The 54,573-nt window shown below is 72.2% G+C and carries 55 protein-coding genes (2 of these 55 only partly in view); 33 read left to right on the top strand and 22 right to left on the bottom strand.

All coding sequences use genetic code 11. The features are described from left to right. Window positions 1-259, top strand: partial view of a DUF3043 domain-containing protein gene (locus tag ABD331_RS32740; RefSeq protein WP_262379922.1) — the final stretch only. The gene continues 326 nt to the left of window position 1, outside the view; 259 of the gene's 585 nt are visible here — the last part of the coding sequence; the start codon falls outside the window, past its left edge; the stop codon is at window positions 257-259. A gap of 10 nt (window positions 260-269) precedes the next feature. Here ABD331_RS32740 and ABD331_RS32735 read toward each other — a convergent pair whose 3' ends face one another. Beyond that, window positions 270-1,241: an SMI1/KNR4 family protein gene (locus tag ABD331_RS32735; protein WP_344483213.1), complete on the bottom strand. Its 972-nt coding sequence runs from the start codon at window positions 1,239-1,241 to the stop codon at window positions 270-272. 57 nt (window positions 1,242-1,298) lie between these two features. On the opposite strand from ABD331_RS32735, the gene ABD331_RS32730 reads away from it, so the two are divergent. Next, the gene (locus tag ABD331_RS32730) at window positions 1,299-2,297 is read left to right on the top strand and encodes an aldo/keto reductase family protein (protein WP_344483211.1); all 999 of its coding nucleotides are present in this window, start codon (window positions 1,299-1,301) and stop codon (window positions 2,295-2,297) included. A 66-nt stretch (window positions 2,298-2,363) separates the two neighbouring features. On the opposite strand, the gene ABD331_RS32725 is transcribed toward ABD331_RS32730, so the two are convergent. After that, complete coding sequence (locus tag ABD331_RS32725; RefSeq protein ID WP_344483208.1) at window positions 2,364-2,570, bottom strand: hypothetical protein; 207 nt, start codon at window positions 2,568-2,570, stop codon at window positions 2,364-2,366. Between the two features lie 82 nt (window positions 2,571-2,652). On the opposite strand from ABD331_RS32725, the gene ABD331_RS32720 reads away from it, so the two are divergent. Together ABD331_RS32720 and ABD331_RS32715 are read left to right on the top strand one after the other, a co-directional pair. Further along, window positions 2,653-3,282, top strand: coding sequence for an SCO2322 family protein (locus ABD331_RS32720; protein WP_344483206.1), 630 nt, complete (start codon window positions 2,653-2,655; stop codon window positions 3,280-3,282). 33 nt (window positions 3,283-3,315) lie between these two features. After that, the gene (locus ABD331_RS32715; RefSeq protein ID WP_344483204.1) at window positions 3,316-4,293 is read left to right on the top strand and encodes a bifunctional adenosylcobinamide kinase/adenosylcobinamide-phosphate guanylyltransferase; all 978 of its coding nucleotides are present in this window, start codon (window positions 3,316-3,318) and stop codon (window positions 4,291-4,293) included. Window positions 4,294-4,303: 10 nt separating this feature from the next. Here the strand turns inward: ABD331_RS32715 and ABD331_RS32710 are convergent, their stop codons facing one another. Beyond that, the gene (locus tag ABD331_RS32710) at window positions 4,304-5,104 is read right to left on the bottom strand and encodes an ABC transporter ATP-binding protein (RefSeq protein ID WP_344483201.1); all 801 of its coding nucleotides are present in this window, start codon (window positions 5,102-5,104) and stop codon (window positions 4,304-4,306) included. A 34-nt stretch (window positions 5,105-5,138) separates the two neighbouring features. Here ABD331_RS32710 and ABD331_RS32705 point away from each other — a divergent pair, with 34 nt between their 5' ends. Beyond that, window positions 5,139-6,101 (top strand): adenosylcobinamide-GDP ribazoletransferase, encoded by a 963-nt coding sequence (locus ABD331_RS32705; RefSeq protein WP_344483198.1) that lies wholly within the window; start codon window positions 5,139-5,141, stop codon window positions 6,099-6,101. Window positions 6,102-6,109: 8 nt separating this feature from the next. Here the strand turns inward: ABD331_RS32705 and ABD331_RS32700 are convergent, their stop codons facing one another. The 3 genes from ABD331_RS32700 to ABD331_RS32690 are packed head-to-tail and all read right to left on the bottom strand — an operon-like array spanning window position 6,110 to window position 8,417. Then, window positions 6,110-7,111 (bottom strand): CPBP family intramembrane glutamic endopeptidase, encoded by a 1,002-nt coding sequence (locus tag ABD331_RS32700; RefSeq protein ID WP_344483195.1) that lies wholly within the window; start codon window positions 7,109-7,111, stop codon window positions 6,110-6,112. Next, the gene (locus ABD331_RS32695) at window positions 7,108-8,073 is read right to left on the bottom strand and encodes a hypothetical protein (protein WP_344483192.1); all 966 of its coding nucleotides are present in this window, start codon (window positions 8,071-8,073) and stop codon (window positions 7,108-7,110) included. Before ABD331_RS32695 ends, ABD331_RS32700 begins: the two co-directional genes overlap by 4 nt. Further along, window positions 8,070-8,417, bottom strand: a complete 348-nt coding sequence (locus ABD331_RS32690) for a GntR family transcriptional regulator (protein ID WP_344483189.1) — start codon at window positions 8,415-8,417, stop codon at window positions 8,070-8,072. Before ABD331_RS32690 ends, ABD331_RS32695 begins: the two co-directional genes overlap by 4 nt. Before the next feature lie 105 nt (window positions 8,418-8,522). Here ABD331_RS32690 and ABD331_RS32685 point away from each other — a divergent pair, with 105 nt between their 5' ends. From ABD331_RS32685 to ABD331_RS32620, 14 genes are all read left to right on the top strand, one after another. Continuing rightward, complete coding sequence (locus ABD331_RS32685) at window positions 8,523-9,992, top strand: leucyl aminopeptidase (RefSeq protein WP_344483186.1); 1,470 nt, start codon at window positions 8,523-8,525, stop codon at window positions 9,990-9,992. A gap of 51 nt (window positions 9,993-10,043) precedes the next feature. Next, window positions 10,044-11,408: a dihydrolipoyl dehydrogenase gene (gene lpdA / locus ABD331_RS32680; RefSeq protein WP_344483183.1), complete on the top strand. Its 1,365-nt coding sequence runs from the start codon at window positions 10,044-10,046 to the stop codon at window positions 11,406-11,408. Between the two features lie 38 nt (window positions 11,409-11,446). After that, entirely contained in the window at window positions 11,447-12,940 is a 1,494-nt protein-coding gene (gene sucB / locus ABD331_RS32675; protein ID WP_344483180.1) for a 2-oxoglutarate dehydrogenase, E2 component, dihydrolipoamide succinyltransferase, read from the top strand. Window positions 12,941-13,269: 329 nt separating this feature from the next. Beyond that, window positions 13,270-14,163, top strand: coding sequence for a TIGR01777 family oxidoreductase (locus tag ABD331_RS32670; RefSeq protein WP_344483177.1), 894 nt, complete (start codon window positions 13,270-13,272; stop codon window positions 14,161-14,163). 38 nt (window positions 14,164-14,201) lie between these two features. Then, window positions 14,202-14,939 (top strand): Type 1 glutamine amidotransferase-like domain-containing protein, encoded by a 738-nt coding sequence (locus ABD331_RS32665; protein WP_344483174.1) that lies wholly within the window; start codon window positions 14,202-14,204, stop codon window positions 14,937-14,939. Window positions 14,940-14,976: 37 nt separating this feature from the next. Next, window positions 14,977-15,669 (top strand): lipoyl(octanoyl) transferase LipB, encoded by a 693-nt coding sequence (gene lipB, locus ABD331_RS32660; protein ID WP_344483171.1) that lies wholly within the window; start codon window positions 14,977-14,979, stop codon window positions 15,667-15,669. Between the two features lie 60 nt (window positions 15,670-15,729). Then, on the top strand, window positions 15,730-16,719 hold the full coding sequence (locus ABD331_RS32655) for a M48 family metalloprotease (protein ID WP_344483168.1): 990 nt from the start codon (window positions 15,730-15,732) through the stop codon (window positions 16,717-16,719). A gap of 42 nt (window positions 16,720-16,761) precedes the next feature. Further along, entirely contained in the window at window positions 16,762-17,691 is a 930-nt protein-coding gene (gene lipA / locus ABD331_RS32650) for a lipoyl synthase (protein WP_344483165.1), read from the top strand. A gap of 207 nt (window positions 17,692-17,898) precedes the next feature. Then, complete coding sequence (locus tag ABD331_RS32645; protein WP_344483161.1) at window positions 17,899-18,855, top strand: AraC-like ligand-binding domain-containing protein; 957 nt, start codon at window positions 17,899-17,901, stop codon at window positions 18,853-18,855. Between the two features lie 90 nt (window positions 18,856-18,945). Beyond that, complete coding sequence (locus ABD331_RS32640) at window positions 18,946-19,332, top strand: VOC family protein (protein ID WP_344483159.1); 387 nt, start codon at window positions 18,946-18,948, stop codon at window positions 19,330-19,332. 11 nt (window positions 19,333-19,343) lie between these two features. Then, on the top strand, window positions 19,344-20,141 hold the full coding sequence (locus ABD331_RS32635) for an alpha/beta fold hydrolase (RefSeq protein ID WP_344483157.1): 798 nt from the start codon (window positions 19,344-19,346) through the stop codon (window positions 20,139-20,141). 63 nt (window positions 20,142-20,204) lie between these two features. Next, window positions 20,205-22,757, top strand: coding sequence for a beta-glucosidase H (locus ABD331_RS32630; RefSeq protein WP_425566086.1), 2,553 nt, complete (start codon window positions 20,205-20,207; stop codon window positions 22,755-22,757). A gap of 67 nt (window positions 22,758-22,824) precedes the next feature. After that, window positions 22,825-23,505: a DUF4191 domain-containing protein gene (locus ABD331_RS32625; RefSeq protein ID WP_344483154.1), complete on the top strand. Its 681-nt coding sequence runs from the start codon at window positions 22,825-22,827 to the stop codon at window positions 23,503-23,505. Further along, complete coding sequence (locus ABD331_RS32620) at window positions 23,505-24,269, top strand: class I SAM-dependent methyltransferase (RefSeq protein WP_344483151.1); 765 nt, start codon at window positions 23,505-23,507, stop codon at window positions 24,267-24,269. The genes ABD331_RS32625 and ABD331_RS32620 overlap by 1 nt, the downstream gene beginning before the upstream one ends. On the opposite strand, the gene ABD331_RS32615 is transcribed toward ABD331_RS32620, so the two are convergent. From ABD331_RS32615 to ABD331_RS32605, 3 genes are read right to left on the bottom strand one after another with little or no spacing between them, the layout of a single operon-like run. Continuing rightward, window positions 24,250-25,188 (bottom strand): glycoside hydrolase family 113 protein, encoded by a 939-nt coding sequence (locus ABD331_RS32615; RefSeq protein ID WP_344483149.1) that lies wholly within the window; start codon window positions 25,186-25,188, stop codon window positions 24,250-24,252. The two genes, ABD331_RS32620 and ABD331_RS32615, sit on opposite strands and share 20 nt — an antisense overlap. Then, window positions 25,185-25,799, bottom strand: a complete 615-nt coding sequence (locus ABD331_RS32610) for a TetR/AcrR family transcriptional regulator (RefSeq protein ID WP_344483146.1) — start codon at window positions 25,797-25,799, stop codon at window positions 25,185-25,187. The genes ABD331_RS32615 and ABD331_RS32610 overlap by 4 nt, the downstream gene beginning before the upstream one ends. A gap of 49 nt (window positions 25,800-25,848) precedes the next feature. Continuing rightward, entirely contained in the window at window positions 25,849-26,310 is a 462-nt protein-coding gene (locus tag ABD331_RS32605; RefSeq protein ID WP_344483143.1) for an RDD family protein, read from the bottom strand. A gap of 76 nt (window positions 26,311-26,386) precedes the next feature. Between ABD331_RS32605 and ABD331_RS32600 the strand changes: the two genes are divergently transcribed. The 4 genes from ABD331_RS32600 to ABD331_RS32585 all read left to right on the top strand — a co-directional run bounded on the left by ABD331_RS32600 (window position 26,387) and on the right by ABD331_RS32585 (window position 30,824). Next, window positions 26,387-27,490, top strand: a complete 1,104-nt coding sequence (locus ABD331_RS32600) for a hypothetical protein (protein WP_344483140.1) — start codon at window positions 26,387-26,389, stop codon at window positions 27,488-27,490. A gap of 115 nt (window positions 27,491-27,605) precedes the next feature. After that, entirely contained in the window at window positions 27,606-29,030 is a 1,425-nt protein-coding gene (glnA, locus tag ABD331_RS32595; protein WP_148438008.1) for a type I glutamate--ammonia ligase, read from the top strand. A gap of 127 nt (window positions 29,031-29,157) precedes the next feature. Further along, the gene (locus tag ABD331_RS32590; RefSeq protein WP_344483137.1) at window positions 29,158-29,709 is read left to right on the top strand and encodes an ATP-binding protein; all 552 of its coding nucleotides are present in this window, start codon (window positions 29,158-29,160) and stop codon (window positions 29,707-29,709) included. Between the two features lie 167 nt (window positions 29,710-29,876). Beyond that, window positions 29,877-30,824 (top strand): phage baseplate protein, encoded by a 948-nt coding sequence (locus ABD331_RS32585; protein ID WP_344483133.1) that lies wholly within the window; start codon window positions 29,877-29,879, stop codon window positions 30,822-30,824. 18 nt (window positions 30,825-30,842) lie between these two features. Here the strand turns inward: ABD331_RS32585 and ABD331_RS32580 are convergent, their stop codons facing one another. Both ABD331_RS32580 and ABD331_RS32575 read right to left on the bottom strand, forming a co-directional pair. After that, window positions 30,843-31,544, bottom strand: a complete 702-nt coding sequence (locus tag ABD331_RS32580) for a B3/B4 domain-containing protein (protein WP_344483130.1) — start codon at window positions 31,542-31,544, stop codon at window positions 30,843-30,845. An 88-nt stretch (window positions 31,545-31,632) separates the two neighbouring features. Further along, window positions 31,633-32,877, bottom strand: coding sequence for an MFS transporter (locus ABD331_RS32575; protein ID WP_344483127.1), 1,245 nt, complete (start codon window positions 32,875-32,877; stop codon window positions 31,633-31,635). A gap of 84 nt (window positions 32,878-32,961) precedes the next feature. Here ABD331_RS32575 and ABD331_RS32570 point away from each other — a divergent pair, with 84 nt between their 5' ends. After that, window positions 32,962-33,792 (top strand): LysR family transcriptional regulator, encoded by an 831-nt coding sequence (locus ABD331_RS32570; RefSeq protein ID WP_344483124.1) that lies wholly within the window; start codon window positions 32,962-32,964, stop codon window positions 33,790-33,792. 55 nt (window positions 33,793-33,847) lie between these two features. Here the strand turns inward: ABD331_RS32570 and ABD331_RS32565 are convergent, their stop codons facing one another. From ABD331_RS32565 to ABD331_RS32545, 5 genes are read right to left on the bottom strand one after another with little or no spacing between them, the layout of a single operon-like run. Then, window positions 33,848-34,612, bottom strand: coding sequence for an amino acid ABC transporter ATP-binding protein (locus ABD331_RS32565; RefSeq protein WP_344483121.1), 765 nt, complete (start codon window positions 34,610-34,612; stop codon window positions 33,848-33,850). After that, a complete protein-coding gene (locus ABD331_RS32560) occupies window positions 34,609-35,517 on the bottom strand; it encodes an amino acid ABC transporter permease (protein WP_344483118.1) in 909 nt (302 codons plus the stop codon). Before ABD331_RS32560 ends, ABD331_RS32565 begins: the two co-directional genes overlap by 4 nt. Then, window positions 35,514-36,413, bottom strand: a complete 900-nt coding sequence (locus ABD331_RS32555; RefSeq protein WP_344483115.1) for an ABC transporter substrate-binding protein — start codon at window positions 36,411-36,413, stop codon at window positions 35,514-35,516. Before ABD331_RS32555 ends, ABD331_RS32560 begins: the two co-directional genes overlap by 4 nt. A gap of 10 nt (window positions 36,414-36,423) precedes the next feature. Continuing rightward, window positions 36,424-37,224, bottom strand: a complete 801-nt coding sequence (locus tag ABD331_RS32550; protein ID WP_344483113.1) for a deaminated glutathione amidase — start codon at window positions 37,222-37,224, stop codon at window positions 36,424-36,426. Then, window positions 37,221-38,156: a substrate-binding domain-containing protein gene (locus ABD331_RS32545; protein WP_344483111.1), complete on the bottom strand. Its 936-nt coding sequence runs from the start codon at window positions 38,154-38,156 to the stop codon at window positions 37,221-37,223. The genes ABD331_RS32550 and ABD331_RS32545 overlap by 4 nt, the downstream gene beginning before the upstream one ends. 113 nt (window positions 38,157-38,269) lie before the next feature. On the opposite strand from ABD331_RS32545, the gene ABD331_RS32540 reads away from it, so the two are divergent. Further along, window positions 38,270-39,625 (top strand): aminotransferase-like domain-containing protein, encoded by a 1,356-nt coding sequence (locus ABD331_RS32540; protein ID WP_344483108.1) that lies wholly within the window; start codon window positions 38,270-38,272, stop codon window positions 39,623-39,625. Here ABD331_RS32540 and ABD331_RS32535 read toward each other — a convergent pair. Beyond that, the gene (locus ABD331_RS32535; protein ID WP_344483105.1) at window positions 39,609-40,637 is read right to left on the bottom strand and encodes a hypothetical protein; all 1,029 of its coding nucleotides are present in this window, start codon (window positions 40,635-40,637) and stop codon (window positions 39,609-39,611) included. The genes ABD331_RS32540 and ABD331_RS32535 overlap by 17 nt on opposite strands. 36 nt (window positions 40,638-40,673) lie before the next feature. Next, window positions 40,674-43,673, bottom strand: coding sequence for a bifunctional [glutamine synthetase] adenylyltransferase/[glutamine synthetase]-adenylyl-L-tyrosine phosphorylase (locus ABD331_RS32530; protein WP_344483102.1), 3,000 nt, complete (start codon window positions 43,671-43,673; stop codon window positions 40,674-40,676). Between the two features lie 87 nt (window positions 43,674-43,760). Between ABD331_RS32530 and ABD331_RS32525 the strand changes: the two genes are divergently transcribed. Continuing rightward, entirely contained in the window at window positions 43,761-44,282 is a 522-nt protein-coding gene (locus ABD331_RS32525; protein WP_344483100.1) for an HXXEE domain-containing protein, read from the top strand. 163 nt (window positions 44,283-44,445) lie between these two features. Here ABD331_RS32525 and ABD331_RS32520 read toward each other — a convergent pair whose 3' ends face one another. Then, entirely contained in the window at window positions 44,446-45,129 is a 684-nt protein-coding gene (locus tag ABD331_RS32520; RefSeq protein WP_344483097.1) for a type 1 glutamine amidotransferase, read from the bottom strand. Between the two features lie 21 nt (window positions 45,130-45,150). On the opposite strand from ABD331_RS32520, the gene ABD331_RS32515 reads away from it, so the two are divergent. Then, a complete protein-coding gene (locus tag ABD331_RS32515; RefSeq protein WP_344483095.1) occupies window positions 45,151-46,005 on the top strand; it encodes an alpha/beta fold hydrolase in 855 nt (284 codons plus the stop codon). A gap of 104 nt (window positions 46,006-46,109) precedes the next feature. Here ABD331_RS32515 and ABD331_RS32510 read toward each other — a convergent pair whose 3' ends face one another. Continuing rightward, a complete protein-coding gene (locus ABD331_RS32510) occupies window positions 46,110-46,823 on the bottom strand; it encodes a PaaI family thioesterase (protein ID WP_344483092.1) in 714 nt (237 codons plus the stop codon). A gap of 453 nt (window positions 46,824-47,276) precedes the next feature. Between ABD331_RS32510 and ABD331_RS32505 the strand changes: the two genes are divergently transcribed. Further along, window positions 47,277-47,891, top strand: coding sequence for an AAA family ATPase (locus tag ABD331_RS32505; RefSeq protein WP_344483089.1), 615 nt, complete (start codon window positions 47,277-47,279; stop codon window positions 47,889-47,891). 17 nt (window positions 47,892-47,908) lie between these two features. Continuing rightward, on the top strand, window positions 47,909-48,250 hold the full coding sequence (locus tag ABD331_RS32500) for a YciI family protein (protein ID WP_344483086.1): 342 nt from the start codon (window positions 47,909-47,911) through the stop codon (window positions 48,248-48,250). 49 nt (window positions 48,251-48,299) lie between these two features. Here the strand turns inward: ABD331_RS32500 and ABD331_RS32495 are convergent, their stop codons facing one another. Beyond that, window positions 48,300-49,661, bottom strand: coding sequence for a glutamine synthetase family protein (locus tag ABD331_RS32495; protein WP_344483083.1), 1,362 nt, complete (start codon window positions 49,659-49,661; stop codon window positions 48,300-48,302). Between the two features lie 156 nt (window positions 49,662-49,817). Here ABD331_RS32495 and ABD331_RS32490 point away from each other — a divergent pair, with 156 nt between their 5' ends. Continuing rightward, on the top strand, window positions 49,818-50,363 hold the full coding sequence (locus ABD331_RS32490; RefSeq protein WP_344483080.1) for an EF-hand domain-containing protein: 546 nt from the start codon (window positions 49,818-49,820) through the stop codon (window positions 50,361-50,363). Window positions 50,364-50,386: 23 nt separating this feature from the next. Continuing rightward, window positions 50,387-51,394 carry a terpene synthase family protein gene (locus ABD331_RS32485; RefSeq protein ID WP_344483077.1) on the top strand — a complete coding sequence of 336 codons (1,008 nt, stop codon included), beginning with the start codon at window positions 50,387-50,389 and terminating at the stop codon, window positions 51,392-51,394. On the opposite strand, the gene ABD331_RS32480 is transcribed toward ABD331_RS32485, so the two are convergent. After that, on the bottom strand, window positions 51,385-52,359 hold the full coding sequence (locus ABD331_RS32480) for a DUF5937 family protein (RefSeq protein WP_344483076.1): 975 nt from the start codon (window positions 52,357-52,359) through the stop codon (window positions 51,385-51,387). The genes ABD331_RS32485 and ABD331_RS32480 overlap by 10 nt on opposite strands. A 52-nt stretch (window positions 52,360-52,411) precedes the next feature. On the opposite strand from ABD331_RS32480, the gene ABD331_RS32475 reads away from it, so the two are divergent. Continuing rightward, a complete protein-coding gene (locus ABD331_RS32475; protein ID WP_344483074.1) occupies window positions 52,412-53,611 on the top strand; it encodes an MDR family MFS transporter in 1,200 nt (399 codons plus the stop codon). A gap of 170 nt (window positions 53,612-53,781) precedes the next feature. Beyond that, a protein-coding gene (locus ABD331_RS32470; RefSeq protein ID WP_344483071.1) for a sensor histidine kinase crosses the window boundary here: on the top strand, window positions 53,782-54,573 show its 5' end (the start). Its footprint extends 1,044 nt past the window's final position; 792 of the gene's 1,836 nt are visible here — the first part of the coding sequence; the start codon lies at window positions 53,782-53,784; its stop codon lies off the right edge, out of view.

The following is a 54,573-nucleotide window of genomic DNA, read 5'->3' as shown; positions in this document are numbered from 1 at the left end:
TCCCTGGCCGATGGCGATCCGGGCTCAGGTGCTCGGCTACGTCGTCACGATCGGCTGGCCGATCATGATGATCGGCGTGCTCTTCACCTCGGTCTACGTGTCGTGGAAGGTGAAGAAGCTGGTGGCGGAGAAGCTGCCCGACGAGAGCGTCAAGGGTGTGGGCTTCTACGCGGCCATGCGGGCGCTGCAGATCCGCAAGCTGCGCTTCCCGCCGCCGCAGGTGCTGCCCGGAGGCAAGCCGGTGCCGCCCAAGCGGTAGCCGCGGGCTGCTACGGGTTGCCGTACTCCACGTTCTCCCAGCGCAGCACGCCTCGCTCGACCGCGGGCCGCCAGCCTTCGACCGGAGTTCCTTGCTCCAGGGCGTCGGCGACGGCCCGCATGAGCGCGTAGAAGGACGGCATCGCCGGCCCCGAGCCGGCGATCGGGTCGTCCCAGCCGGTCTCCCCGGTCGTGGAGTCGACCAGCGCGTACGGCGCGGATTCGTCCTCCCCGTCGGAGAAGAGCAGGAACGGGATCATCCGGCCGCTCCAGAACTCCGCCCAGGGGTCGTCGCCGCGGTCGGTGCGGTCCAGGCCGCACATGTGGCGCCAGGCGTCCCTGATCTCGCGGACGCTGAGGTTCGGCGCAGCGGCGGAGGGCCAAGGAACCCATCCGAAACCCCGCGCCCCCTTCGAGCCGTTGTGGCGCAGCAGGGAGGCGCGCAGGTCGTCGGGAAAGTCCAGGCCCATCTGCGCCTCGGCGATCGCGATCGTGCGCGCCTTGCCGGGCGCTCCCAGCGTCCGGTACGTACGCGGCGCGTTCGCCTTCAGCCACCGCTCGATCCGCACCCACTGCCGGTTCACGGCCCGCCTGACCTTCGGATCGACGGGCCGGACGGTCACGGGGCGGGGCGCGGGCGTGCAGGAGGGGTCGGGGATCTCGGCAGGCGTGGGGAGCGGTTGCTGGACGGCGGTCTGCGCCCGCAGGGACACCTGCCTCTCCTCGTCCTGAGTCATCGGCGGCGGGCCGGTGGGCTCCGGCGTGGCCCTCCCTGTGCTGCCCGGCACCAGCGCGGCCGTCAGGGTGACCACCACGATCGCCGCGATGGCGACCCACACGAGCCCCATCCCCGTACGGCGGACGGCGGGAGCCGGGCTCTGCGGGACGGGCCGCTTGTCGGGCATGCGGGCGCGACGGCGCAGCCGGACCGCGATCGCGGTCAGGATGGCCGCCGTGAGCGCGAACCGTACGAGCTTCAGCACGTCGCGCACCCTATCCCGAATCGGATCATCCCATGTGCCGGGATTAAGGTCTGATGCATGGAATTCCGTCACCTCGGTCGCAGCGGTCTCATGGTCAGTGAGATCAGCTACGGCAACTGGCTCACCCACGGCTCCCAGGTCGAGGAGGACGCCGCCAAGCAGTGCGTGCAGGCGGCGCTCGACGAGGGCATCACCACGTTCGACACGGCCGACGTCTACGCGGGCACGAAGGCCGAGGAGGTGCTCGGCCGGGCGCTCAAGGGCGTACGCAGGGAGTCGCTGGAGATCTTCACCAAGGTCTACTGGCCGACCGGCCCCGGCAAGAACGACCGCGGGCTGTCCCGCAAGCACATCACCGAGTCGATCCACGGCTCGCTGCGCCGCCTGCAGACCGACTACGTCGACCTCTACCAGGCGCACCGGTTCGACGCCGAGACCCCGCTTGAGGAGACCCTCAAGACGTTCGACGACCTGGTGCGCCAGGGCAAGGTCCTCTACGTCGGCGTGAGCGAGTGGACCGCCGACCAGATCGCCCGGGCCCTGAAGATCGCCGACGAGATGGGCTTCGACCGGATCGTGTCGAACCAGCCCCAGTACTCCGCGCTGTGGCGGGTCATCGAGTCCGAGATCGTGCCGCTGTGCGAGCAGGAGGGCGTCGGCCAGATCGTCTGGTCGCCGATCGGCCAGGGCGTGCTGACCGGCAAGTACCTGCCCGGCCAGCAGCCGCCGGAGGGCTCGCGGGCGACCGACAAGAGCGGCAGCGCCATGATCGCGCGGTTCATGAACGACGACGTGCTCACCCGCGTCCAGGAGCTCAAGCCGATCGCCGCCGACCTGGGGCTCAGCATGGCCCAGCTGGCCATCGCGTGGGTCCTGCAGAACCCGAACGTCTCCAGCGCCATCGTCGGCGCCAGCCGGCCCGAGCAGGTGCGTGACAACGTCAAGGCCGCCGGCGTCAAGCTGGAGGCCGACGTGCTCAAGCGCATCGACGACGTGCTCGGCTCGGCCGTCGAGCGCGACCCGGCCAAGACGCAGAGCCCGCCTTCGCGTCCGTGACGCGCCGGAAGTAACGAAAACCCCTTGAGCCACAGAATGCTCAAGGGGTTTTCCGTTATCCGGGAATCACTCCTGACGCAATGCCAAACCCGTGTACTCGACGCGGTCCTCATCGAGCAAAGCGACCTGCTCAACTCCCGATTCCAGCAGGTCACGCCAGTTCTCCCCCAGCCAGGACTCCGCGTCCGCCTGGCTCGGAAAAACCTCACGCGGCAAAGGGCGATCGGTTACCTCACCACCATTTGCATTTTCATAACGCCATCGCCATGTCATGCCATACGCTCCTTTTCCGCGGGTTCGCCGGCGCACCCTCCGCAGGCACTGGAACCCTACTCCCGAGCTTGGAGGTCAATCGATGCTGCGCGCGTATCGTGTTGTGGCAGGGGTCGCCCTCGGAGTGGCCGCCTTCCTCTGTCTCCCCTCCCCGGCCCTGGCCTCACCCCCTCCGGCCCGACCTGAGCAGGGCGGGACGCGCGCGTGGAGCGTCTGGACGAGCGATGGGACCGCGTGGCTGGCGGCCACGGCCGGCGACTCCCCGCCGGACGGCTCGGTGATCGGCTGGCGCTTCTCGGCCTCCTGGGACCCTCCCGGCGGGGAGCTGCCCGCGTTCGAGACGGTGTGCGGCAGGGACACGGCCGGGTCGGGGCACAAACGGGTGGTGCTCGCGGTGGACTTCGGCGACTCCGAGGCCGACGCCCATCCCGGTGACCGGCCGCCCGCGCGGGTGCCGCCCGCGTGCGTGGCGGGTGCCGAGAACGCCACCACTGCTCAGCTTCTCGCGGCGTCCGCGCGGGTGCGGGTGGACGCGGCGGGCGGGGTGGTGTCCGTGGACGGCTACCCGAGCGTGGCTCAGGGCGCCGCCGCCGCGGCGGTCGCGACCGGCGGAGACGGGGTGCCGGTCGCGCTCATCGTGGGCGGCGCGTGCGCGCTGGCCCTGCTGGCCGCCGGGACGGCCGTCACCGCCCGCCGCCGCGCCGGCCGGTAAGCCGCCCGATCCCCTCGCAGTACGCTCGGCGCGGTGAAGGTCCTTCTCACCGGTACGGCGGGAGGCGCCGGCTGGCCGGAGCCCGGATGCCGCTGCGCCTCCTGCGCCGCCCTGCCGCCCGCCCATCGCCGCCCCTTCGGCCTCGTCGTGGACGGCGCCGCCCCGCCCCCCTGGACGTGCGGCCAGGAACTGACCGCCCCCGACGGCTCCCGGCTGCTGTACCTCCCCCAGGGACAGGCTGTCCCGTCCGGCGAGTCCACCAGGTACGACCTCGTGCTCATCGACCTCCTCGACCACCCGGAACGCCTCGGGGAGCTACGCCGGGCCGGGCTGGTGGACGCGGCCACCACGGTGGTGGCGGTCGGGCTCGATCACCGGGTCCGGTCGGAGGAGGAGCTGGCCAGGCGGCTGCGGCTGTGGGGCGCGATCGCCGTCCCCGACGGCACCGAGCTGGACGTCGTACCGGGACGGGCCGCGCAGGAGCCGTCCAGGACGGTCAGGCGCGCGCTGCTGCTGGGCGGGGCGAGGTCGGGCAAGTCGGCCGAGGCGGAGCTGCGGCTGGCGGCCGAGCCGCACGTGACGTACGTGGCCACCGGACCCGCCGCAGAAGCGGACGGCGAGTGGGCGGCGCGGGTGCGTACGCACCGGGAGCGGCGGCCGGCGCACTGGGGCACCGCCGAGACCACCGACCTGGTCGCCGCGATCCGCGCCGCGACCGGGCCGCTGCTGATCGACGGGCTGGGGACCTGGCTGGCGGCGGTGTTCGACGAGCACGGCGCCTGGGAAAGCGACCGCGCGCCGGTCGCCGGCCGCTGCGACGACCTGGTGGCGGCGTGGCGGCAGGCGCCGGAGCCGATCGTGGCCGTGTCGGACGAGGTGGGGATGGGCGTGGTGCCCATGACGGCGAGCGGGCGGGCGTTCAGGGACGCGCTGGGGCGGCTCAACGAACGCCTGGCCGCCGAGTCGGAGTACGTGGCGCTGGTGGTCGCGGGCCGCCTCGTCGAGCTCTGAACGACCGCCCTCAGGAACGGGCGGCCCTGGCGTACCAGCGCCCGTCCACCCGGTCCACCTGCAGGGGACGGCCGAAGCAGTCGCTGAGATGGGCCGGGGTGAGCACGTCGGCCACCGGCCCCGCGGCCAGCACGCGCGCGTCGCGCATGAGCATGGCGTGGGTGGTCGTCGCCGGCACCTCCTCCAGGTGGTGCGTCACCGTGACGGTGGTCAGCACGGGCCTGGTGGCGGCGAGGTCCTCGACGGCGGTGATGAGGTCCTCGCGGGCGGGCAGGTCGAGCCCCGCGAACGGCTCGTCGAGCAGCAGCACCGCGGGGTCGGCCATGAGCGCCCTGGCGACCCTGATCCTGGCCCGCTCCCCCTGCGAGCAGACCCGGAACTTGCGTTCGGCGAGGTCCTTGCAGCCGAGGTCGGCCAGCAGCCGGTGGGCGCGGTCGTGCTCGGCGTCGCCGTACTTGTCCCAGAGCGGGGCGCTGGTGCCGGTGTGCCCGGTGAGGACAACGGTGTGCGCGGTCGCGCCCTCCTCCTCCAGCAGCTCCTCGTCGATGAGCCGCTGGCTCTCGGCGACCAGGCCGAGGTGGCGGCGCAGCTCCCGCAGGTCGATCCGGCCGAGCCGGTGCCCCAGCACCTTGACGGTGCCCTCGGTGGGATGCCGTACGGCGGCGGCCAGCGACAGCAGCGTCGTCTTCCCCGCGCCGTTGGGGCCGAGGATCACCCAGTGATCGCCGTAGTCCACCTGCCAATCGACGCCGTCCAGTAGCGCTTTGCCGACGACCCGGACACCTACGCCTTCCAGTTCAACCACGTGCATCCCGCCACACTAGTGGGCCCTAGGATCCTGCGTTATGCGGCTGATGGACGGGCTGAGGTTCGCCCTGGGCACGTTGAGCGTGCTGCCCGTGCGGGTCGAGCGGGTGGACAGGCAGGTGGCGGGGCAGGCGATGGCGCTGGCTCCGGCGGTCGGGCTGCTGCTGGGGCTGCTCGCCGCGCTGGTGCTGCTGGTGCCCGCGCCGCCGTTGCTCGGCGCCGCGCTGGCGGTCGGGGCGCTGGCCCTGCTGACGCGGGGGCTGCATCTCGACGGGCTCGCCGATCTGGCGGACGGGCTGGGCAGCGGCAAGCCGTCCGACCAGGCGCTCGAAATCATGAAAAAGTCGGACATCGGGCCGTTCGGCGTGGTCACAGTGGTGCTGACGCTGCTCGTGCAGGTCGCGGCGCTCGCCGACGCCGGGCCGTGGGCGCTGGTGACGGCGTGCGTGGCCGGGCGGCTGGCGCTGACCTGGGCCTGCCGTTCCGGCGTGCCCGCCGCCCGGCCCGGCGGGCTGGGCGCGATGGTCGCGGGCACCGTGCGGCGACCGGTCGTGTGGCTCGCCACCGTCGGCGCGGTGCTGGCCGCCGCCGTGATCGGGCTGCTCACCGCGCCGGGCGCGGGCATCTGGGCGTGGGACGACCCGGGCAGCGGCGAGCTCATCGAGGGAGCGGCCATCGTCACGCAGGGCTGCCCGCTGGACGGCACCGGCATGTCCTCGTGCCCGGAGCCATCCGTCCCCGGCCTGCGCTACGGCCCGGATGCGACCTTCCTGCGGGACGCCTCCCCGCAGGACGCGGTGGCGACGGCGGTCGTCGGGAACCTCGGCGGTTTCTCCGGCGTCGTGGTCGCGCCCGCGGCGCTGCTCGCCGGTCTCGGCGTCGCCCTGCTGCTGCTCTCCCACGCCAAGCGCCGACTCGGGGGCATCACCGGGGACGTGCTCGGCGCCCTCGTGGAGACGGCCACGGCCACGACCCTGGTGGTGTACGCGATCCTCGGCTGAAAACGGGGTCAGGCCGACTCCGCGCGCTCGGCGCCCTCAACGCGCTCGGGGCCCGAGACGGGGTCGGGGCCCGAGACGGGGTCGGGGCCCGAGACCGGGTCGGGGCCCGAGACGGGGGCGGGGTCCGGGGCCGGGCGCGGCGGGCGTACCGGATAGAAGCGGAGCAGCGCCGCGCCGAGCAGCCCGATCAGCACCCACCCCACCACTCCCGTGATGCCGGCCAGCAACTCGTTCGGCGGCACGGCGGCGTCACCGAGCAGCAGCGCCACCCCGGCGATGGCGTTCAGCGAGCCGTGCGCCACGACCGCGGGCCACACGCTCCCGGTGCGCAGCCGCAACCACCCCATCACCACCCCGGCCACCACGCAGAACGGGATGAAGGCCAGCGCCGCCCACGAGCCGAGCCGCGGGTAGTTGTAGCCGAGCAGGGTGAGCGGCGCGTGCCACACGCCCCAGATGGCGCCGGAGAGCAGCAGCCCGGGGAGCACGCCGTCGCTGGAGACGAGCCGGGGCACGAGCCAGCCGCGCCAGCCCCACTCCTCGCCCAGCGCGGGGATCGCGTTCAGCACGGGCCCGGCCAGGGCGGCGATGACGAGCTGCACGACGGCCACCGTGGTCAGGTCGGCGGGCGCGTCAACGCCCTGCGCCTGCCAGGTCGCCCTGAGCAGGCTGAGCCCTTCGAGGTCGAGCGTGACCAGGCCCACGGCGGCGCTGATCCCGAGGGCCAGGAAGGTCAGCAGCGGCACCCCCAGCCAGGCCGTCAGCACCAGCAGCCCGGTGCGCCCCTTGCGCTCGCCGAGCGTGAGGCCGGTCTGCCTGGCCCACTGGCGGAACGGCGTGCGCGACACCGCCCACACGCCGAGCACGCCCACGGTCGGCGTGAACATCATCAGTGTGCCCGCCACCTGCAACTGCGGCGGGACCAGCCCGCCCCCGAACCACAGGGGCAGGGCCGCCGCCCAGGACAGCGCGAAGGCCAAAACCAGAAAGATGAGCAGAGGTCTTTTCATGAGGGGACTCGCTCCGAGATGAGGGCGTTGATGAGGGATGCGCCGCGCTCGGCGTCGTCGATGCTGATCGCGAGCCGTCCGCCGGAACGGTAGCGCAGGACCAGGCATTCGCCGCCGCGCAGCATGATGGTGGCGTTTCCCGGCAGCCCGCGGAAGCCCCAGCCGCCGACCTCGCCCGGATGCCGCGTCTCCGACCAGGCGGACTCGACCTTGGACAGTGCGATCTTGCGCGCGGGCCAGCCCAGCGGGCCGAAGCCGATCGTGATCAGGTCGCCGCGGACCCTGACGGAGACGGCCATGGTGGCGATCGCGACGACGAGCAGGATGACGCAGACGGGCACGAGCCCGGCGAGCACGCCTCCGGACGCCGTCCCGGCGAGGGCCAGCGCGCCCGTCACCGCGAGGACGGCCACCGCCAGGACCCCTATCGCGACCAGCCACCGGTTGACGACCCGGCTGACCCAGACGGCCTGCTGGCCGGGCCTGAGCCTGAGCAAGGGCCGGGCACCGCTCCCGCCGGACGGCTCGTCGGGGGCGCCCCTGCTCACGTACGCGGCCAGCGTCCCGAGCACGAGGGCGGCGGCGATCACGGCCGGGATGTGCCAGCCGGGCAGCAGGGCGTCCTGCCAGGTGGCGGCGTCGAGGTTGACGGCCAGCGTCGAGACGCTCGCGCCGAGCAGGATCACGCCCATGCCGTACATGCACGCGCTGGCGGTCATCCGAGCCGCGCGCCGGTCGCGCGCCCGGCCGAGCAGGAGGAACACCAGCCACAGCGAGGCCCAGATGACCTCGGTCGTGATCACGTAGCCCGTCAGCGAGTTCGACCCGTCGGGCACGCTGCCCGACGTCCCCCAGTGGGTGGCGAGGGGGTCGGGCAGCCGGTCGCGCAGCGCCAGGGGCGCCAGGAGCAGCGCGGCGGCCACGGCGAGCCACCACCCGACAGCGACGACACGGGCTTTCATGTGAGTTCCTCCACGATGGTGATGAGGTCTTCGCGGCTGTAGCCGTACTTCTTGGCCTCGTCGAGCAGTTCGCGGGCCCGCTGCACGAGCAGGGCCCGCCCGTCCGCGCGGCGGGCGACGCTGACGCCGCGGCCCCTGCGGAACTCCAGGAGCCCCTCGTCGCGCAGGTCGCGCAGGGCACGCAGCACGGTGTTGGGGTTGATGCCCAGCACGGCGGCCAGGTCACGGGCCGGCGGCAGGCGGTCGCCCGGCCGGTAGGAGCCTTCGCCGATGGCACGGCGGATGGCGCTCGCCACCTGGTCGTGCAGGGGGCGCGCGTCGTTGAGATCGAGCGTCAGCAACATGGTGCTAATGACACTAGCACCATTGATCAGATGACGCTGACCGAGGATTTGTAGGATGAACCCCTGTTTGTGAGTACGCAGAAACCGTGGATAGCATCGGTTTACGTGACCACTGTGCGGCTGAACTCAGCAGATCCAGTCTCCGTAGACACCGACGCGTTGATCGTCGGTTTCCGGCCCGGCCAGGACGGCCCCGTTCCCACGGTGGGCGCGGAGTCCCTGGAGTCCGCCTTCGGCGGCAAGCTCGCCGCCTCGCTCGGCGCGGTCGCCTTCTCCGGCAAGGCCGGTGAGCTGGCCAAGCTGCCGACGTTCGGCGCCGTGGCCGCCCCGCTGCTGGTCGCCGTCGGCCTCGGCGACGAGCCGGGCCTGGAGGGCCTGCGCCGCGCCGCCGGCGCCGCCGTGCGCTCCCTGGCCGGCACCTCCCGCGCCGCGCTCGCGCTGCCCGCGCAGAGCGCCGAGGAGGCCGAGGCCGTCGCGCTGGGCGCGCTGCTCGGCGCCTACACCTTCGCCCGCTACCGCACGAACGGCGAGCAGAAGGCCCCCGTGTCCGAGCTGACGGTGATCTCCGGGCAGCCCGAGGCGGTGGCCGAGCGCGCGGGCGTGCTGGCCGACTCGGTCGCCCTCGTCCGCGACCTGGTCAACACCCCGCCGTCCGACCTGTGGCCCGCCAAGTTCGCCGACCTCGCCGAGGAGGCGGGCGGCAAGGCGGGCATCAGCGTCGAGGTGCTGGACGACCAGCAGCTCAGGGACGGCGGCTACGGCGGCCTCATCGGCGTCGGCCAGGGCTCGGCCAACCCGCCGCGGCTGGTCCGCCTCGCCTACCGCCACCCCGAGGCCGGCAAGACGCTCGCCTTCGTGGGCAAGGGCATCACGTTCGACTCGGGCGGCCTGTCGCTCAAGCCGTCCGCGTCCATGGACTGGATGAAGTCCGACATGGGCGGCGCGGCGGCCGTGCTCGGCGCCGTCATCGGCATCGCGCGGCTCGGCCTGCCGGTCAACGCCGTCGGCTACCTCTGCCTCGCGGAGAACCTGCCGAGCGGCACCGCGCAGCGCCCCTCCGACGTCATCCACAGCTACAGCGGCAAGACCGTCGAGGTGCTCGACACCGACGCGGAGGGCCGCCTGGTCCTCATGGACGGCATCGCCCGCGCCGCGGAGGACTCCCCCGACCTGATCGTGGACGTGGCCACCCTCACCGGCGCCCAGATCGTCTCGCTCGGCTGGCGCACCGCCGGCGTCATGTCCAACGACGACGCCATCAGGGAGCTGGTGGTCGAGGCCGCCGGCGCCGCCGGCGAGGGCGCCTGGGGCATGCCGCTGCCCGAGGAGCTGCGCAAGGGCCTCGACTCCCCGATCGCCGACCTCGCCAACCTCCACCCCGAGCGCTGGGGCGGCATGCTCACGGCGGGCATCTTCCTGCGCGAGTTCGTGCCCGACGGGGTGCGCTGGGCGCACATCGACATGGCCGGTCCCGCCTTCAACAAGGGCGAGCCGTACGGTTACACCCCGAAGGGCGGCACGGGCGCCATCACCCGCACCCTCATCGGACTCGCAGAGCGGCACGCGAGCATCTGAAACAAATGAAAAGATGACGGCATCACGAACACCCCGACAAGGAGCCTTCCTGTGGCCTATGACATCGTCGTCCTAGGGGGCGGCAGCGGCGGTTACGCCTGCGCCCTGAGGGCGGCTGAGCTGGGCAAGTCGGTCGCCCTGATCGAAAAGGACAAGATCGGCGGCACCTGCCTCCACAGGGGATGCATCCCCACGAAGGCCCTGCTGCACTCCGCCGAGGTCGCCGACGAGACCCGTGAGAGCGAGTCGTACGGCGTCAAGGCGCGCTTCGAGGGCATCGACGTCCAGGGCGTCCACGCCTTCAAGGACAAGATCGTCACTCGGGCCTGGAAGGGCGTGCAGGGCCTGCTGAAGGGCGCGGGCGTGACGATCGTCGAGGGCGAGGGCCGTCTCGTCGGCGCCGGCCGGATCCAGGTCGGCTCCGAGGTGTACGAGGGCCGCAACCTCGTCCTGGCCACCGGCTCGGCCCCCAGGTCGCTGCCGGGCCTGGAGATCGACGGTGAGCGCGTCATCACCAGCGAGCACACGCTCAGGATGGACCGCGTGCCCAGCTCGGTGATCGTGCTGGGCGGCGGCGTCATCGGCGTCGAGCTGGCCAGCGTCTACCGCTCGTTCGGCGCCGAGGTGACGATCGTCGAGGCGCTGCCGCACCTGCTGCCGACCGAGGAGGAGTCCAGCTCCAAGCTGCTGGAGCGGGCCTTCCGCCGCCGCGGCATCAAGTACGAGCTGGGCGTCTTCTTCGACAGCGCCAAGACCACCGAGACGGGCGTGGTCGTCACCCTGGCCAACGGCAAGACCCTCGACGCCGAGCTGCTGCTCGTCGCGGTCGGCCGCGGCGCCGTGTCGGCGGGCATGGGCTTCGAGGAGCAGGGCATCACCGTCGAGCGCGGCGCCGTCGTGGTCGACGAGCACTGCCAGACCTCCGTGCCCGGCGTCTACGCCATCGGCGACCTCATCCCCACCCTGCAGCTCGCGCACGCCGGGTTCGCCGAGGGCATCATGGTGGCCGAGCACATCGCCGGCCTCAACCCGCCGCCCATCGACTACGCGGGCGTGCCGCGCATCACCTACTCCGACCCCGAGGTGGCCTCGGTCGGCCTGACGTCCGCGCAGGCGGCCGAGCGTGGCATCGAGATCGTCGAGCAGGTCTACGACCTGGCGGGCAACCCCAAGAGCCAGATCCTCGGCACCTCGGGCGCCGTGAAGGTCATCGCCGAGAAGGACGGCCCGGTCGTCGGCGTCCACATGGTGGGCCGTCGCATCGGGGAGCTCGTCACCGAAGGTCAGCTCATCTACAACTGGGAGGCCCTGCCCGCAGAGGTCGCCCAGCTCATCCACGCACACCCGACCCAGTCCGAGGCCATGGGTGAGGCGATGCTGGCCCTGGCCGGCAAGCCGCTGCACGTACACAACTAGTCCAGCCCTCGAGATCAGAACGCGAGAGAAGAATAACGATGCCGGTCTCCGTACAGATGCCCCAGCTCGGCGAGAGCGTTACCGAGGGCACGGTAACCCGTTGGCTGAAGAAGGAGGGCGAGCGCGTCGAGGCCGACGAGCCGCTCCTCGAGGTGTCGACCGACAAGGTCGACACCGAGATCCCGTCGCCGTCCGCGGGCGTGCTCACCAAGATCGTCGTCGCTGAGGACGAGACGGTCGAGGTCGGCGCCGAGCTCGCGATCATCGACGAGAACGGCCAGCCGGGCGCCGCCGCCCCGGCCCCGGAGGCGGCCCCCGCGCCGGCTCCCGAGCCCGAGCCCGCTCCGGCCCCGCAGCCCGAGCCCGCCCCGCAGGCCTCCTCCATCCCGCAGCCGGCCCCGGCGCAGCCCGCCCAGGCCCCCGCTCCGGCCCCGGCGCCCGCGCCGCAGGCCGCTCCCCCGGCTCAGCCCGCCCAGCACGCCGCCCAGCCGGTCGCCCAGCCGGTCGCGCGGCTCGCCCCGGCCGCGCCGTCGGGTGACAGCCCGTACGTGACGCCGCTGGTGCGCAAGCTCGCCAACGAGCACGGCGTGGACCTCGACGCCATCAACGGCACCGGCGTGGGTGGCCGGATCCGCAAGCAGGACGTCCTGGAGGCCGCCAAGGCGCAGCGCGAGCAGGCCGCAGCCGCTCAGCCCGCCGCTCAGCCCGCCGCCCAGGCCCCGGCCGCCGCGCCCGCCGCCGCGACGGCGGCGCCCGCCGCCCCGGCCGCCCCCGCCGCCGCTCCCGAGCCGGTGGAGGTCGACACGACGCTGCGTGGCCGCACGGAGAAGATGAGCCGCCTGCGTCAGACCATCGCCAAGCGCATGGTCGAGTCGCTGCAGACGGCCGCGCAGCTCACGTCGGTCGTCGAGGTCGACGTGACGAAGATCGCGCAGCTCCGGGCCAAGGCGAAGGACGACTTCTTCCGCCGCGAGGGCGTGAAGCTGACCTTCACCCCGTTCTTCGCGATGGCCACGGTCGAGGCGCTCAAGCAGCACCCCAAGCTGAACGCCACGATCAACAACGAGACCAACGAGGTCACGTACTTCGACGTGGAGAACCTCGGCATGGCGGTCGACACCGAGCGCGGCCTGCTCGCCGCGGTCGTCAAGAACGCCGGTGACCTCAACCTCGCCGGCCTCGCCCGCAAGATCACCGACCTCGCCGAGCGCACCCGCAACAACCAGGTGACGCCCGACGAGATCACCGGCGGCACGTTCACGCTGACCAACACCGGCAGCCGGGGCGCGCTGTTCGACACCCCGATCCTGAATCAGCCGCAGGTCGGCATGCTCGGCACGGGCGCCGTCGTGAAGCGGCCCGTGGTGATCGACACGCCTGAGGGCGAGGTCATCGCGGTGCGGTCGATGGTGTACCTGGCGCTGACCTACGACCACCGCCTGGTGGACGGGGCCGACGCGGCTCGCTTCCTGACGACGATCAAGCGTCGGCTGGAGGAGGGGCGCTTCGAGGCGCAGCTCGGGCTCGCGTAACTCGGCGCCTGCGGGTGTCTGATCGGCCGGGCGGCTCCTTCCACGGGGGCCGCCCGGCCTTTTCGCGCGCTGGAAGGGCACCCGCCGGAGTACGGCGGCAGACGACGTGGCGGGCGGCGCAAGGCAGCGTGCTGCGAGCACCGGCGACCCGAGGCGGCGCGGCGGGCGGTGCAAGGCAGCGTGCGGCGGCCAGCGGGCTGCGGGCTGCGTGCGGGTGGCGGGCGCGCAGGTGGTGGGCGCGCAGGTGGTGGGGTGGTGGGCGCGGCGCGCGGCAGGGGTCCGGCGTGGGGAACGGCGGCGGGGAGCCGGGCCCGGCGTACTGTGGCCTCATGGCGATCATCGTGACGGGCGCGTCCGGACTGATCGGGACGGCCCTGGTAGAGGCGCTGCGGGCGCAGGGCCGCGAGGTGGTCCGCCTGGTGCGCAGGCCACCGCAGAAAGACGACGAGGCGTTCTGGAACCCCGCCGAACAGGTCGTGGACCTGGCCGCGCTGGAGGGCGCCGAGGCGGTGGTGCATCTGGCCGGGGCGTCGATCGGCGACAGGCGGTGGACGCCCGCGTACAAGCGCGAGCTGGTCACCAGCCGCACCCAGGGCACCAGAGTGCTGGTGGACGCCCTGCGCGAGCTCTCAGAGCCGCCTGGGGTCCTTCTGTCGGCCTCCGGCATGGACTTCTACGGCGACACCGGCGACCGGGTGGTCGACGAGAGCCAGGGCAACGGCCACGGCTTCCTGCCGGACCTGTGCCGGCGGTGGGAGGCGGAGGCGCTGCGGGCGCGGGAGGCCGGGATCAGGACGGTCCTGGCACGCACGTCGCTGGTGCTGAGCGGGAGCGGCGGGGCGCTCGGCCGGATCCTGCCCATCTTCAGGATGGGGCTGGGCGCGCCGCTCGGGACGGGGCGGCAGTACTGGTCGTGGATCAGCCTGGACGACTGGGTGGGCGCGGCGCTGCACGTGCTGGCGACCCCGGAGGCCGAGGGGCCGGCCAACTTCGCGTCGCCGGGCCCGGTGACGAACGCCGAGTTCACCAGGACGCTCGGCAAGGCGCTGCGCCGGGGCACGCTGCCGATCCCTGTTCCGGCGTTCGCGCTGGCGGCGGGGCTGGGCGAGTTCGCGCGCGAGGGGTTGCTGGTCAGCCATAGGCTGGAGCCGGCCATGCTTACGGCGAGTGGCCATCGCTTCACGCATACGCGTCTCGACGAGGCCTTGAGCGCCGTACTGTAGGTTGCCGTCCAATCTCTAGCACCTGGGAGAACTCTGACATGAGCCGGTCAGGACAGTCGCACATCCTCGCCATCGGGGGCGGGTCGTTCCGTCCCAGCAGGCGCCACGGCCAGCTTGAGGCCAGCGCGCTGCTGCGGTACGGCCTCGACCTGACCGGCCAGGACCGTCCGAAGCTGGGCCTGGTGGCCACGGCGACGGGCGACGCGGCCGACTGGGTGCTGAAGATGTACGGCGCCTTCGCGGGCTGGGATGTCGAGCTGAGCCATCTGACGGTGTTCCCCATGCCGAACGTGGCCGATCCACGCGCCTGGATCCTTGAGCAGGACATGATCTATGTCAGCGGTGGCAGCGTGGCGAACCTGATGGCGTTGTGGCGGTTGCACGGGCTCGACGAGGCGTTCGAGGAGGCCTGGCGGGCCGGGGTGGTGCTGTCGGGGCAGAGCGCGGGCGCGTTGTGCTGGCACGTCGGCGGCAACACCGACTCCTTCGGCCCCGACCTGCGGGTGTGGGCCGAGGGGATGGCGCTGCTGCCGTACTCGTGCGGGGTGCACTACAACTCCGAGCCGCAGCGCCGGCCGCTGCTGCAGCGGTCGGTGGCCGACGGTGAGCTGCCCGGCGGGTACGCCGCCGACGAGGGTGTCGGCCTGCACTACGTGGGCACGGAGTTCATCCAGGCGGTGAGCGTCGAGCCGGCCGCTTTCGCGTACAAGGTGGAGACCGACGACGCGGGAAAGGTAAAGGAGTTCAGGATCGAGCCACGTTTGCTGACCCCCTGATTACCCTTCGAGGGTGAGGGAACGGCACAATAGGCTCATGCGCCCCACCCCCGGGGACGATCCCCACGCACTCGCCATCGTCCGCCTCGGAGTCGACGTCCCCTACGAGCAGGCCTGGTCGTTGCAGCGCTGGGTGCACGGCAAGCGGGTCGCAGGAGAGCTCACCGACACCGTCCTGATCCTCGAGCACGCGCCCGTCTACACGGCGGGCAAGCGCACGGCCCCGCACGAGCGTCCCGCCGACGGCACCCCCGTCGTCGACGTCGATCGCGGCGGGCGCCTGACCTGGCACGGCCCCGGGCAGCTGGTGGCCTATCCGATCGTGGCGATCACCGACGTGGTGGCGTTCGCCTGCCGCCTGGAGGACGCGATGATCCAGGTGTGCGCCGACTTCGGAGTCACCGCCAGGCGGGTGTCCGGCAGGGGCGGGGTCTGGGCGCTCGGCGACTCGGCCCTGGGCCTGCCCGACCGGCAGCTCGGCGCGGTCGGCCTGCGGGTGGCGAAGGGCGTGACCATGCACGGCTTCGCCCTCAACTGCGCCAACGACCCCCGCTGGTTCAACCGCATCACCCCGTGCGGCATCCCCGACGTGGGGGTCACCTCGCTGTCGGCGGAGACGGGCCGCCGCATCGTGGTGGAGGAGGTCATGCCGATCGCGGAGAAACGGCTGGCGGAGGCGCTCGGCAAGGAGCCGTTCGACCTGCACGAGGAGGATCTGCTCCGGCGCTGAGGCGGCCGTTGACCGAATCGGCATCTGGTAGGCGCGCGTTCCCGGCTTACCATCGCCTTTGTGACGCGTCTTTGCGCTCTTGTGCTCGCGCTCGTGGTGCACCTGCTGACGCTGGCGTTCGTCGCGCTGGGCGGGTGGATCATCCTGCGTGCGCCGGGATCGGTGTGGTCGTGGCTGCTGGGCGGGGTGAGCCTGGCGATCGGCTGGATGTTGCGGCCCCGGCTGGGCCGCCTGCCCGCCGACGCCGAGGTGCTCGACCGCGCGGCGGCGGCGGAGCTGTACGCGCTGGCGGACCGGGTGGCCGACCGCGTGGGGGTCAAACGGCCGGGCAAGGTCGTGCTGCTCGACCTGGCCAGGCGCACCGGCTACGACCGGGTCGGGCTGGCGCGCACCCCCGTCCTGCTGATCGGCCTGCCGCTGTGGCTCGCGCTGCCGCCCAGGCAGCGGGTGGCCCTGCTGGCCAGGGCGTACGCGCGGACCCCGACCGGTGACGAGCGGGTGGTGAGCGAGGCGCTGGCCACCCTGGACGCCTGGCGGGACGCCCTGATCGGCCCCGGCTCCGCGCCGCTCAAGGCCAGGTCGGACGCCGAGGACAAGATCGCCGCCGGCACCCCGATGGCGCTGGAGGCGGTGCACCCCGCCTACGACGTGACGGGTTTCCTGGGCCGCCTGGTCGGCCGCGTGCTCGGCGGCCCCGTGCTGCTCACCCGGTATCTGCTGGCCCGCCTGGCCCGCGCCGGGGAGAGCCGCGTCAGGGCCAGGCACCGGGCGCTGACGCTGCGCGTGGTGTCGGAGCAGGAGCTGGCCGACCTGGAGGCGCTGGAGCGGCGCGGCGGCTACGTGGCGCCGATGCAGGCGGCGGCGCTGCGCGGCGAGAGCGTGTCGGCGATCCGGCGCACGGTGCTGACCAAGTTCCAGCTCACCGCCGACGGCGTGTGGTCCTCCGCGCCGCACTCGGAGCTGCTCGGCACCGGCCAGTCCGACGGGATCGACGAGGAGCTGGCGGCGCACTACGCGCGGGCGATCCGCGGCTTCGGCCTCATCTCCTGACCCTGGACCGGGTCGCTGTCGCGGCGGACGTAAGCTGAGAAGGTGACCGTTGCTCCTGAAGGCCGAAAGCTCCTCCGCCTGGAGGTGCGTAACGCCGAAACCCCTATCGAGCGCAAGCCCCCGTGGATCAAGACCAAGCTGAGGACGGGCCCCGAATACACCGAGCTGAAATCGCTCGTGCGCCGGGAGGGCCTGCACACGGTCTGTGAAGAGGCGGGCTGTCCGAATATCTACGAGTGCTGGGAGGATCGCGAGGCGACCTTCCTCATCGGCGGCGACCAGTGCACCCGCCGCTGCGACTTCTGCCAGATCGACACGGGCAAGCCGAAGGAATACGACCGCGACGAGCCGCGCAGGGTCGCCGAGTCCGTCCAGCAGATGGGCCTGAAGTACGCGACCGTGACCGGCGTGGCCCGCGACGACCTGCCCGACGGCGGCGCCTGGCTGTACGCCGAGACGGCGCGCCAGATCCACGGGCTGCTGCCCGGCTGCGGCGTCGAGCTGCTGGTGCCCGACTTCAACGGCAACCGCGAGCAGCTTGAGGAGGTCTTCTCCAGCAAGCCCGAGGTGTTCGCGCACAACGTCGAGACGGTGCCGCGGATCTTCAAGCGCATCCGTCCCGCCTTCCGCTACGAGCGCTCGCTGGGCGTGATCACGATGGCTCGCGAGGCCGGGCTGGTCACCAAGTCCAACCTGATCCTGGGCATGGGCGAGACGCGCGAGGAGATCGTCGAGGCCATGCGCGACCTGCACGCGGCCGGCACCGACCTGCTGACGATCACGCAGTACCTGCGGCCGACGCCGCGCCACCACCCGGTGGAGCGGTGGGTCAAGCCGGAGGAGTTCGTCGAGCTGCAGGCCGAGGCCGAGGCGATCGGGTTCGCCGGGGTGCTGTCCGGGCCGCTGGTGCGGTCGTCGTACCGGGCGGGCCGGCTCTACAAGCAGGCCATCGAGGCCCGTCAGAGCGCCTGACCCACGCATCGGAGCCCCGGGGCTGGTTCCCGGGGCTTCCGCATGTCAAGGCAAGCCGCATGTCAGAAAACGCCGCATGGCAGGAACGCTGCGTCTCGGGAGAGACGGCATGTCGGGAAGTGGCGGCATGTCGGGAAATTTGGCGTTTCCTTCGGCCGATCCCGATCGGGCTAGCATGGCAGCCGAGCCGATGAGGGGGCGAGGCCCATGGCCGTGCTGATCCGCACCAGCGACCTGCCCGCGGCGCGCCGCCACGCCGCCTGGCGCGGCATCGTCTGCGACACTCTCGGCCCGCTCGACCTGCGCATCGACCCCGACGCGCCGTTACGCGGCGAGATCGAGTTCGGCAAGCTGGGCGCCGTGGGCGTCGGCAGGATCAAGACCTCCACCCCGCACAGCGTCCACCGCACCTCCGGATTGATCCGCCGCGACAACCCCGAGCTGTACCGCGTGGTGCTCACGCTGTCGGGCAGCCCGCGCCTGTCGCAGGACGGCCGCAACACGCAGCTCAGCAGGGGCGAGTTCGCGATCTACGACTTCTCCCGGCCGTACGAGCTGGCCTACGACTCGGCGGTGCGGCTGGCGGTGTTCAGCTTCCCGCGCGACCAGCTCGCCGTGTCCGCCGACGCGGTGGCGGAGCTGGCCGCGCTGCCCATCGGGGCCGGGTCGGGCGCCGCCGCGCTGGCCGTGCCGCTGCTGCGGCGGGTGGCGCTGGACCACGAGACCTACCAGCCGGGCAGTGCCGCGCGGCTGTCGACCGTGGTGACGGACCTGGTCGGCGCCGCCGTGGCCGAGCGCCTGGACCAGGCGCGGTCGCTGCCCGCCGACGCCCGGCAGCGGACGTTGCTGCTGGAGGTGCACACGTTCATCGAGCAGCGACTGGGCGACCTCGATCTCGACCCGGCGGCCGTCGCGGCGGCGCACCACATCTCCGTGCGTTACCTGCACCGGCTGTTCGAGTCGGAGAACACGACGGTGGCCGCCTGGATCAGGCAGCGGCGGCTCGAACGTTGCCGCGCGGACCTGATCTCGGGGGGCGCCGGGTCGGTCAGCGCGGTCGGCGCCCGGTGGGGGCTGCCGGACGCGGCGCATTTCTCCAGGTTGTTCCGGCAGGCGTACGGGATGCCGCCCGCCGAGTATCGCCGGGCCCATAACGTGCGCTAGTCGTCAATCCGCCTGGCATCCAGATCCAAGACCGGTGGCCCCCTCGCGCAGCAGACTGAGGGCACACCGAAAGCGAGAAGGGATCTGGAGATGCAGCTCTTCGTCAACATGGCCGTCAAGGACCTGGACAGGTCGAGCAAGTTCTTCACCGAACTCGGCTTCAACCTGTTCGGCATGGCCCAGGGCATGGCGTCGGTCATCATCAGCGAGCAGACGCAGGTGATACTGCTGGAGGAGCCGGTGTTCGGCTCGTTCACCACCAAGGAGATCGCCGACGCGGCCAAGAGCACCGAGGCGATCCTGTGCCTCGGCGTGGAGAACCCGGCCCAGGTGGACGAGCTGGTGGACAAGGCCCTGGCCGCCGGCGCCACCCCGGCGGGCGTCCCGCAGCAGGGCGGCCCGCGCTACCAGCGCGGCTTCGCCGACCTCGACGGACACCACTGGGAGGTGCTGTGCCTGGTGCCGCCGACCGCGTGAGGCCGGATGGGATGAGGACCGACGCGGTGAAGTCGGCCGACGGGACGCTCATCGCCTGCGACGTGTCCGGTGAGGGCCCGGCCGTCGTCCTGGTCCAGGGCGCGTTCTCGGATCGGCGGCATCCGCTGATGACCGCCATCGCGGGCGGCCTGGCGCGGTGGTTCACGGTTCACAACTACGACCGGCGCGGGCGCGGCGGCAGCGGTGACACGCAGCCGTACGCGGTGGAGCGCGAGATCGAGGACCTGGCCGCCGTCGTCGAGGCGGCGGGCGGGTCGGCCATGGTGTTCGGCGGCTCGTCGGGCGCGGCGCTGGCGCTGGAGGCGGCGGCCGTGAACCCGTCGATCTCGAAGCTGGCCGTGTGGGAGCCGCCCTACCACGTGGACGGCAGCGCGCCCGCCCTCCCCCTCGACTTCGCCGGGCAACTCGCCGACCTGGTCGTGATGGGCCTGCGCGGTGAGGCTGTGGAGCGGTTCATGGTCGAGGCGGCCGAGATGCCGCGCGAGGCCGTCGCCGGGATGCGGGCGCATCCCGCCTGGGCCGAGATGGAGGCCGTGGCGCACACGCTGGCCTACGAGGCGGCCGTGCTGGGGCCGGGCAACGCGCTGCCCGCCGGGCGGCTGGCCCGCGTCACGCAGCCGACGCTGGTGCTCAACGGGGCCGACAGCGCGGCGTGGATGGTGAACGCGGGGGTCGCGGTGGCGGCGGCGGTGCCCGGCGCGGTGCGGCGGGTGCTGGAGGACCAGGCGCACAACGTGGCGCCGGAGGCGCTGGTGCCCGAGCTGCTGGAGTTCTTCGTGACGGCCTGACGGGCCGCCCTGGTCCTTTGCATTACGCAAAGGTCACAAACCTATCGAGTACTCGGTTTTCTGGTGAACACTGTGCTCGTGGACCTCGACGAACTGATCTCGCGCCTCGACCTGCCCGCCAAGATCCGCCTGCTGACCGGGGCCGACATGTGGTCGCTGCCCCCGCTGCCCGAGATCGGGCTCGATCGCCTCGTGATGAGCGACGGGCCCATCGGCGTACGCGGGGAGCAGTGGAGCGCCGCCGACCCCTCGATCGCCCTGCCCAGCCCGACGGCGCTCGCCGCCACCTGGGACGTGGACCTCGTCCGGCGGGCCGGCGGGCTGCTCGCCCAGGAGGCGCGGCGCAAGGGCGTGCACGTGCTGCTCGCCCCCACGCTCAACCTGCACCGCTCGCCGCTCGGCGGCCGGCACTTCGAGTGCTTCTCCGAGGACGCGTACCTGGCGGGCGAGATCGGCGCGGCCTACGTCGAGGGGGTGCAGGAGGGCGGGGTCGCGACCACGCCCAAGCACTTCGTGGCCAACGACTTCGAGACCGACCGGTTCACCGTGGACGTGGTGGTCGGCGAGCAGGCGCTGCGGGAGCTGTACCTGCGACCGTTCGAGCGGGTGGTGGAGGCCGGGGCGTGGGGGGTCATGACGGCCTACAACGCGGTGAACGGGACCACCATGACCGAGCACGCCGAGCTGGTCAACGGGGTGCTGAAGGGTGAGTGGGGGTTCGACGGGTTCGTGGTGTCGGACTGGACGGCGGTGCGTTCCACCGAGGCCGCCGCGCTCGGCGGGACCGACGTGGCCATGCCGGGGCCGCACGGGCCCTGGGGCGGGCGGCTGGAGGAGGCCGTGCGGGAGGGGCGGGTGCCCGAGTCGGTCGTGGACGATCACGTGCGCCGCGTCCTGCGCCTGGCCGAACGCGTCGGCGCCCTCCACCCTTCCGACGCCGCCAGCACTGCGAGCGCCGCCGGCACTGCGAGCGCCGCCAGCGCAGGGATCGCCGCCAGCGCAGGGATCGCCGCCAGCGCAGGGAGCGCAGGGAGCGCAGGGATCGCCGCCAGCGCAGGGAGCGCAGGGAGCGCAGGGAGCGCAGGGAGCGCAGGGAGCGCAGGGAGCGCAGGGAGCGCCGACAGCATTGCTGGCGCTGCTGGCATCGCAGGCCCGGAGGGTGTCGACGGGGTGGCGCTGGCGCGGGAGATCGCCACCCGGGCCTTCACCCTGCTCACCAACGACGGCGTCCTCCCCTTCCAGGGCGCCCCCACCCTGGCCGTCATCGGCGCGGCGGCCCGCGACGCCAGGGTGATGGGCGGCGGCAGCGCCCAGGTCTTCCCCGACCACGTGGTCTCCCCGCTGCAGGGCCTGTCCGAGCGCACCACCGTCCGCTACGCCCTCGGCACCGACCCCCGCATCCGGCTGGCCCCCCTGCCCGGCCCCGTGACGGCGCAGTTCCTGGACGAGGCGGGCCAGACGCTGAGCGAGCAGCCGCTGGCCGACGGGGAGGCGCGCTGGCTGGGCCAGTTGCCGCCCGGCGTGGACGCGCGACGGCTCAGCACGGTCCGGTTGCGGGCCGCGTACACGGCGGAGAAGAGCGGCGAGCACGAGCTGTCGGTGGCCGGGGTGGGCGCGTTCACGCTCGCCGTGAACGGCGAGCCCGTGCTGGACGAGACCCTCGGCCTGGACGGCGGCGACCCGGCCGCGGCGTTCCTGTCGCCGCCGGAGAAGCGGATCTCCGTGCCGATGACGGCGGGCGAGACGTACGAGCTGACCTTGACCCACCCGCCGGGCAGGTTCGGCGGCATGGTGATCGTGTCGTTCACGCTCGGCCACGCGGAGCCGGCCCCTGGCGAGGAGGAGGGCCTGGCGGAGGCCGTGCGGGTGGCGCGCGCGTGCGACGTGGCGGTGGTGGTGGCCGCGACGACGCCGGAGGTGGAGAGCGAGGGCTTCGACCGGGCGGACCTGCGGCTGCCCGGCCGCCAGGACGAGCTGATCAGCGCGGTGGCCGCCGCGAACCCGCGCACGGTGGTCGTGGTCAACGCGGGCTCGCCGGTGGAGATGCCGTGGCTGCCGCACGTGGCGGCGGTGCTGCTGACCTGGTTCCCCGGGCAGGAGGCGGGGGCGGCGCTGGCCGACGTGCTGTTCGGGGACGCCGAGCCGGGCGGGCGGCTGCCGACGACGTGGCCGGAGCGGCTGGCGGACGCGCCGGTGACGGCGGTGACGCCGGTGGACGGCAAGGTGTTCTACGACGAGGGCGTGTTCATCGGGTATCCGGCGTGGCGGCGGGCCGAGCGGCCGCCCGCGTTCTGGTTCGGGCACGGACTGGGGTACACCACCTGGTCGTACGACTCGATCGCGGCGGAGGGCACGACCGTGACCGTGGCCGTCACCAACACGGGCACGCGGCCCGGGCGGGAGGTCGTGCAGGTCTACACCGGGCCGCGCAGGAGGCTGGCCGCGTTCGACGTGGTGGAGGCGGACCCCGGGCAGACCGTGCTCACGACGTTGTTCCTGCCGCAGCGGGCCTTCCAGGTGTGGGAGGACGGCTGGCGCACGGTCGAGGGCGAGCACACGGTGGAGGCGGGCCGCAGTTCGGCCGATCTGAGGCTGTCGGCTACGGTGAAGATCTAGTCACAGCCGGAGAACGGGCGGGGGCGCGTTTTCCCTCCCGCACCAGTTGGTTTGTATCCTTCTGAGCATGGCAAAGTCCGAGGACGCAGAGAAGCCGGGGCGCATCAAGCAGCTCCGCATGATCGCGCAGATCATCAAGCAGGCCAATCCCAAGGGGATGCCGATCGTCTTCCTTTCGGCGGTGGGCACGCTGGCTGTGGTCGTCGTGATCGGTCTGGTCACGGGCTACCTGTGGTATTCGGTGTTCATCGGCATCCTGGCCGCGCTCACCGTCGGCCTGGTGGTGTTCGGCCAGCTCGCCCAGAGGGCCCAGTACTCGATCCTGCACGGCCAGACCGGCGCCGCGGCGGCCGTGCTGCAAGGCATGCGCGGCAACTGGCAGGTCAACCCGGCCATCGCGGTCAACCGCGACCAGGACCTCGTGCACCTGGTGGTCGGCTATCCGGGCGTCGTGCTGGTGTCCGAGGGGCCGGGCAACCGGGTGGCGAAGCTGCTGAAGGCCGAGAAGCAGCGCATCTCGCGGGTGGTGCTGGGCGTCGAGATCTACGACGTCCAGTGTGGTGACGGCGAGGGGCAGGTGCCGCTCGGCAAGCTGCAGCGGCACCTGATGAAGCTGCCGCGCAACCTGAAGAAGCCGTCGGTCAACGAGGTGAAGGACCGGCTGCGCTCGCTGCCGCGCAACATGCCGATGCCCAAGGGCCCGATGCCCAAGGGCGCCCGCATGCCGCGCGGCCCCAAGATGCGCTAGTGCTGTCTCCTTCGTCGCGGGCCAACCGCGGCTGGTGGGACGGCAACGCCGACGACTACCAGGTCGAGCACGGCTCGTTCCTGCGCGACGACGGCTTCGTGTGGGGCCCTGAGGGCCTCGACGAGGCCGGCGCGCGGCTGCTCGGCGAGGTGCGCGGGCGGCGGGTGCTGGAGATCGGCTGCGGCGCCGCCCAGTGCGCGCGCTGGCTGGTGCGGCAGGGTGCGCGGGTGGCTGCGTTCGACATCTCGCACCGCCAGCTCCGCCACTCCCAGCGCATCGACCTCGACAGCGGCGTCGGCGTCCCGGTGGTGCAGGCGGACGCGGAGGCGCTGCCGTTCGCCGACGCCTGTTTCGACGTGGCCTGCTCCGCGTACGGGGCGCTGCCTTTCGTGGCCGATCCAGGGGCGGTCTTCCGTGAGGTGCGCAGGGTGCTGCGGCCTGGCGGGCGGTTCGTGTTCTCGGTGAGCCATCCCGTCCGGTGGGCCTTTCCCGACGATCCGGGGCCCAGGGGGCTGACGTCCGATCGGTCGTACTTCGACCGCGCCCCGTACGTGGAGCGGGACGAGCGCGGCGAGCTGACCTACGTCGAGCACCATCGCACGATGGCCGACTGGGTGAACCTGCTGGCGGCCTCCGGCCTGACGATCACCGGGCTGCTGGAGCCGGAGTGGCCCGAGGGGCACGAGCGGGTGTGGGGCGGCTGGAGCCCCCTGCGCGGCAGGCACCTGCCCGGCACGGCCATCTTCAGCTGCGCGAATACCTAGCCGCGAGGGTGTGGAATATCTCCTTGGGCTCCCAGCGCGTGTCGTCCAGCATCCTGACGACGCCGTACGAGCCCAGGTCCGCCTCGCCGATGCGCGTGTACCCGGCGAAGGTGAACCAGAGCGCGGTCTCGACGCCCTCCCGCTCGAAGAGGTCGAGCAGTTCGGTGAAGTAACGCACCTGCTCCCCCTCGTCGCGCACCGCCCCGTCGGGCACCGACCACGCCATGCCGCCCAGGTCTGCGGCGCCCCGGTAGGCGCAGGTGCCGAACTCGGTGACCGCGACCGGCTTGCCGTGCTTGAAATGCGCGCGCAGCTCGTCGGTGAAAGTGTCCTGGTTGTACGCGGCCCGGTACGCGTCGGCGCCCACCAGGTCGAACGGGCTCCAGTCGATGAACTCCCACGGCCCGGCGGCGTAGGTGACCCGCCCGCCGAAGCGGGCTTTGACGGTGGCGGCGGCCTCGGCGAGGAAGGCGTTGAAACGTTCCATGGTGGCGCCCAGCGCGGTCCACTCGTCGATGCCCGCCGTGGACATCCAGGTCAGGCGGTCCGCGTAGGTGTCGCCGGGGAGGTAGCCGGGGCAGAAGGCGCTGGTCTCGCAGCCGGCGACGAAGACGACCTCCGCGCCGCCACGGCGCAGCGACTCGGCGCGTTCCGCGCAGCCGGCGTACAGCTCCAGAATTGCGGCGGCCGGAAGGTCCACCGGGAACGGCGCGAACCAGACCTCCAGGCCCGCCGCGGCGGCCTGCTCGGCGGCCACGCCCAGCCGGTCGAGGTCGCGGCCGGAGACCCGCACCACCTGGCAGTGCAGCTCGTCGGCGATGACCCGCATCTCGCGGGCGACGGTTTCGGCGTCGAACACCGGGCGCGAGCCGCCGGGCCCCGGCAGGAACCCCGTGTCGTAGTTGATGCCCTTCTTCAAGATTCGTCCCCTTCGATGGATGAGAAGCCGTGTTCCAGGAGGTCGAACGCCAGCTCGACCTCCTCCCCCAGGAGCCGCCCCGCCTCCTCCAGCGGCACGCCCGTGGACAAGCGGTGGAAAAACGACTCCTGCAATGTCGTGATGGCGGCTGTGATCTGCGCGGCCAGCAGCGCCGCCGCGCGGCCCGTCCCCGCCTCGGCGAGTGCGGCGGCCAGCTCGTGGCGCTGCGCCATGTTCGTCTGGTGCACCCCGGCCAGCAGGGCGGGGCTCGACGAGATCACCCGGATCCTGGTGAACAGCCCTTCGACGTCCACCTCACCGGCGCCCGGCTCGGCCATGCCGCGGTAGTGGGCGCGCAGGGCGCCGAGCGGCGACTGCCCCTCGGCGCGCCCCGCCACGATCGCGGCCGTGTCGTCCTTGACCGCGTCGAGGACCAGGCAGTCCTTGGACGGGAAGTAGTTGAACAGGGTGACCTTGGCGACCCCGGCCGCCTCGGCGACCTCGTTGACCGTCACGGCGTCGTAGCCGCGCTCGTCGAACAATCGCAGCGCCACCTCGGAGATCCGCCGCCGGGTCTCCTCCTTCTTGCGCTCCCTGAGCCCCGCCATCATGAGGACAGCATAAACCGTACCGGGTACAAATCTGAACCCGGTACGCCTTTTACATGCGTACGACCATCGTGTTGGACGCGCGGTCGTGGATCCCGCGGTGGTCGCGGTCCCAGATCAGGGCGGGCACGACCAGCGCCAGCAGCACCGTACGCACCACGACGGGCAGCAGCCGCGGGTCGCCCGAGTCCATCGCGGCGACCCTGACGCCCATCAGCCGGTGCCCGAACGTCTGACCCATCCACCCGACCAGCACCAGGTACTGCAGCGCGAAGACCAGCACCGGCGCCCACGGCGCCTCGGCGGGGTTCATCCTGAGCAGCAGTTGCACCACCACCCAGGTGCAGATCATCCAGTCGATGACCAGCGCGCCGATCCGGCGGCCCCAGCCCGCGATCGACCCGCTGCCCTCCTCGGGCAGCCCGAGGCGCTGACCGGGATATCCGAGATCGACGCCGGCGGCCCTGACCCCGCCCAGCCAGGTCTGCGTCCACCGAGGCTCGTTGCTGCTCATGCCTCCAAGGTAGCCGCCCGACGGGCCGGTCCGGATTGTGACCCAACCGCGTCGCGGACCGGCCATCATGTACGCCATGCCACACGGGGATGATCTAGATCAGCGGTTCAACGAGCTGGTCGCGCAGATAGACGCCGAGCAGCAGCGCAAGATGCGCGAGGCCGCCAAGAAGGCGGCCAGGCAGTCACGGCGGGCCAAGGGCGGCGACGCCGGGCGCTTACGCCGGGACGAGCGGAGCGCCGCCTGGGAGCGGCCCGGCTGGGACAGCGCCGTGTGGGACGCCACCCCGGCCGCACCCCCGCCCCAGCCCCGGCGCAGGGCCGGGCGGGCCTGGCTGGTGCTGGCGGGGCTGACGGCGGTGCTCACGGCGGCGAGCGCGGTGGTCGCGCTCCGCCCCGACCTGCTGATGCCGTCGGGTGCGGTGCCGGAGGAGACGATGCCCGTGCCGCCGCCGGCGCAGACGGGGCCGGTTCCCGAGGAGACTCAGCCGGTCCAGGACACGCCCGAGGGGCCGTTCGCGGGCTCTCCGGCGGAGGAGTGGGCCGAGGGCATCGACGGTTTCGTCATGCCCGAGGCCAAGGCGATCGGCGGGCTGTCGAAGAAGGACGTGGCCAAGGGGCTGGCGAGGGCGCGTGACCTGCTGGCCGCCGCCCACCTGGACCACAAGACGATCATGGGCGGTGAGCCGGAGGCGTTCATGAAGCTGCTGCACCCCGAGGAGCGCGCCCGGTTCAGTAAGGACCTCGGCGACAGCTCTCGCACCTGGGTGACGAGCTTCGCACCGAAGACCGCCGAGCTGACCAGCGAGGTGATCAAGGTGCACGGCACGGCGAAGCTGTCGTCGTTCAAGGAGAAGGGGCGCACCGGCGCGGAGCTGGAGACCAACCACCTCATCGGGTACGCCGTGCGGCGGCCGGGGCAGCCCGGCACGGCGTTGCGGCTCGTCACGCAGCGGTGGGGGACGTTGCGCATGTACCGGGAGGCCGGAGAACTGGTCGTCTGGATCACCCGGTGGCGCAGGAGCGCGACGCCCGCGCGGTGCGACGTGAACGACGGCTACATCCATCTCTTCTACGCCGATTCCGCCCCCGGCACCGTGGCGCCCACAGGCGTGCCCGCGGACCCGTACGCCCTGAATGCCCCGGGAAACAGCGAGTGCGGCGCCTCCTCGGGCACGTGATCCGCCTTTGCGAGACCCTGACCCTGCGTAACACGTGCGAAACAATCGAGACACCATACGGAAACGGCCACGCCCTAGCGTCGCAATGATGGCCAGTCCCCAGGGAGGTTCGAGAGTGTTCAACTCCGCCGACGACGTCCTGAAGTTCATCAGTGACGAAGGGGTGCAGTTCGTCGATGTCAGGTTCACCGACCTGCCGGGGACGACGCATCACTTCACCTTCCCGGCAGAGAACTTCGGCGCGAGCGTCTTCACCGATGGACTCATGTTCGACGGCTCGTCGATCCGCGGCTTCCAGCAGATCCACGAGTCCGACATGCTTTTGCTGCCTGACCCGTCCAGCGCCGTGGTGGACCCGTTCCGCCAGCACAAGACGCTCAACCTGAACTTCTTCGTGCACGACCCGCTGACCGGCGAGGCCTACAGCCGCGACCCGCGCAACGTCGCCCGCAAGGCGGAGGAGTTCCTCAAGGGCACGGGCATCGCCGACACGGTGTACTTCGGCCCCGAGGCCGAGTTCTACATCTTCGACGACGTGCGCTTCGAGACGAAGCAGAACGCCGGCTACTACTACATCGACTCCATCGAGGGCGCCTGGAACACCGGCAAGGCGACCGAGGGCGGCAACCTGGGGTACAAGCCGCGCTACAAGGGCGGCTACTTCCCCGTCCCGCCGATGGACCACTTCACCGACCTGCGCTCGGAGATGGTGCGCAACCTCATCGAGGCCGGCATCGAGGTCGAGATGCAGCACCACGAGGTCGGCACGGCCGGTCAGGCGGAGATCGACTTCAAGTTCGGCACGCTCCTCAGGACGGCCGACAACCTGATGCTCTACAAGTACGTGATCAAGAGCACGGCCCTCGAGTACGGCCACACGGTCACGTTCATGCCCAAGCCGATCTTCGGGGACAACGGCTCCGGCATGCACTGCCACCAGTCGCTGTGGAAGGACGGCTCGCCGCTCTTCTACGACGAGGTCGGCTACGCGGGCCTGTCCGACACCGCCCGCTACTACATCGGCGGCCTGCTCAAGCACGCGCCGTCGCTGCTGGCCTTCACCAACCCGACGGTCAACTCCTACCACCGGCTGGTGCCGGGCTACGAGGCCCCCGTCAACCTGGTCTACTCGCAGCGCAACCGCTCGGCCTGCGTGCGCATCCCGATCACGGGCTCCAACCCGAAGGCCAAGCGCATCGAGTTCCGCGTGCCCGACCCGTCGTGCAACCCGTACTTCGCGTTCTCCGCGATGCTGATGGCGGGCATCGACGGCATCCGCAACAAGATCGAGCCGCCGGAGCCGGTCGACAAGGACCTCTACGAGCTGCCGCCCGAGGAGGCCCGCAACATCCCGCAGGTGCCCGGCTCGCTCACCGACGTGCTCAACGCGCTCGAGGCCGACCACGACTACCTGCTCGAGGGTGGCGTGTTCACGCCTGACCTGATCGAGACGTGGATCGCGTACAAGCGGGAGAACGAGGTGGACCCGATCCGCCTGCGGCCCCACCCGCACGAGTTCGAGCTGTACTACGACGTGTGACATCTGAATCACTCAGCGCAACGAAACGGCCCGGCATCGATTGACGATGCCGGGCCGTTCCGGCGAGTCGCGCGGCATACTGGGTAGTGACCTGACCTCTCAGTCCTGTTCACAGGGGGTGAGAAGCTTGACTCCCGGCCCTCGCCTGCGCTGGCGCATCACCGGCAATCTCGCCCTTCTCCGGGAGCAGGTCGTCGTGTTCGGCCAGGCTTGCGGCTTACGCGGAGAGACGCTCCAGAACCTGCTGATCGCCGTCAACGAGGCCGCGTCGAACGCGCTCGAACATGGCGGGCTGACGAGAATGGTCCACCTGCTCAAGGACGACTCGGGCATTCAGGTCGAGGTCATCGACTCGGGCGGCCGGCTGAAAACACGGCACCTTGAGCGCAAGCTGGAGCTCCGCCCCAACCGCGGCATGGGGCTCGGCATCATCCAGCGGATCGGCCACGACGTCACTGTCGACCACCCCGGCGGGCACTCCCGCCTGCGCTTCCGCGTGTCCTCCGGCACCCGGCCCGCATCCCGCGCGGCGCGAGGGGGCGTGTCATACGGCCCCTTCGGCCGGTCCTTGGACCTGATGGCACGTACGGAACGGCTGCGCGCCCAGGCCAGGAGGCTGACGGGATACACCCCGAAGCACAGCACAGCCCTGGATCAAGACACGGAGCCCTCGCCCTGACCACCGCAGCCCTTGGCGCCACCGTCAGGGTCGTCGGCGGGATCGTGATCATCCAGTCCGGGAACAAACCGCGAGAGCTGATCAACGGCCTTCCCGCACCCTCTGGAGCGGGAGGGTCGTTGATGGTGTGCTGATCACGTATCGACCCCGAGCCGAACGGATGGCGCATGCCGATCTCCCCGTTTCCTGTCACCCGCAGAGGACTGCTCAAGCTGGTCGCCGCGGCCCCGGCGCTCGCGTCCGCGCGGGCCGCGTCCGCAGCGGAGGGCCGCTTCGAGCTGACCGCCCCGTCCACGTCGCTCATCTGGCGCAAGGCCCTGTACGACGAGACCGTCATGCAGTCGTTCGCCATCGACAACGCCCACGGCCACATCTACACGGTCCAGCTCAAGAACGGCTCGGGCTCGGACGCCGCCGGCCACCTGTGCCTGACCAAACTCAGCCTGGCGGGCGCCGTGCTCGGCCACATGTACCTCATGGGGTTCGGCCACGGCGTGCAGATCGGCGTGGAGCCGTCCGGCTCGGCCGCCTACCTGTGGACGGAGACCGACGGGGTGCCGAACTCGGAAGGCAGCTCCAGGGGCTCCAGGCTGTGCCGCTTCAAGTTCGTCAACGGGCAGACGCTGACCACGTCGTCGTCGGCGCTGACGAAGTACGCGCCGGTCGCGGGCGCCACCAACACGACGTGCACGATCGACCCGTCGACCGACCGGCTGGTGACGCGTTACTGGGGCGGCAGCTCGTTCCGGTTCGCGGTCTTCACGCTGGCGTCGGTCAAGGCGGGGGCGCCGCAGCAGGTGTACGACATCGCCCAGCCCGGCGGCCTCGGGACGTTCCAGGGCTACGCGGCCTACGGCGACTTCGTCTACGTGCTGACCGGCAACTCCTACGACATCAGCCCGCCGCCGGGCAACACGTACGTCACCTGCCTGGATCTGCGGACCGGCCAGCAGGTGCAGCGGGCCGCGAGCGTGGCGGGCAAGTCGCTGAACTACCGTGAGCCCGAGGGCATGGGCATCCAGCTCGTCTCCGGGGCGCCGCGGCTGTGCCTCGGGCTGGCCTCGGAGCCGGGGCCGCGGCTGGCGAGCATCTTCTACAAGAGCCAGCTCATCTGACGATGGCCCAGGGCGTGCTCACCGGCCGGGGAACTCGAAGCGGGGCGCGTCCGGGGTCAGGATCGCCGACTTCGGGGTGACCGGCCACAGCGTGCTGAGCTCGTCGGTGAGCGTGGCCAGCAGCGACTCGACGTCCTTGGCCGCCGTGTCGTGCAGGGCCTCGGCGACGATCAGCACGTTCGACGTGGTGTCGCGGACGGCCGAGTGGCCGCTCTGGCGGTTGGTCCAGCGGCGGGCGTGCGCCCTGCCCGCCGCGTCGGCGAAGATCACCTCGCCGGCGGGCGGCTGCTCCGTGTCGCCGCCGAAGGTGAGGTACGTCTCGTCGCCTGCGGCGTACCCGACCTCGACGTAGGAGGTGATCCGGGAGACGTCGAAGACGGCGATCGGGACGGCGTGCGCGATGGAGACCGCGTTGCACAGGTCGATCAGGGGGTGCAGGCGCGGGAGCGAGCCCTCCTTCCTGAAGCGGCGCAGCAGGGCCTCCGAGGCGCACCTGTACTGGGTCGGCTTGAGGCCCATCCGGGTGAAGGTGCGGCGCCACGCCTGGATCTCCGGCAGCTCGCCCTCCGAGGCCGTCGCCAGCCTGGCCGCCGCGCGTTCGGCGTGGGCGGCGATCCGGGCGTCCGGGCTGACCGTGGCGGTGATGCCCTCGGTGTAGAGGGCGGCTGGGACGAGTTCGGGGAAGTCGCGCCAGATGTCGGTCGAATGCTGGAAGAACACGTGCACCCCATCGTCGTGGCCGCCCGGGCTGAGGGTCTCACGATACTCCGGCCACCCCGCCGGACGACGGCGACGGGCGGGTGCCTTCTCAGGTGGACGCGGACGGGCGGGCGCGGCGGGCGGCGGCGGCGTAGCCCGCGCAGGTGAGTGCCGCCAGGACGGCCGCCGCCAGCAGGGGACGCCCGATGACGCCCATGACCGCCACCCCGAGCGTCGCCCCCGTCTGCCGGAACGCGTTGAGCACACCCCCGGCGGTGCCCGCGGTGCCGGGCGGGGCGCTGCCGACCATGCCCGCCATCAGCGCGGGCAGCACGAACGACAGGCCGAACCCCAGCACCACGAGCCACAGCGTCAGCGCGTCCGTGAGCGCGGTCCCCGCCAGGCCGGCCGCGATGAGGGCCAGGCCGCCGAGGATGGGCGGGCGGGGGCCGTAGCGGGCCACCAGGCGGCCGGTGAGCAGCGGGTTCACCGTCATGGGCAGCGTGAGCGGCAGGAACGCCAGCCCCGCCGCCATCGGGCTCAGGTGGCGGGTGTCCTGGAGGAGCAGCGTCAGCACGAACAGCGCGCCGGAGAAGGCGAAGTTCGCCACGGTGCCCGCGAGCAGCTCGGGCCAGGTGGCGGCGAGCAGGCCGCCGGGCAGGGCGGGCGCGTGGCTGCGCCGCTCGGCGAGCACCAGGACGGCGAGGGCGGCCACGGCCAGCAGGCCCGCCACGGGCGCGGAGTCGATCAGCGCCTCGGCGACCAGGCCGAGGAAGGCGCAGGCCAGGACCTGCACCCACCAGTCGATGGCGCGGCTGCCGCGCGGCGAGACGACCCTGCGCATGGCCAGCAGGCTGATCAGCGCGATGGGCGGGTTGAGCAGGAAGACGGCGCGCCAGCCGTACAGGTCGACCAGGACGCCCCCGAGCAGCGGGCCGGCCGCGAGCGCGCTGCCGGTGATGGCGGCCCACACGCCGGTGGCGCGGGCGCGGGCGGCGGGCTCGGGGAACATCTCGGCGAGCAGGCCGAGTGAGCCGCCCGTGCAGAGCGCGCCCGCCACGCCGAGCAGGGCGCGCAGGCCGATCAGCACGCCCAGGCCGGGGGCGGCGGCGCTGAGCAGCGAGATGACGCCGAAGGCGGACACGCCGAGCTTGAAGACGCGGGCCGCGCCGTACCGGTCGGCGACCGCTCCCCCGGTGAGGAGGCTGGCGGCGAAGGCGACGGTGTACGCGTTCACCGCCCACTGCTGGCCGGCCACCGTACCGCCGAGCGAGGCCTGAAGGTCGGGCAGCGCGATCGTCAGGACGGTGGTGTCGAGGATCACCAGGAAGTAGGCGAGGGAGAAACCGAACATGCCCCTCAGCCTGCTGAAACGCGGCCTGGCCGCTCAACAGGCGCACCCGTGGGGAGCGTTCGGGGAAGCCGTATGCTGGCACGCGTGGAATTGCGGCACTTGAGGGGATTTGTGGCGGTGGCCGCGTCCGGCTCCGTCACGGCGGCCGCCAACGACCTGGGCCTGGCCCCCGCCTCCGTGTCGGAGCAGGTGCGCAGGCTGGAAGCCGCACTCGGCGTCACGCTCTTCGAACGCACGCCGCGCGGCATGCGCCTGACCGAGCCCGGCGGCGTGCTGCTGGCCCGCGCGCAGGGCCTGCTCGACCACGCCGACGAGGTGCGGCGGGCCGTCACGGGCGCGCGCCGCCGGGTGCGGATCGGCGCGCTGGAGATGCTGGCCGCCGCCAAGCTGCCCGCCGTGATCCGCCGTCTGGCGCAGCGCCGTCCCGACCTGGACGTCGGCGTCGAGTCGCTCACCAGGCAGGCGCTGCTGGAGGCGGTGGCGGGCGGCCGGCTGGACGCGGCGCTGCTGCTGGACCTGGGCGACCGGGTCGGCGGGCTGGGGTTCGACCGGCCGGCCGGGATGGATCATCTGGACCTGGACGAGGTACGGCTGTCGCTCGTCGCGGCGCCGGACGGCGATCGGGAGCCGCTGCTCGTCAGCCCGCCCGGCTGCTCGATCCGGCTGGCGGCCGATCAGGTGTTCGGCGCGGGGACGCCGCGCAGGGAGCTGACCAGCATCGCCACCGCCCGCGAGTGGTCCAGGCAGGGGCTCGGGGCCGCGCTGCTGCCTGACTTCGCGCTGGGGTCGGACCTGGACACGGGCGTGCTGGTGGAGCTGGAGTCGCGGGCGCCGGCGCTGGCGTTGCGGCTGGTCTGGATGCGCGAGCGCGAGCCGTCACTGCGCGACGTCCTGTACGCCCTGAGCGCCGTCTGAGCCGCCCCCCCGAGCACCGCCTCAGTCGCCCTGAGCCGCCCCCCGAGCATCCGGCCTAGAGCACGCGGCTGAGGAAGGCCCTGGTGCGCGGGCTGCTGGGGTTGTCCAGCACGTCGGCGGGCGTGCCTGACTCGACGACGACGCCCCCGTCCATGAACACGACGCGGTCCGCGACCTCCCGCGCGAACCCGATCTCGTGGGTCACCACGATCATGGTGAGCCCGTCCTCGGCCAGCCCCTTCATGGTGGCCAGCACTTCGCCGACCAGTTCGGGGTCGAGCGCGCTGGTCGGCTCGTCGAACAGCATGAGCTTGGGCCGCATGGCCAGCGCCCTGGCGATCGCGACGCGCTGCTGCTGCCCGCCGGAGAGCTGCCGGGGGTAGCTGGCCGCCTTGTCCTCCAGCCCGACGCGGCGCAGCAGGGCGTGCGCGCGTTCCCTGGCCTGCCCGCGCGGCTCGCCGCGGACGCCGACGGGCGCCTCGATGACGTTCTGCAGCACGGTCATGTGCGGGAAGAGGTTGAACTGCTGGAAGACCATGCCGATCTCCCTGCGCTGGCGGGTGATGCGGCTCTTGCGCAGGTGCCGGACCTTGCCGCCGGTCGCCTCGAACCCGATCAGCTCGCCGTCCACGTGGATGGAGCCGCCGTCGATGGTCTCCAGGTGGTTCACGCAGCGCAGGAACGTGGACTTGCCGGAGCCTGACGGGCCGAGCACGACCACGACCTCCTGCGGCTGCACGTCGAGGTCGATGCCCTTGAGCACCTCCAGGTGGCCGAAGTGCTTGCGGACGGCGCGGGCGCGGACCATGGGGACGGTCATGAGGAGGTCACCTCCGTGCGGCGGCGGAAGGCCGCGAAGGCCCAGAAGCTCTGGGGCGCGTTCCTGGTGGCGCCGCGCGCGTAGTGGCGTTCGATGAACGACTGGCCGACGTACAGGATCGAAGTGATCACCAGGTACCAGACGCACGCGACGATCAGCAGCGGGATGGTCTGGAACGTGCGGTTGTAGATGGACTGCACGGTGTAGAGCAGGTCGGCCAGCGCGATGACGCTCACCAGCGACGTGGCCTTCAGCATGCTGATCACCTGGCTGCCGGTGGGCGGGATGATGAAACGCATGGCCTGCGGCAGCACGATGCGGCGGAAGGTGCGGGCGTTGCTCATGCCCAGCGCGGAGGCCGCCTCGGTCTGGCCCGGGTCCACGGACATCAGGCCGCCGCGGATGATCTCCGCCATGTACGCGCCCTCGTTCAGCCCGAGCCCCAGGATGGCGGCCAGCAGCGGCGTGATGAGCTGGTTGGTGTCGGCGGTGACGAACTCGGGCCCGAACGGGACACCGAAGGAGATCTCCGGCAGCAGGTACGACAGGTTGTACCAGAGCACGAGCTGCACCAGCACGGGCGTGCCACGGAAGAACCACACGTAGAGCCCGCAGGCGCCTCTGGCCACGGGGTTCTCCGACAGCCGGCCGATGGCCAGCAGCACGCCCAGCACGACGCCGACGGCCATGGCGATCACGGTGAGCAGCAGCGTGGTGAAGATGCCCTGGCCGATGAGCTGGGCGTTGACGTAGCTGCCGACCACGTCCCACTGGAAGTTGGGGTTGGTCACCAGGAGGCTGACGAGCTGGGCCGCCAGCACGAGCAGGACGGCCGAGGCGACCCAGCGCAGGGGGTGGCGGGTGCGCGCGGCACCGGCGACGTCGATCTCGGGAGGTCCGCTCATGATTTCGCCAGGTTGACGCCGGCCTGGTCCAGCTTGTTGTCGGAGGTCTTCCACTTGGTCATGATCTGGTCGTACGTGCCGTTGTCCATGAGCTTCTGGATGCCGTCCCTGAGCACGTCGCGCAGCGGCGAGTCCTTGGCCACGACGGCGCCCTGGAAGAGGTCGTCGAACCCGTTGGGCTGCCCCTTGCCTGCCAGCTCCAGCTTGCCGCCGGCCTGGTCGACGAAGTAGGTGAGCGGCGCCTGGGAGGAGAAGAACGCGTTCGCGCGGCCCGAGCTGACCGCCAGCACGGAGGTGGGCTGGTCCTTGTACGACTGCACGGTGATCTTCTGCTTGCCCTCCTTGACGCAGGCCGCGGACTGGCCCTTGATCACCGCCTCGGCCGAGCCGCCCGCCATGACCGAGATCTTCAGCCCGCACGTGTCGGCCACCGAGCCGATCCGGTCCGGGTTGCCCTTCGGCACCGCGAACACCACGTACTCCTTGACCCAGTCCACGAAGTCGTTGTTCTTCTGCCGGTCGGGGAAGTCGCCCACGGGGCCGATGGCGAAGTCGTAGCGGCCGGAGGCGATGCCGGTCAGCGAGCTGGGCAGGCCGTCCACCGTGACGTGCTCGATCTTGACGCCGAGCACCTGACCGAGCGCGTCGGACATGTCGGCGGCGGCGCCCGTCAGGGATCTGCCGTCGGGGCCGGCGATCTCGTACGGGGGGAACGAGCCGTTGTTGACCGAGATCAGCTTGCCCGCCTGCTTGACCTTGTCGGGCAGGCGATCGTACAGGGCCTGGTCCTTGGTCTGGGCGGCGGCCGAATCCTGGCCTGTGGGCTCCAGCACGCCCTCGGCCTCCGGCGGGTTGGCACCGCAACCGGCCAGCAGGAGGACGGCGAGCAACGCCATCCCTGGCTTCTTAGACATGTGGCTCCAATCGCGGGTCCACGGCGAAGCGCCGGTTCTCGAGGACGGGCAGCGTGCGGCGGGCGGCGGCCAGCTCGTCGGCGGAGGCGTCGGACCACAGCAGCCCTGGCACGTCGCCGAGCCGGGCCCGGGTGATGCCGAGCGGGTCGACGACCATGCTGGCCCCGATGTTGCGCCGGCCGCACTCGCCGGAGGCGGCCACGTAGCAGGTGTTCTCCAGCGCGCGGGCGGTGACCATGACCTCCCAGTGCCACTCCTTGGCCGGGCCGCGCACCCAGGCGGCGGGCAGCGCGAGCACCTGGGCGCCCTGGTCGGCCAGCAGCCGGGCCATCTCGGGGAAGCGCACGTCGTAGCAGGTCATCAGGCCGACCTTCCAGCCGGCGCAGTCGAGGACGACGGGCGCGTTCACGCCGGGGACGACGTTGTCGGACTCGCGGCGGCCGAACGCGTCGTACAGGTGCAGCTTGACGTAGGTGGCGACGATCTCGCCGTCCCTGGCGGCGACCAGCACGTTCGACACGCGGCCGTCGGGGGCGGGCACGTGCACGCCGGCGACGACGGTGGTGGCGCTGCCGCGGGTGCGTTCGACGAGCCCGCTGACGAACGGCCCGTCGAGCGGCTGCGCGGCCTCGCGGATGCGGACGGGCTCGTCCACGAAGAGCGCGAGCGCCCCTTCCGGCAGGACCAGCAGGTCCGCCTGCCCTTCCGCGGCCCGGTCGATGAGCTCCTGGCAGGTCTTGAGGTTGGCGTTCCAGTCCTCGGCTGAGGCGAACTGTCCAACGGCGATCCTCATGCGGTGAAGACCTCCTCGGCGTCGATGCGGCGGTTCGAGATCCCCTGGGCGTGCAGTTCCTCGCAGAAGGCGGCGACCATGGGGGCGTTGGCGGCGGCGCCGTACGGCATCCAGTCCTGACCGAACGTGCGGGCCGTCGCGGTGAGGTCGGCGAGCAGCCACGGCGTGGTGTCAGTGAGCAGCCGCCGCCGGGCCAGCCAGTGCCGCTTGGAGCGCTCGAACAGCTCCAGGACGGCGGCGGGCAGCGCCGGGTCGCGTTCGACGGCCTCGCGCTTGAGCGTGACGAGGTGGATGCCGGGCACGAACCCGGTCTGCTCGTAGTAGGCCTGCTCGGCGGCGCGATGGTCGGGCAGCAGGTGGCGGAAGCGGCTGCCGGGGGTGAAGAACTCCTCGGGCATGAACGGCGTCATGATCGCGTCGTACCGGCCGCCGGCGAGCCCTTCGGCCAGGCCGTCGCCGGTGAGCGTGACGTTGTCGGGGAAGGGCACGGGCCCGACCCGGTCCTTGCCGGTCTCGCCGGCCACCAGCGGGCCGACGGTCCACTCGATGCCCGCGAGGTCCACCCCGGCGGCCCGCAGCAGGGCGCGGGTCCACGTGTTGCCGGAGTCGGGCCAGCCGGTGAGCCCGATGCGGGCGCCCTTCAGCTCGTCCAGCGTGGTCAGGCCGCTGTCGCGGCGGACGAGCACGCAGCGGTGCCGGAAGCCGCGCATCACGAAGACGGGCAGGCCCACCAGCCGGTCGTCGCCGGCGGCGCGGCCGAGCGCGTACCGGCTGAAGGAGGTCTCGCCTCCGTCGATGCCGGGTTCGCTGAGCACGTCTGGCGTGACGGCACGGGATTCGAGGTCCAGCTCGAAGCCCTCGGGCCGGACGGCCCCGGTCACGACCGGCACGAGATGGTCCCAATCCCGCACGGCAAGACGGATTTTCGCCATAAAACACCTCAAACGGGCGATAGTTGCCGTTAATTTTCAGAAACCATATGTTCAGACAGAGGACCTACACAAGAAGATCTTTGTTGCTGAACAAAGATTTACAGGGGGACAAAGTGGACAGCTCCTGGCTGGCGCAGCGCATCGCCGACCCGAGCGCTCGCGGGATCGCCGCCGCCCTGACCGACCTGATCAGGCAGGGCACGCTCCCGCCGCAGACGCGCCTGCCGACGGTCCGCGGCCTGGCCAGGGAGCTGGGCGTCAGCTCGGGAACGGTCGCCGAGGCCTGGTCGGAGCTGCGCAGGCACGGCATGATCAGGACCGAGCGGCGGCGCGGCACCGTCGTGCTCGGCCCGCCCGACGTGCCCCGCCCGATCCGGTACGAACGCATCGGCCACTGGGGCGACCGCCTGGCCATCGACCTGACCATCGCCTCCCCCGACGCGGCGCTGCTGCCGCCGCTGGAGTCGGCCCTGACCGCGGCGGCCCGCGCGGACGGGCTCAACGACTACGCCCGCGAGACGATCACGCCCCGCCTGCGGGCCGCCGTCGAGCCCGGCTGGCCGTTCCGCGCGGGCGGCTGGCTGGCGGTCGGCGGCGGGTACGAGGGCGTCCAGCTCCTCTGCCAGACCGCGGCCCTGCCGGGCGACAGGATCGCGATCGAGGAGCCGACGGGGGCGCGGCTGCTGGACATCCTGGAGACGATCGGCGTCGAGATCGTCCCGGTCGCCTGCGACGAGCGGGGGCCCGTCCCCGGCGCGCTGGCCAAGGCGCTGCGGGCCAGGCCGGTGGCGTTCGTCTACCAGCCGCGCGGCCAGTCGCCGTGCGGCCACGCGGTCACGGCGGAGCGCTCGGCCGAGCTGGCGGCGCTGCTGGAGCCGACCGGCACGCTCGTCGTCGAGGACGACGGGATCGGCGAGCTGTCGGTCTCGCCGATGGTCAGCATGGGCTCCTACTTCCCCGACCGTACGGTGCTGGTCAGGTCGTACTCCAAGTCGCACGGCCCCGACCTGCGCATCGCGGTCGTCGGCGGGGCGGCCGACGCGGTGGAGCGGGTGCGCGTGCTGCGCAGCTTCGGCACCGGCTGGACCAGCAGGATCCTCCAGGACACGCTGGCCCACCTGCTCGGGGACGCCGCCGTGCGCGAGCGCGTCGGGCACGCCCGCGACGTGTACGCGCGGCGCCGGGCCGGCCTGGCCGCGGAGCTGGCGGCCCGCGGCGTGCGGACGGGCGGCGGTGACGGCCTGGTGCTCTGGGTCCCGGTGCGCGACGAGCCCGCCGCCCTGGTCACGCTGGCCGCGCACGGCATCTCCGTAGCGCCGGGCAGCCGCTACGTGGTCGAGCCCGCCGCCGCCCACCACCTGCGGCTGGCCACGGCGCGGCTCACCGACGACCCGGCCGAGCTGTCCGCGCTCGCCGACGTGATCGCCCTGGCCGCGCTCGGCGGCCGGCGGCTCAACGCCGCGACTTGATGCCGGTGATGCGCCGGAAGACGTCCCACCAGAACGGCGCGCCGAACAGCAGCGCCACGTACGTCAGCAGGTAGCCGGGCCAGTGGCTCGGCGTGGTGACCCGATCCCACCACGCCGCGAAGTTGCCCTGCACGCTCGGCTCGCCCTGCGCCGGGATCGACACGCTGGCCATCGCCTGCCCCATCATCTTGACCAGGGCGGGCTCGCTGAGCAGCTCCGTCACGCAGGGCACAGGGGCGCCGCCCGTGCACTGCTGCCTCAGCTCGGCGTAGGCGTCGGGCCCCGCCTCCGCCACGGCCGTCACCGAGCTGCGGAAGGCGTTGTCCCGCAGCAGCGTCTTGGCGTACTCGAAGCCGTCCATCGAGAACAGCAGCGTCACCACGACGCCCAGCACGGCCAGCACCCACTTGACGTAGCGCTTGTACAGCATGGACAGCCGCTGCATCTCCCCGTCGAACCAGGTCTCCACCCCCTTCCTGAACCGGTCGAGGTCGCCCTGCGCGCTCTCCCAGACGCCCTTGAGGTGGCCGTACAGGGGGCTGTCGATCCGCTGCAGCTTCTTCAGGAACTCGGTGACGTCGCCGTTCTCCATCGCCGTCAGCTCCATCACGGCCACCGCGAACCGCTGGGGCGGGATGTCGGAGATGCTGGTCCTGCCCCGTTTGGCGTGGTCGATCTCGCGTACCCGCTCGTACAGGAGGTTCATCACCGACTCGCCCGTCTTCACCTCCGGCATCCGGCCGGGCTCGGCGGGCGCGGGCCGGTCGGTGTGCCTCGGCCGGGGGTCGCGGCCGAAGGGCAGCGCGAGCAGCACGTCACGGACGCTGGCGGGCAGCCACGACGGCGACTTGTCGCCGACTCCGTCCAGGGTGTCCCTGAGGTAGGCCCAGAGGAACTTGCTGCGGATGGACAGCACCCGCACGAACGCCTCGTTGAGGCCGCTCACCAGCAGCGACAGCAGGAGGAACGCCACCACCAGGCCGAGGGCCAGATCCACGTATACGGATAACACGGCGCATTGATACACCCACGCCGTGTGGCCGCGCAATCAGGCGCCGTAGAAGACCCGGTCCACCACCTTGCGGGCGCGCCTGGTGACCCGGCGATAGTCGTCGAGGAAGTCCTCGGAGCCGTCGGGCGGGTAGCCGAGCGTCCTGGCCAGCATCCTGCGCTCTCCCGCGTCACGCGGGATGCTGTCCGCCGGCCGGCCCTTCACCAGCATCAGCGCGTCGCGCACCCGCGAGGCGAACCGCCAGGCCTCGGCGAGGACGGCCTCGTCGGCCGGGGCCAGCAGCTCCTCCCCCACGGCCGCCCGCAGCGCCTCCAGCGTGCGGGTCGTTCGCAGGGACGGCAGCGTCCCGGCGTACCGGAGCTGCAGGAGCTGGGCCACCCACTCCACGTCGGACAGCCCGCCGGGCCCGAGCTTGGTGTGCAGGGCGGGGTCGGCGCCGCGCGGCAGCCGCTCGGCCTCCATGCGGGCCTTTAGCCGCCGGATCTCCCTGACCGCGTCGTCGGTGATGCCGCCGCGCGGGTAGCGCAGCTCGTCGGCCATGGCCGTGAACGCCGCACCCAGCTCGGCGTCGCCCGCCGAGAAGCGGGCGCGCAGCAGCGCCTGCGACTCCCACGGCGACGACCACCGCGAGTAGTAGGCCCGGTAGGAGGCCAGCGTCCGCACCAGAGGCCCCTGGCGGCCCTCCGGGCGCAGGTCGGGGTCGATGAGCAGCGGCGGGTCGGGGGCGGGCAGCGACAGCAGCCGCCGCAGCTCGTTGGCGACGGCGAAGGCGGCGTCGGTCGCCTCCCGCTCGCCGACCCCGGGCAGCGGCGAGTGCACGAACATCACGTCGGCGTCGCTGGCGTAGGAGCACTCCATGCCGCCCAGCCGGCCCATCGCGATGATCGCGAAGGACGTGAGACCGTCGGCCCTGCCGAGCGCGGCGCCCAGCGCGGCCTGCAAGGTCACGTCGTTGAGCGTCGACAGCGCGCTGCCGACGGTCTCGATGTCGATCAGGCCGGAGATGTCGGCCACCGCCGTGCGCAACAGTTCCTTGCGCCGCAGCGCCCGCACCGCCGCGACCGCCGTCTCAGGGTCGCCCGCGTGCCGGGTCACCGCGGCGGACGCCTCGCCGAGCAGCGACTCCGGCGGGCGCACCGCCAGCTCGTCGTCGGAGCCCAGCATGGCCACCGCGTCCGGGGCGTGCATGAGCAGGGTAGTGGCGTAACGGCTGGTGCCGAGCACCCGCGCCATCCTGGCGGCCACCGCGGTCTCGTCGCGCAGCAGCCGCAGGTACCACGGTGTGCTGCCCAGCTTGTCGCTGACCTGCCGGAACCCGAGCAGCGCCGCGTCCGGGTCGGGCGTGTCGGCGAACCAGCCGAGCATGACGGGCAGCAGCGTGCGCTGGATGGCCGCCCGCCTCGACACGCCGGTGGACAGGTTGGCGATGTGGCGCAGCGCGCCCCGGGGATCGACGTAGCCGAGCGCCTCCAGCCGGGCCGCCGCCGCGGCGGTGGACAGCCGCGCCTCCGACTCCGGCAGCCGCGCCACGGCCTGCAGCAGCGGCCGGTAGAACAGCTTCTCGTGCAGCCGCCGCGCCTCCATCGCGTGCCGCCGCCACCGCGCCGTGAACTCCCCCACCGGGTCGGCCTGCATGCCCAGCGCCCGGCCCAGCCTGCGCAGGTCGTCCTCGCCGGTGGGCACGATGTGGGTGCGCCGCAGCCGGTGGAGCTGCAGCAGGTGCTCGACCCTGCGCAGGAACGAGTACGCCTCCGCCAGGCCCCGCGAGTCGTCACGGGCGACGTAGCCGCCCCGCGACAGCGCCGCCAGCGCGGGCAGCGTGGCCCTGCGGCGCAGCAGCGGGTCGAGCCTGCCGTGCACGAGCTGCAGGAGCTGCACCGCGAACTCGATGTCGCGCAGCCCGCCCGGGCCCAGCTTGAGCTGCCGCTCGCCCTCCGACCGCACGTGCGCCTCGACGCGGCGGCGCATGGCCTGCACGTCCTCGACGAAGTGCTCGCGGGTGGCGGCCGTCCAGACCAGCTCGTTGACGGCCTCGACGTAGGCGGCGCCCAGCTCCAGGTCGCCCGCCACGGGCCTGGCCTTGAGCAGCGCCTGGAACTCCCACGTCTTGGCCCAGCGGCGGTAGTAGGCGAGGTGGCTGGCCAGCGTGCGGACCAGCGGCCCCGCGCGGCCCTCCGGCCGCAGCCCGGCGTCCACCTCCCACAGCGAGCCCTCGGGGGTGGTCGCCGTGCACGCCCGCATCATGGCCTGGGCCAGCCGGGTGGCGGCGCGCAGGGCCTTGGCCTCGTCGGCGCCCTCCCTCGGCTCCGCCACGAAGATCACATCGACGTCGCTGATGTAGTTGAGCTCCCTGGCGCCGCACTTGCCCATGCCGATGACCGCGAACCGGACCTCGTCGGCGTCCACCTCCGTGCGCGCGACGGCCAGCGCGGCCTCCAGCGCGGCGCCCGCCAGGTCGGACAGCTCGGCGGTGACCTCGCTGAGCGTGGCCTGGCCGGTGAGGTCGCGGGCGGCCAGATGCGCCAAACGGCCCCTGTAGGCCACCCGCAACGCCGTCAGCTCACCACCGACACCCCCGCCCGCCCGCTGCCCGCCCCCGCCGGACGCGGCTACGGCCGCACGTGGCTCGCTCCCGCCGGACTGAGCATCGCCCGCCCGTGGCTCGCTTCTGCCGGGGTCGGCGCCGACCGCTCGCAGTAGCTCGGCTCTGGCCTCGCCCAGGCTCGGCTCCGCCAGGCGGGCGACCTGGTCAGGATGCCGTACGAGGTGCTCGCCGAGGGCGGCGCTGACCCCGAGCACGGCCAGCAGCCTGTGCCTGAGGTGCTCGTCGGCGCGGATGGTGTCGAGCACAGCGGGCTCGCGTTCGATCAGGCGGGTCAGCGACACCAGCGCAAGATCGGGATCGGCCACGGCGACCAGGGACTCCAGGATGTCGTCCAGGTCGGCCCCCGACTGCCGGACGAGCTGCGCCGCCCTGGCTCCGTCGGCGAAACCGAGCTTGGCGAGCCGCGCGGCGGTGGATTCGATCCTGGGCACCTCTCCATCTTGACAGCTCTTGCGCCTTTCGCCGTAACATGCGAACGCAACGTTGCGTTGCGTTTTGAGGACGAGGGGGGTGCCGCGATGGGACGGGTTCCCGCAGGGGTGGCCTGGGGGCTGCTGGCCGCCTGGGTGGTGCACGACGCCGAGGAACTGGCGACCATGGCGCGGTGGACGCAGCAGGCGAGGTCCCGGCTGGAGGAACGCCTGCCGGGGGTGCGGCTGGAGGTCTCGCAGGCGCACGTGAACGTGGCCATCGGGCTGATGGGCGGCGTGATGGCCGCGGCTTCAGCCCTGGGGGCGCGTACGGGCGGGCGCAGCGCGGTGTTCCAGGCGGCGCTGGCCGGGTTCGGGATGCACGGGGTGGTGCATCTGGCTCAGGCGGCGGTCTATCGCGGGTACACGCCGGGGGTGGTGACCGCGCCGGTCGTGGTGATCCCGTACTCGGTGTGGGCGTGGCGGCGGCTGCGGCGGGCCGGGGTGCCCATGCGCGGGCCGGGGGCGGCCGTGGTGGCGTTCCCGCTCGTCCTGGCGGGCGTGCACGCACTCGCACACGCCCTCACAGGCGGGCACAGGCACGGGAGGCGTCCCTCCCGGCATCGGTGAGCCAAGGCGTCACACAGGCGCTCAGGCACCCCCAGGCGTCTCCGACCAGGCCGGCACGCTCAGCCGCCCGGGGAGCCTTCAGCCACGCCAGGGGCTCGCTGCCCAAGGAGCCTCCACCACGCCAGGGCGCTCAGGCCCGAAGAGCCTCCAGCGGCCAGGGCGTTCAGGCGTCCGAGGCTTCTCTGACCACGTCGGCGAACGCCTGGGCGACCGGGCGCCAGGTGGACACGAGCGCGCTCTCGGCGGCCTTGACCTCCGCGTTGAGCTCCTCGGCGCCCTCAAGCCCCGAGTCCGCCGTCCACGACACGAAGATCTCCGGCGTCGCCTCGGGGTGGAACTGCACCGCCCAGGCCGCCTCCCCCAGCCGGTAGGCCTGGTTCGGGTACTGGGAGCCGGTCATCAGCGGCACGGCCCCGTCGGGCAGCCGCGTCATGGCGTCCTGGTGGTACTGCACGGCCACGGCGGCGCCGACGCCCGACAGCAGCCGGTCGGAGGCGGCGGCGGGCAGCGCGACCACCTCGCGGGCGCCCACCTCCAGCCCGTTCTTGCCGCGCTCCACCGTGCCGCCGCAGGCCATGGTGAGCAGTTGCGCGCCCAGGCAGACGGCCAGGGTGGGGGTGGCGTCATCGACGGCGCGGCGCAGCAGGTCGCGGGTGGCGGGCTGCCAGGGGCTGCGCTCGTCCTCCCAGGCGGCAGCCGCGCCGCCGAGCACGATGAGCCCGTCCCGCGCCCGCTCGGGGACCTCCTGTCCCAGGTACGGCCGCACGATCTCGCACTCCAGCCCCAACCAGCGCGCGAGGTAGCCGAGACCCGCCTCGGCCTCATGTTCGATGACGGTAATTCGCATATGCGCAATTATGTGGTGATTATGAGGATCGATGAGGTGGACGGTCTGCGGATCGCCACGTTCGGAACCGGGCCGCGCACGATCATCGCGGTCCACGGGATCACGGCGTCGCTCATGGCGTGGGCCGCGGCAGGGCGGCGGCTGCCGGACGGCTGGTCGCTGGTGGCCATGGACCTGCGCGGGCGCGGGCACAGCGCGTCCCTGCCCGGCCCGTACGGGCTGCCCCGGCACGTCGAGGACGTGCTGCGCGTCGCCGACCACGTCGGAGCGGGCCAGGAAGCGGTGCTGACGGGTCACTCCATGGGCGCGTACGTGGCCGCGCTCGCGGCGGCCCGGCGGCCGTTCGCCAGGGTGGTGCTGGTGGACGGCGGGATCCCGCTGCCGCCGCTCCCCGGTGACACGGACCCGGACACGGCCCTGGAGGCCCTGCTGGGCCCTGCGCTGGCGCGGCTGCGGCAGACGTTCCCCTCGGCGGAGGCGTACGTGGACTTCTTCAGGGCGCATCCGGCCTTCGCCGGCCGCTGGAACGACGACGTGGAGGCGTACGCGCGCTACGACCTGACCGGCCCCGAGGGCGCGCTGCGGTCACGGGCGGTGGCCGAGGCGGTGGCGCAGGACGGGCGGTGGCTGCACGTGGAGCGGGAGGCCGTCGGAGCGGCGCTGGAGGCGATCAAGGCCCCGCTGCACCTGCTCAGGGCGCCGCGCGGGCTGCTCGACCAGCCGGTGGGGATGCTGCCCGACGACCTGGTGCGGCCCTGGGCGGAGCGGCTGCCCGGCCTGCGGGACGAGGTGGTGCCGGACTGCAACCACTACACGATCTTGTTCGACGAGCGCTGCGTGACGACCGTGGTGGATCGGCTCACGGCACCGGCGTAGGAACAGCGAAGGCCCCCGAACCGCGGCTCGGGGGCCTTGAAAAGCTCCGGGCCTCAAAAGCTCGGGGGCCTCAAATGCTCAGGGGCCTCGGAAGTGGAGCGGTGTCAGCGTGGAGCGATCCAGGTGGCGCGGGCGGCGGCCACCAGCGTGCCGTCCACCTCGTAGATGGCGCTCTGCCCGAACATCTTGCGGCCATCGCGCCCGGTCGGGCGGGCCACCACCGAGTAGCGGCCACCCGGCAGCACCGGCCGGTTGATCTGCACGGCCAGGCGGCCGAGCAGGGCGCTCTCGCCAGGCCCGAAGTGCGCCCAGCCGCTGATGCAGTCGAGCACCGCGCCGACGATGGAGGCGGGCACGCCGTCCTCGCCGCTCACGGTGAACGGCACGCGCCAGCCGGCCGCCACGAGGTCGGTGCCCTCCACCGGGCCGGGGAAGATGCGCAGGCCGTCGCCCGGCTCGCGCAGGCCGCAGGCGAAGCACTCGGCGAACGGGTGCGCCTTCAGCCCGGCGAACCCGGCCTCGGCGCGGGCCGCGTCGTTGAACGGCACGAACCCGGGGCCCTGCAGCTCCTCGGCCACGGGGATCGCCTCGACCAGCAGCTTGTCGCCGTGGGAGAGGGAGACCGTGTTGGCCACGTGCTCGAGCCGCAGCTCGGTCTCCAGCGGCGTGGGGGCGTGCAGCGTGACCTCGACGGCTGATCGGCCACCGTTCAGCGCCTCCGCCATGGTGCCCGCGATCCAGCCGCCGTTGGCGACGCCCACGGGGCCACGGAAGCGCTCGGGAACGGTCAACACGGTCTGCAGGGCAGCCGTCGTCATGCCACACCCTCCTATATCGCCACGCCAGGCGAAAAGTCCGGAAATATCATAAAGAGCTAGCCGATTTTACTGGACACCCGGTTTACCTAGGATGCGGGGGTCCGGTGGTAGCTCGGTACGTCTCCATAACGCCTTGAAGGGGGCCGAAACTTCCCCCCACCGAGTAACGAGACGCTAGGCGCCGCACATCGCTCGGATGTGACTCGGGGGTCAGAAGCAACGAAAATCGGCCTCACTCCGAACCGCTCCGGGAGTGAGGCCGATCAAGGCGTCGGCGCTACCTTAACGATGTTTCCCGCCTGCCGCGACCAATCCGCCGATTCTCGCTGATCACGGACCGTCCGGCACACGAGGGATGCGCGTTCAGGCCCGTCCTCGGTCAAGCTGGTAGGACGCGCCTATGCTGGCGCGGCAGGGATTGCGACGGCGGACCGGGCGGGGAAGGGTGTTGCTGTGGAGGGCGCGAGGCTGCGGTATCCGCCGGGGGCCCTGGTCATCCTGACGGGGCTGCCGGGGGCGGGCAAGACCACGCTGCTGCGCCGCCTGTACGGCATGGACGGCGCCGAGAGCCTGCCCATCACCTCGGGCACGGCCGTGGTGATCGACTCCGCGCAGTCCAGGCGGCACTGGAACGGCAGGCTGACCTGGGCGCCGTACCCGGTGCGCCGCGCTGTGGTGTTCGTCACCCACCTGACGCGCATCCGGCAGGCGCTGACCCAGGGCCACTCCGTGCTCGCGCACAACCGGGGCTGCGCCCCGTACGTGCTGCGGGGCTTCGCCTGGCTGGCGCGCCGGCACGGCGCGGACTTCCACCTGCTCCTGCTGGACGCGCCCGCCGAGGAGGCGCTGGCGGGGCAGCGGGCCAGGGGCCGGGTGGTGGCGGCCAGGACGTTCGCCCGGCACCAGCGCAGGTGGGACAGCCTGCTCACGCGGGTCAAGAGCGGCGACCCCGCTCCGGCGACCGGGGCGCGCATCGTGGACCGGGCCGAGGCGGGGCTGCTGGAGGCGATCGTGTTCGATTCGGCCGGGGGTGTCGATCCGCGGCGGCGCCGTTCGTACAAGGGCTGAGAGAAAGGAGCGATGTGATGCAGCGATACGTGCTCACCATCTACCAGCCCGACGGCGAGCCGCCCGGCCCCGAGGTGCTCGAACCGGTCATGCGCGACCTGGGCGCGCTGGAGGAGGAGATGAAGGCCGCAGGCGCCTGGCTGTTCTCCGGCGGTCTGCGTCCGCCGGAGGAGGCGGCCGTGCTGCGGGCGGGCGACGGCGAGGTGCTCACCGTGGACGGCCCGTACACCGAGGGCAAGGAGCACGTCGGCGGTTTCACCGTGATCCAGGCGCCCGGCCGGGAGGCGGCGCTGGCGTGGGGCCGCAGGATGGCCGCCGCCGCCACGCTGCCGATCGAGGTGCGGGAGTTCTGGGGCTGAGCGGACGAGGCCCCGCCGGAGTGTCCGGCGGGGCCTCACCCATCTGCTGTCAGAGGACCGGCAGGTAGCGGCCCAGCTCGAACTCCGTCACGTGGCGGCGGTACTCGCGCCACTCGCTGCGCTTGTTGCGCAGGAAGAAGTCGAAGACGTGCTCGCCCAGCGTCTCGGCCACCAGCTCGCTGCGCTCCATGACCTCGATCGCGTCGTTGAGCGAGCCGGGCAGCGGCTGGATGCCGAGGGCGCGCCGCTCGGCGCTGGTCAGCGTCCAGACGTTGTCCTCGGCGGCGGCCGGCAGCTCGTAGCTCTCCTCGATGCCCTTCAGCCCGGCGGCCAGGATCAGCGCGAAGGCGAGGTACGGGTTGCAGGCCGAGTCGAGCGAGCGGAACTCGATGCGCGTCGAGCCGCCCTTGTGCGGCTTGTACATCGGCACCCGGACCAGCGCGGAGCGGTTGTTGTGGCCCCAGCACACGTAGGAGGGGGCCTCGCCGCCCAGCCCGGCGATGGCCTCGGCGCCGCCCCACAGCCGCTTGTAGGAGTTGACCCACTGGTTGGTGACGGCGGTGATCTCGGCGGCGTGCCGCAGCAGCCCCGCGATGAACGAGCGGCCGATCTTGGACAGCCGGTAGTCGGAGCCCGCCTCGTAGAAGGCGTTTCGGTCGCCCTCGAACAGCGACATGTGGGTGTGCATGCCGGAGCCGGGGTGCTCGGTGAACGGCTTGGGCATGAACGAGGCCCAGATGCCCTGCTCCAGCGCGACCTCCTTCATGACCAGGCGGAAGGTCATGATGTTGTCGGCCGTGGTGAGCGCGTCGGCGTAACGCAGGTCGATCTCCTGCTGGCCGGGCGCGCCCTCGTGGTGGCTGAACTCGACGGAGATGCCCATCGACTCCAGCATCATGATCGCCTGGCGGCGGAAGTCGTGGCCGGAGCTGTGCGGCGTGTGGTCGAAGTAGCCGCCCGAGTCGATCGGCTCGGGCCGCACCCCGGGCTCGGGACGGTTCTTCAGCAGGAAGAACTCGATCTCCGGGTGGGTGTAGAAGGTGAAGCCCATGTCGGCGCACTTGGCGAGCGTGCGCTTGAGCACCCAGCGCGGGTCGGCGTGCGACGGCGTGCCGTCGGGCATCAGGATGTCGCAGAAGATGCGCGCGGCGCCCGGCGTCTCGCTGCGCCACGGCAGGATCTGGAACGTGGCCGGGTCGGGCTTGGCGAGCATGTCGGACTCGTAGACGCGGGCGAAGCCCTCGATGGCCGAGCCGTCGAACCCGATGCCTTCGGCGAAGGCCCCCTCCAGCTCGGCCGGCGCGATCGCGACGGACTTGAGGAAGCCGAGCACGTCCGTGAACCACAGCCGGATGAACCGGATGTCGCGTTCCTCGAGCGTGCGGAGCACGAACTCCTGCTGGCGGTCCACGGCTTCCCCTCGTTCGTACGGACAGTACATGCGTACACACCAGCATGCCGTGTCCGTGTTTCGCACACGTTACGGGGGGTGCCGGTGCGAGCCTCGCTGACAAAGGGCCCGCCCCGACTTACTGTGATCACGCAGTCAGTCTCGGGGGAGGCATTGGTGGCTATCGACCTGCTCAATCACAAGCTCGATCGGGCGTTCGACCACATCGACGCGAGCGGCAACGGCGTCGTCGAGCGCGAGGACCTGCTGGGGCTGGGCGCCCGTATCCTGGTGGGCTTCGGGGAGTCCCCCACCTCGGTCGCCGGGGCGAGTCTCGTGGACGGCTTCGACCGCATCTGGTCCACCCTGTCGCGGACGCTGGAGCGCGACGGCGACTCCGGCATCGTGCGGCAGGACTTCCTGCGCGGGATGACGGCGGCGTTCGTCACGGGCGACCAGTACGACGCGGTGTTCAAACCGGCCACGGTCGCGGTCGCTGAGCTGTGCGACGGCGACGACGACGGGCAGATCGGGCCGGGTGACTTCCGCACGATGTTGTGCGCGTTCGGGGTGGCCTACGACGACGTGGACGAGGCGTTCGACCGGCTGGACCGGACGGGCAGGGGCACGATCACCGTGGACGAGCTGGTCCTGGCCGCCGCCGACTACTACTGCGGCGACGACCCCAACGCCGCCGGCAACTGGCTCTTCGGGCCCCTGTGAACAGCACGGTGAAGAACACTCCAGTGAAGAGCGCTTCCAAGGACAGCGCGACCGCCGCCACCACGACCGTGTTCGCCACGGTGCGTACCGCCCTGCGCTCGGCCCTGTCGTCCCTGCTGCCGCTGCCGCGCAGGGGCGGCTCGGCCGCGCTGGCGCTGCTGCCGCTCACCGAGCGGGTGCCCGCGATGGCGGCGCCGTGCAGGATGCATCCGGCCGTGTACGCCATCGAGGCCGCGGTCATCGACTGGGCCAGGCGCACCGGCCTGCGCGCCGATCCCGGCGTCGGCTACCACCGGATGGCCGGCCGGGCGTTCGCCGAGTTCGACGCCGCGGCGGCGGCGCTGTTCGCGCAGTGGCTGACCTGGCTGTTCCACCTGGACGACGAGCTGGACGAGCGCTCGGGCCCGCTGGAGATCTTCCACGGCATGCTCAAGGGCACCTCCTGCCATCCGCTGGAGGCGGCCTTCGCCGATTTGTGGCGGGTGACTAGCGTGCGGATGAGCGACCACTGGCGGGCCAGGTTCGCGGTGGGGCTGCAGCGCCAGTACGACGCCTGCCGCGCCGAGGCGGAGAACCGGGCGGCGGGCCGGATGCCGACGCTGGAGGAGTATCCGGCGCTGCGCAGGGGCACGGTGGGCCCGTACCTGTACGACCTGGTGGAGCCGTGCCTGCGGGTGGAGGTGCCGGTCTGGGTGCACGAGTCGGACCCGTGGCAGCAGCTCGTGGACGCCTGCAGCGACGTCACGGCCTGGTGCAACGACGTCGCCTCGCGGCCGAAGGAGCGCGGCGACGTGCACAACTTCGTGGTGCTGGCGATGCGGCAGCTCGGCCTGAGCGAGCGGGAGGCGACGGCCTGGGTGCTGGAGCGGATCACCGGGCGGTGCCAGGACATGCGCAAGGCGGCCAGGCGGCTGCCGCTGCACGATCTGGAGCCGAAGACGGCCAGGGACGTCAGCAAGGTGGCCTGCGCGTACCTGGCGGCGCCGCGCGCCCACCTGGACTGGCTGCTGGAGTCCCAGCGCTACGCGTGAGGGGCGGGGCCGGCGGCGAGCATGTCGCCGGCCAGGGTGCGGCGGTAGACGACCTGCTTGCCGATCCGCATGCCGACCGCCAGCCCGCCGCCGCTGAGCACGCCGAGGTGCTGGCTGACCGCGCCGGGCGTGAGCGCCATGCGGGTGGCCAGCGCGGAGGTGGTGGCGGGCTCGGCGAGCGCGATCAGGATCGCGGCCCTGCTCTTGCCGATCAGCGCGCCGAGCGCGCCGGGCGCGGGCGGCGGCCCCTGCTGCCACAGCGTGCCGACGCCCTGCACGGGGTAGACGAGCATCGACTGGTACGGCGCCGTCATCACGGCCACGGCCGGCCAGTAGAACGCGCTGGGCACCAGCACCAGCCCGTCGCCGTGCAGCCCGCCCGCCTCGCACCAGGGCCGGTCGATGAGCAGCTTCTCCCCCGTCCACCGCACGGCCGGGCCGAGCCCGGCGAACAGCTCGCGCGCGCCGCCCTGGGCGAGCTGCCGTGAGCGGCGCAGCACGTCCCGCTCCAGCAGCGCGTACACGCGGGGCCAGAACTCGGCGAGGCCGACCTCCCAGTACGCCTCCAGCGCGTCGGCCACCCTGAGCACGCCCGCCTCGGGGTCGGCGGTGAACCGGGCGATGACGGCCGGGTCGGCGCCCTCGACCTTGGCCGCCTCCTCGCGGGCCCGCGCGGGGTCTGCGCGCCTGACCCGGTCGAGCTCGGCGGCGAAGTCGGGCATCGGCGTGTCGGGGGGCGGGGTGATGAAGTCGGCGAGGTAGCCGGTCGGCGGGACGAGGGCGAGCAGCTCGGTCAGGTCGAGCCCGGCCAGCCGGGGCCGCACGGCCTTGAGCCAGGGCAGGTGGATCGACTGCCTGGCGGGCTGCTGGAGGGTGCGCAGGCTGGCCACCAGCTCCCACATCGGGGAGAAGGCGAACCGGATGCGCGCCACGTCCTCCGGCTTCAGCACCCAGGTGATGGACATGCTTTTAGTCTGCGCTAAATCGTTCGCACCCCGAAACCGGAAATCTCACGCTATGAGCGTGACGAGCACGACTGTCGAGAGACCCTCCTTCCTCAAGTCCCAGATCGGCGGCCTGCCCCGCCCGTTCTGGGCCCTGTGGGGCGGCACGCTGGTGAACCGCCTGGGCACCATGGTGATGCCCTTCACCGGCGTCTACCTGACCCAGAGCCGCGGCCTGTCCATCACCGCGGCGGGCCTGGTGATGGGCGTGTTCGGCGCGGGATCGCTGCTCTCCCAGCTCGTCGCGGGCGTGCTGGCGGACCGGATCGGGCGCCGCGCGACGCTGTCGGGCGGCATGCTGGCCACCGCCGTGTGCATGCTGGCGCTGGGCTACAGCACGTCGCTGCCCGGCATCCTGGCCTCGATGTTCGCGCTCGGCCTGGTGATCGACGTCTACCGCCCCGCCTCCACCGCGCTGGTCGCCGACCTGGTGCCGGCGAAGGAGCGGCCGAGGGCGTACGGGCTGCTGTTCTGGGCGATCAACCTGGGCTACTCGGTGGGCATGACGGCCGGCGGGTGGCTGGCCGGGCAGGGGTTCCTCTGGCTGTTCTGGATCGACGCGCTGTCGGGCGTGGTCTTCGCCGTGCTGGTGTGGCGGGCGGTGCCCGAGACGAGGCCGGCGGCCAGGCAGGCGAGCGGCGGGTTCGGGATGGTGCTGCGCGACCGGGTCATGGTCGGGTTCACGCTGGTCGCGCTGGGCAACGCGCTGGTCTACTCGCAGACGATGACCATGCTGCCGGTGGCGATGACGGACGTGGTGAAGCTGACCCCCAAGGAGTTCGGCCTGGCCATGGCGCTGAACGGGGTGCTGATCGTCGTCGTGCAGCCGCTGGTGTCGGGCTGGCTGGGGCGCAGGGACCCGGCGCGCATGCTGGCGCTGGGGCTGGTCGTGATGTCGGCCGGGTTCGCGATGACCGCGTACGTGACGAACGTGGCAGGGCTGGCGGTGACGATCGCGATCTGGACGGCCGGGGAGATCGCCACGGCCGGGATCGCGGGCGCCATCGTGGCCGCCCTGGCGCCCGCCGAGCTGCGCGGGCGCTACTCGGGGCTGTTCGGGTTCGCGTGGTCGCTGGCGGCGGTGCTGGCGCCGCTGCTCGGCGGACCGCTGCTGGAGCTGGGGCCGAAGGCTCTGTGGTTCACGACCGCCGCGGTCGGCGTGGTCTCGGCGGCCGGGCTGCTGCTGCTCGGCCCGGCGATCAGGCGTCGCTGAGGCCGCCGGGAATGCCCGCTATCGTTGCTCTGACCAGGTGCGGAGCGCGTTGAGAAAATTTTGATCGGACGTTGGCAGCCCACCGATAATTTTCACCCGATCCTGGGGTGGGAAGGGCGGGTGGGATGCGCCGCGCAGGCCTGGCGCGAAGCGTGACGATCGGCATGTCCATGCGCAGCATGGCAATCGGCATGGCCACGCTCGCCGTCATCTTTGAGCTCACCGACATCTGGGTGACGGCGCAACTGCCGCAACCCTCCTGGACGCCGCTGCCGCTCGCCCCCGAGGACATGGCGGGCACGGCGTTCTCCGTCTTCGGCGCGATCCTCGTGCACAGCAGGCCCCGGCTGGTGATCGGCTGGCTGCTGTGCGCCGGGGGGCTGAGCGCCGCCGCCAACATCCTGTCGGCGAACACGTTCCACCTGCTGTACGGGAGCGCGGCGGCCGGCTGGCCCGTCGTCAATTTCACCTGGCACGTGCTGCAGCTCGCCCTCGGCGTGCTCCTCCCGCTGCTCTACCCGGTCGGCAGGCTGCTGTCGAGGCGCTGGCGCTGGGTGGTCGCGCTGGCCGTGGCGGGCATGGCGCTCGACTGGGCGGGCGCGCTGAGCGGCCAGAAGGCGTTCAGGGAGCCCGCGCACTGGCTGGTGTCGGCGGCCATGGCGCTGGCGTTCGTGTCGCTGGTGGTGCGGTGGAAGCGCGGCGACGCGGCCGAGCGGCGCCAGATCCTGTGGGTGATGGTGACGCTGCCCGGCCTGCTGGTGCCGTGGATGCTGGGCGACCCGTTCTGGTGGCTGGCGACGCTGTTCATCCCGCTGATCCCGGCGGCCATCGCGCTGGCGGTGCTGCGTTACCGGCTGTTCGGCATCGACACGCTGATCAGCCGGGCGCTCATCGGCACCGGGCTGCTCATCGTGGTCACCGGCGTGTACGTGACGGCCAGCGCCGCGAGCAGCCTGTTCCTC

Source organism: Nonomuraea monospora, from assembly GCF_039531895.1.
Lineage (GTDB): Bacteria > Actinomycetota > Actinomycetes > Streptosporangiales > Streptosporangiaceae > Nonomuraea > Nonomuraea monospora.
Note: the sequence above shows the minus strand (reverse complement) of the source record. Positions and strands in the feature narration are given on the sequence as shown.

Excerpts from the sequence above, each read along its gene's own strand:
- ABD331_RS32730 (WP_344483211.1), top strand. The coding sequence starts at position 1,299 with ATGGAATTCCGTCACCTCGGTCGCAGCGGTCTCATGGTCAGTGAGATC.
- ABD331_RS32725 (WP_344483208.1), bottom strand. The coding sequence starts at position 2,570 with ATGACATGGCGATGGCGTTATGAAAATGCAAATGGTGGTGAGGTAACC.
- ABD331_RS32720 (WP_344483206.1), top strand. The coding sequence starts at position 2,653 with ATGCTGCGCGCGTATCGTGTTGTGGCAGGGGTCGCCCTCGGAGTGGCC.
- ABD331_RS32710 (WP_344483201.1), bottom strand. The coding sequence starts at position 5,104 with ATGCACGTGGTTGAACTGGAAGGCGTAGGTGTCCGGGTCGTCGGCAAA.
- ABD331_RS32705 (WP_344483198.1), top strand. The coding sequence starts at position 5,139 with ATGCGGCTGATGGACGGGCTGAGGTTCGCCCTGGGCACGTTGAGCGTG.
- ABD331_RS32700 (WP_344483195.1), bottom strand. The coding sequence starts at position 7,111 with ATGAAAAGACCTCTGCTCATCTTTCTGGTTTTGGCCTTCGCGCTGTCC.
- ABD331_RS32695 (WP_344483192.1), bottom strand. The coding sequence starts at position 8,073 with ATGAAAGCCCGTGTCGTCGCTGTCGGGTGGTGGCTCGCCGTGGCCGCC.
- ABD331_RS32690 (WP_344483189.1), bottom strand. The coding sequence starts at position 8,417 with ATGTTGCTGACGCTCGATCTCAACGACGCGCGCCCCCTGCACGACCAG.
- sucB (WP_344483180.1), top strand. The coding sequence starts at position 11,447 with ATGCCGGTCTCCGTACAGATGCCCCAGCTCGGCGAGAGCGTTACCGAG.
- ABD331_RS32670 (WP_344483177.1), top strand. The coding sequence starts at position 13,270 with ATGGCGATCATCGTGACGGGCGCGTCCGGACTGATCGGGACGGCCCTG.
- ABD331_RS32665 (WP_344483174.1), top strand. The coding sequence starts at position 14,202 with ATGAGCCGGTCAGGACAGTCGCACATCCTCGCCATCGGGGGCGGGTCG.
- lipB (WP_344483171.1), top strand. The coding sequence starts at position 14,977 with ATGCGCCCCACCCCCGGGGACGATCCCCACGCACTCGCCATCGTCCGC.
- ABD331_RS32645 (WP_344483161.1), top strand. The coding sequence starts at position 17,899 with ATGGCCGTGCTGATCCGCACCAGCGACCTGCCCGCGGCGCGCCGCCAC.
- ABD331_RS32640 (WP_344483159.1), top strand. The coding sequence starts at position 18,946 with ATGCAGCTCTTCGTCAACATGGCCGTCAAGGACCTGGACAGGTCGAGC.
- ABD331_RS32635 (WP_344483157.1), top strand. The coding sequence starts at position 19,344 with ATGAGGACCGACGCGGTGAAGTCGGCCGACGGGACGCTCATCGCCTGC.
- ABD331_RS32625 (WP_344483154.1), top strand. The coding sequence starts at position 22,825 with ATGGCAAAGTCCGAGGACGCAGAGAAGCCGGGGCGCATCAAGCAGCTC.
- ABD331_RS32610 (WP_344483146.1), bottom strand. The coding sequence starts at position 25,799 with ATGATGGCGGGGCTCAGGGAGCGCAAGAAGGAGGAGACCCGGCGGCGG.
- ABD331_RS32605 (WP_344483143.1), bottom strand. The coding sequence starts at position 26,310 with ATGAGCAGCAACGAGCCTCGGTGGACGCAGACCTGGCTGGGCGGGGTC.
- ABD331_RS32600 (WP_344483140.1), top strand. The coding sequence starts at position 26,387 with ATGCCACACGGGGATGATCTAGATCAGCGGTTCAACGAGCTGGTCGCG.
- ABD331_RS32585 (WP_344483133.1), top strand. The coding sequence starts at position 29,877 with ATGCCGATCTCCCCGTTTCCTGTCACCCGCAGAGGACTGCTCAAGCTG.
- ABD331_RS32575 (WP_344483127.1), bottom strand. The coding sequence starts at position 32,877 with ATGTTCGGTTTCTCCCTCGCCTACTTCCTGGTGATCCTCGACACCACC.
- ABD331_RS32565 (WP_344483121.1), bottom strand. The coding sequence starts at position 34,612 with ATGACCGTCCCCATGGTCCGCGCCCGCGCCGTCCGCAAGCACTTCGGC.
- ABD331_RS32560 (WP_344483118.1), bottom strand. The coding sequence starts at position 35,517 with ATGAGCGGACCTCCCGAGATCGACGTCGCCGGTGCCGCGCGCACCCGC.
- ABD331_RS32555 (WP_344483115.1), bottom strand. The coding sequence starts at position 36,413 with ATGGCGTTGCTCGCCGTCCTCCTGCTGGCCGGTTGCGGTGCCAACCCG.
- ABD331_RS32550 (WP_344483113.1), bottom strand. The coding sequence starts at position 37,224 with ATGAGGATCGCCGTTGGACAGTTCGCCTCAGCCGAGGACTGGAACGCC.
- ABD331_RS32545 (WP_344483111.1), bottom strand. The coding sequence starts at position 38,156 with ATGGCGAAAATCCGTCTTGCCGTGCGGGATTGGGACCATCTCGTGCCG.
- ABD331_RS32525 (WP_344483100.1), top strand. The coding sequence starts at position 43,761 with ATGGGACGGGTTCCCGCAGGGGTGGCCTGGGGGCTGCTGGCCGCCTGG.
- ABD331_RS32520 (WP_344483097.1), bottom strand. The coding sequence starts at position 45,129 with ATGCGAATTACCGTCATCGAACATGAGGCCGAGGCGGGTCTCGGCTAC.
- ABD331_RS32515 (WP_344483095.1), top strand. The coding sequence starts at position 45,151 with ATGAGGATCGATGAGGTGGACGGTCTGCGGATCGCCACGTTCGGAACC.
- ABD331_RS32510 (WP_344483092.1), bottom strand. The coding sequence starts at position 46,823 with ATGACGACGGCTGCCCTGCAGACCGTGTTGACCGTTCCCGAGCGCTTC.
- ABD331_RS32500 (WP_344483086.1), top strand. The coding sequence starts at position 47,909 with ATGCAGCGATACGTGCTCACCATCTACCAGCCCGACGGCGAGCCGCCC.
- ABD331_RS32480 (WP_344483076.1), bottom strand. The coding sequence starts at position 52,359 with ATGTCCATCACCTGGGTGCTGAAGCCGGAGGACGTGGCGCGCATCCGG.
- ABD331_RS32475 (WP_344483074.1), top strand. The coding sequence starts at position 52,412 with ATGAGCGTGACGAGCACGACTGTCGAGAGACCCTCCTTCCTCAAGTCC.